This window comes from Streptomyces longispororuber (assembly GCF_024448165.1).
GTDB classification, from domain to species: Bacteria; Actinomycetota; Actinomycetes; order Streptomycetales; family Streptomycetaceae; genus Streptomyces; species Streptomyces longispororuber_A.
Genome location: NZ_JAMOLN010000061.1, coordinates 1 through 45,425 on the forward strand (window position 1 = coordinate 1; position 45,425 = coordinate 45,425).

The 45,425-nt window shown below is 72.8% G+C and carries 39 protein-coding genes and 1 pseudogene; 17 read left to right on the forward strand and 23 right to left on the reverse strand.

Going from position 1 to position 45,425, the window contains the following annotated elements; all coding sequences use genetic code 11:
• The 4 genes and pseudogenes from M4J07_RS18660 to M4J07_RS18675 all read left to right on the forward strand — a co-directional run.
• Window positions 1-568: pseudogene (locus tag M4J07_RS18660) on the forward strand (2-oxoacid:ferredoxin oxidoreductase subunit beta); the annotation flags it as partial.
• Window positions 565-888 carry a ferredoxin gene (gene fdxA / locus M4J07_RS18665; protein ID WP_255973323.1) on the forward strand — a complete coding sequence of 108 codons (324 nt, stop codon included), beginning with the start codon at window positions 565-567 and terminating at the stop codon, window positions 886-888. The pseudogene M4J07_RS18660 and the gene fdxA, both read left to right, overlap by 4 nt.
• Before the next feature lie 151 nt (window positions 889-1,039).
• Entirely contained in the window at window positions 1,040-2,122 is a 1,083-nt protein-coding gene (locus M4J07_RS18670; protein WP_255973325.1) for an AfsA-related hotdog domain-containing protein, read from the forward strand.
• Between the two features lie 42 nt (window positions 2,123-2,164).
• The gene (locus M4J07_RS18675; protein ID WP_255973326.1) at window positions 2,165-4,912 is read left to right on the forward strand and encodes an AfsR/SARP family transcriptional regulator; all 2,748 of its coding nucleotides are present in this window, start codon (window positions 2,165-2,167) and stop codon (window positions 4,910-4,912) included.
• A gap of 277 nt (window positions 4,913-5,189) precedes the next feature.
• Here the strand turns inward: M4J07_RS18675 and M4J07_RS18680 are convergent, their stop codons facing one another.
• The 14 genes from M4J07_RS18680 to M4J07_RS18745 form a co-directional block, all read right to left on the reverse strand.
• On the reverse strand, window positions 5,190-6,203 hold the full coding sequence (locus tag M4J07_RS18680; RefSeq protein ID WP_255973328.1) for an alpha/beta fold hydrolase: 1,014 nt from the start codon (window positions 6,201-6,203) through the stop codon (window positions 5,190-5,192).
• Window positions 6,200-6,382: a hypothetical protein gene (locus tag M4J07_RS18685; RefSeq protein ID WP_255973330.1), complete on the reverse strand. Its 183-nt coding sequence runs from the start codon at window positions 6,380-6,382 to the stop codon at window positions 6,200-6,202. The genes M4J07_RS18680 and M4J07_RS18685 overlap by 4 nt, the downstream gene beginning before the upstream one ends.
• Window positions 6,383-6,473: 91 nt before the next feature.
• Complete coding sequence (locus tag M4J07_RS18690; protein WP_255973331.1) at window positions 6,474-7,535, reverse strand: alpha/beta hydrolase; 1,062 nt, start codon at window positions 7,533-7,535, stop codon at window positions 6,474-6,476.
• Window positions 7,536-7,613: 78 nt separating this feature from the next.
• Complete coding sequence (locus tag M4J07_RS18695) at window positions 7,614-8,444, reverse strand: 4'-phosphopantetheinyl transferase family protein (protein ID WP_255973384.1); 831 nt, start codon at window positions 8,442-8,444, stop codon at window positions 7,614-7,616.
• Window positions 8,398-9,264, reverse strand: a complete 867-nt coding sequence (locus M4J07_RS18700; protein ID WP_255973333.1) for a 2-oxo acid dehydrogenase subunit E2 — start codon at window positions 9,262-9,264, stop codon at window positions 8,398-8,400. Before M4J07_RS18700 ends, M4J07_RS18695 begins: the two co-directional genes overlap by 47 nt.
• Window positions 9,261-9,506 carry an acyl carrier protein gene (locus tag M4J07_RS18705; protein WP_255973335.1) on the reverse strand — a complete coding sequence of 82 codons (246 nt, stop codon included), beginning with the start codon at window positions 9,504-9,506 and terminating at the stop codon, window positions 9,261-9,263. The genes M4J07_RS18700 and M4J07_RS18705 overlap by 4 nt, the downstream gene beginning before the upstream one ends.
• Window positions 9,503-10,537: a 3-oxoacyl-ACP synthase III family protein gene (locus M4J07_RS18710; RefSeq protein ID WP_255973336.1), complete on the reverse strand. Its 1,035-nt coding sequence runs from the start codon at window positions 10,535-10,537 to the stop codon at window positions 9,503-9,505. Before M4J07_RS18710 ends, M4J07_RS18705 begins: the two co-directional genes overlap by 4 nt.
• Window positions 10,534-13,551: a type I polyketide synthase gene (locus M4J07_RS18715; protein WP_255973338.1), complete on the reverse strand. Its 3,018-nt coding sequence runs from the start codon at window positions 13,549-13,551 to the stop codon at window positions 10,534-10,536. Before M4J07_RS18715 ends, M4J07_RS18710 begins: the two co-directional genes overlap by 4 nt.
• Window positions 13,551-13,826, reverse strand: coding sequence for an acyl carrier protein (locus M4J07_RS18720; RefSeq protein WP_255973339.1), 276 nt, complete (start codon window positions 13,824-13,826; stop codon window positions 13,551-13,553). Before M4J07_RS18720 ends, M4J07_RS18715 begins: the two co-directional genes overlap by 1 nt.
• A gap of 57 nt (window positions 13,827-13,883) precedes the next feature.
• Window positions 13,884-15,668, reverse strand: a complete 1,785-nt coding sequence (locus tag M4J07_RS18725) for an acyl-CoA dehydrogenase (protein WP_255973341.1) — start codon at window positions 15,666-15,668, stop codon at window positions 13,884-13,886.
• Window positions 15,669-15,677: 9 nt separating this feature from the next.
• Window positions 15,678-17,453 carry an acyl-CoA dehydrogenase family protein gene (locus M4J07_RS18730; RefSeq protein WP_255973342.1) on the reverse strand — a complete coding sequence of 592 codons (1,776 nt, stop codon included), beginning with the start codon at window positions 17,451-17,453 and terminating at the stop codon, window positions 15,678-15,680.
• A 1-nt stretch (window position 17,454) separates the two neighbouring features.
• Window positions 17,455-19,239 (reverse strand): fatty acyl-AMP ligase, encoded by a 1,785-nt coding sequence (locus M4J07_RS18735; RefSeq protein WP_255973344.1) that lies wholly within the window; start codon window positions 19,237-19,239, stop codon window positions 17,455-17,457.
• A 311-nt stretch (window positions 19,240-19,550) separates the two neighbouring features.
• Entirely contained in the window at window positions 19,551-21,485 is a 1,935-nt protein-coding gene (locus tag M4J07_RS18740) for an HAD-IIIC family phosphatase (RefSeq protein ID WP_255973346.1), read from the reverse strand.
• Between the two features lie 48 nt (window positions 21,486-21,533).
• The gene (locus M4J07_RS18745; RefSeq protein WP_255973347.1) at window positions 21,534-22,223 is read right to left on the reverse strand and encodes a hemerythrin domain-containing protein; all 690 of its coding nucleotides are present in this window, start codon (window positions 22,221-22,223) and stop codon (window positions 21,534-21,536) included.
• Between the two features lie 281 nt (window positions 22,224-22,504).
• Between M4J07_RS18745 and M4J07_RS18750 the strand changes: the two genes are divergently transcribed.
• On the forward strand, window positions 22,505-23,764 hold the full coding sequence (locus M4J07_RS18750; RefSeq protein WP_255973349.1) for an FAD-dependent oxidoreductase: 1,260 nt from the start codon (window positions 22,505-22,507) through the stop codon (window positions 23,762-23,764).
• A 56-nt stretch (window positions 23,765-23,820) separates the two neighbouring features.
• Complete coding sequence (locus tag M4J07_RS18755; protein WP_255973351.1) at window positions 23,821-25,053, forward strand: cytochrome P450; 1,233 nt, start codon at window positions 23,821-23,823, stop codon at window positions 25,051-25,053.
• 70 nt (window positions 25,054-25,123) lie between these two features.
• Here M4J07_RS18755 and M4J07_RS18760 read toward each other — a convergent pair whose 3' ends face one another.
• From M4J07_RS18760 to M4J07_RS18770, 3 genes are all read right to left on the reverse strand, one after another.
• Entirely contained in the window at window positions 25,124-25,618 is a 495-nt protein-coding gene (locus M4J07_RS18760) for an SRPBCC family protein (RefSeq protein WP_255973352.1), read from the reverse strand.
• Window positions 25,619-25,746: 128 nt separating this feature from the next.
• Entirely contained in the window at window positions 25,747-26,382 is a 636-nt protein-coding gene (locus tag M4J07_RS18765; RefSeq protein ID WP_255973354.1) for a TetR/AcrR family transcriptional regulator, read from the reverse strand.
• A gap of 194 nt (window positions 26,383-26,576) precedes the next feature.
• A complete protein-coding gene (locus tag M4J07_RS18770) occupies window positions 26,577-28,787 on the reverse strand; it encodes an MMPL family transporter (RefSeq protein ID WP_255973356.1) in 2,211 nt (736 codons plus the stop codon).
• A gap of 147 nt (window positions 28,788-28,934) precedes the next feature.
• Between M4J07_RS18770 and M4J07_RS18775 the strand changes: the two genes are divergently transcribed.
• Window positions 28,935-30,032, forward strand: a complete 1,098-nt coding sequence (locus tag M4J07_RS18775) for an amidohydrolase family protein (RefSeq protein ID WP_255973358.1) — start codon at window positions 28,935-28,937, stop codon at window positions 30,030-30,032.
• Entirely contained in the window at window positions 30,029-30,445 is a 417-nt protein-coding gene (locus tag M4J07_RS18780) for a metal-sulfur cluster assembly factor (protein ID WP_255973360.1), read from the forward strand. The genes M4J07_RS18775 and M4J07_RS18780 overlap by 4 nt, the downstream gene beginning before the upstream one ends.
• 95 nt (window positions 30,446-30,540) lie before the next feature.
• On the opposite strand, the gene sigJ is transcribed toward M4J07_RS18780, so the two are convergent.
• Window positions 30,541-31,422, reverse strand: a complete 882-nt coding sequence (sigJ, locus tag M4J07_RS18785; protein ID WP_255973386.1) for an RNA polymerase sigma factor SigJ — start codon at window positions 31,420-31,422, stop codon at window positions 30,541-30,543.
• 271 nt (window positions 31,423-31,693) lie between these two features.
• Here sigJ and M4J07_RS18790 point away from each other — a divergent pair, with 271 nt between their 5' ends.
• On the forward strand, window positions 31,694-32,743 hold the full coding sequence (locus M4J07_RS18790) for an LUD domain-containing protein (protein WP_255973362.1): 1,050 nt from the start codon (window positions 31,694-31,696) through the stop codon (window positions 32,741-32,743).
• A 74-nt stretch (window positions 32,744-32,817) separates the two neighbouring features.
• The gene (locus M4J07_RS18795) at window positions 32,818-33,462 is read left to right on the forward strand and encodes a DUF6461 domain-containing protein (protein ID WP_255973364.1); all 645 of its coding nucleotides are present in this window, start codon (window positions 32,818-32,820) and stop codon (window positions 33,460-33,462) included.
• A gap of 36 nt (window positions 33,463-33,498) precedes the next feature.
• Here M4J07_RS18795 and M4J07_RS18800 read toward each other — a convergent pair whose 3' ends face one another.
• Both M4J07_RS18800 and M4J07_RS18805 read right to left on the reverse strand, forming a co-directional pair.
• Window positions 33,499-33,975, reverse strand: coding sequence for a GNAT family N-acetyltransferase (locus tag M4J07_RS18800; RefSeq protein WP_255973388.1), 477 nt, complete (start codon window positions 33,973-33,975; stop codon window positions 33,499-33,501).
• A gap of 85 nt (window positions 33,976-34,060) precedes the next feature.
• The gene (locus M4J07_RS18805; RefSeq protein ID WP_255973366.1) at window positions 34,061-34,798 is read right to left on the reverse strand and encodes a helix-turn-helix domain-containing protein; all 738 of its coding nucleotides are present in this window, start codon (window positions 34,796-34,798) and stop codon (window positions 34,061-34,063) included.
• A gap of 279 nt (window positions 34,799-35,077) precedes the next feature.
• Here M4J07_RS18805 and M4J07_RS18810 point away from each other — a divergent pair, with 279 nt between their 5' ends.
• The 3 genes from M4J07_RS18810 (at window position 35,078) to M4J07_RS18820 (ending at window position 38,234) form a co-directional block, all read left to right on the forward strand.
• Window positions 35,078-35,749: a DUF4097 family beta strand repeat-containing protein gene (locus tag M4J07_RS18810; protein WP_255973368.1), complete on the forward strand. Its 672-nt coding sequence runs from the start codon at window positions 35,078-35,080 to the stop codon at window positions 35,747-35,749.
• Between the two features lie 287 nt (window positions 35,750-36,036).
• Entirely contained in the window at window positions 36,037-37,629 is a 1,593-nt protein-coding gene (locus tag M4J07_RS18815) for an MFS transporter (RefSeq protein WP_255973370.1), read from the forward strand.
• Window positions 37,626-38,234 (forward strand): acyl-CoA-like ligand-binding transcription factor, encoded by a 609-nt coding sequence (locus M4J07_RS18820; protein ID WP_255973372.1) that lies wholly within the window; start codon window positions 37,626-37,628, stop codon window positions 38,232-38,234. The genes M4J07_RS18815 and M4J07_RS18820 overlap by 4 nt, the downstream gene beginning before the upstream one ends.
• Before the next feature lie 23 nt (window positions 38,235-38,257).
• Here M4J07_RS18820 and M4J07_RS18825 read toward each other — a convergent pair whose 3' ends face one another.
• Both M4J07_RS18825 and M4J07_RS18830 read right to left on the reverse strand, forming a co-directional pair.
• The gene (locus M4J07_RS18825; RefSeq protein ID WP_255973373.1) at window positions 38,258-38,734 is read right to left on the reverse strand and encodes a hypothetical protein; all 477 of its coding nucleotides are present in this window, start codon (window positions 38,732-38,734) and stop codon (window positions 38,258-38,260) included.
• An 86-nt stretch (window positions 38,735-38,820) separates the two neighbouring features.
• Entirely contained in the window at window positions 38,821-39,558 is a 738-nt protein-coding gene (locus M4J07_RS18830) for a dienelactone hydrolase family protein (protein WP_255973389.1), read from the reverse strand.
• 202 nt (window positions 39,559-39,760) lie between these two features.
• On the opposite strand from M4J07_RS18830, the gene M4J07_RS18835 reads away from it, so the two are divergent.
• The gene (locus M4J07_RS18835) at window positions 39,761-40,252 is read left to right on the forward strand and encodes a MarR family winged helix-turn-helix transcriptional regulator (RefSeq protein WP_374215057.1); all 492 of its coding nucleotides are present in this window, start codon (window positions 39,761-39,763) and stop codon (window positions 40,250-40,252) included.
• On the opposite strand, the gene M4J07_RS18840 is transcribed toward M4J07_RS18835, so the two are convergent.
• Window positions 40,194-41,126, reverse strand: coding sequence for a LysR family transcriptional regulator (locus M4J07_RS18840; protein ID WP_255973376.1), 933 nt, complete (start codon window positions 41,124-41,126; stop codon window positions 40,194-40,196). The genes M4J07_RS18835 and M4J07_RS18840 overlap by 59 nt on opposite strands.
• 191 nt (window positions 41,127-41,317) lie before the next feature.
• On the opposite strand from M4J07_RS18840, the gene M4J07_RS18845 reads away from it, so the two are divergent.
• The 3 genes from M4J07_RS18845 (at window position 41,318) to cydD (ending at window position 45,412) form a co-directional block, all read left to right on the forward strand.
• Window positions 41,318-42,607: a cytochrome ubiquinol oxidase subunit I gene (locus M4J07_RS18845; protein ID WP_255973378.1), complete on the forward strand. Its 1,290-nt coding sequence runs from the start codon at window positions 41,318-41,320 to the stop codon at window positions 42,605-42,607.
• Window positions 42,608-42,624: 17 nt separating this feature from the next.
• Entirely contained in the window at window positions 42,625-43,683 is a 1,059-nt protein-coding gene (locus M4J07_RS18850) for a cytochrome d ubiquinol oxidase subunit II (protein ID WP_255973380.1), read from the forward strand.
• An 88-nt stretch (window positions 43,684-43,771) separates the two neighbouring features.
• Window positions 43,772-45,412, forward strand: a complete 1,641-nt coding sequence (cydD, locus tag M4J07_RS18855; protein WP_255973382.1) for a thiol reductant ABC exporter subunit CydD — start codon at window positions 43,772-43,774, stop codon at window positions 45,410-45,412.
• Window positions 45,413-45,425: the final 13 nt, after the last annotated feature.

Below are 45,425 nucleotides of genomic sequence, written 5' to 3' on the forward strand. Positions count from 1 at the left end.
ACCCTTCAACCCCGTCTCGCTCGCCATCGGCGCCAACGCGTCGTTCGTCGCGCGGACGGTGGACTCGGACCGCAAGCACCTCACCGAGGTACTGCGCCAGGCAGCGGCCCACCCGGGCACCGCGCTCGTCGAGATCTACCAGAACTGCAACATCTTCAACGACGGCGCCTTCGAGGTCCTCAAGGACAAGCAGCAGGCCCAGGACGCCGTCATCCGCCTGGAACACGGACAGCCGATCACCTTCGGCGCCGAGCAGGGCAAGGGCGTCGTCCGCGACGCACGGACCGGAGAGCTGGAGGTCGTCGCGGTGACCGAGGACAACCGCGCGCGGATCGTCGTCCACGACGCGCACGCCGCGTCCCCGACCACGGCCTTCGCCCTCTCCCGCCTCGCCGACCCCGACACCCTCCACCACACCCCCATCGGCGTCTTCCGCGACGTCGAACGCCCCGTCTACGACACCCAGATGGCCGACCAGCTCGACGCCGCCATCGAACAGCACGGCAAGGGCGACCTCGGTGCCCTCCTCGCCGGCAACGACACCTGGACCGTAAGGAGTTCGGCATGACGTATGTGATCGCGCAGCCCTGCGTCGACGTGCAGGACAAGGCCTGTGTCGACGAGTGCCCCGTCGACTGCATCTACGAGGGTCCGCGCAAGATGTACATCCAGCCCGACGAGTGCGTGGACTGCGGCGCCTGCGAGCCCGTGTGCCCGGTCGAGGCGATCTTCTTCGAGGACGCCGTCCCCACGGAGTGGGCCGGGTACCGCACCGCCGACCGGGAGATCTTCGCCGCGGTGGGTTCGCCGGCCGGGGCCAGCGGCGTCGAGCCGTTCGCCGCCGACCATCCGGTGGTGGAGCGGGAACCGGTGAGCGAGCCGCACTGAGGCCCTGCGCCGAGGGCCCGTACGGGAGGCGGCCTTCACCGCCTCTCCCGTGGTTCTTCAGTGGGACCGGAGACCGTGAAGGGGAGAGCACCCGCATGCTCGCCGACGCCACCGCGCGCCATCGACCGGACTCCGTCGCAGAGGACTCTCCATGAATCTCCCCTCCTCACCATCCACCGGCCCGTCCACCGGCTCGCTGCCCACCGGTCGGGCCGGTGCCGTCGTCACGGACGCCGCGCCGCTCCAGGTGCCGCCGCCCGCGGCGGCGTTCCTCGGCCCGCACCACCTCGTCCACCGGCCCGACACCCCGGAAGGCTTCCTGCTCTCCGCCACCCCTCCCGGCCGGCACCGGTTCGGCTTCTCCGCCCGGCTGCCCGAGGCGCACCCGCTGTTCGCCGACTCCACCGCCCCGTTCCACGACGTGCTGTACCCGATGGAGTCCCTGCGGCAGATGGCGGTCTTCGCGGCGGGCCGCTACTTCCGGGTGCCGGACAACCGGCGGATCCTGCTCGCCGACTGTGCGTTCGCGATCACCGCCCTGCCCTCGTGGCAGCGTGCCGCGCCCGCCGGCGCCCGGCTCACCCTCGACCTCGACCTGACCCCGGCCGACGTGGTCAAGGGAGTGCCGCGGTCGATGGACTGCGGGGCGTCGATCAGCATCGACGACGAGGAGTGCGGGACGGTCCGGGCCCGCCTGGTGTTCCTGATGCCGGGCGTCTACCGCAATCACCGCGCGAACTCCCGCCGGGAGAGCGAGCGCACGGCGGGCGGCAACAGCGGGCTGCCGGACGGGCACGGGGTCCCGGGCGCCGAGCTCGTCGGCCGGTGCAGCCCCCGCAACGTACTGATCGGGCTGCCGCTGGAGGAGGACGACGAGTCGCTGACCTTCCCGGTCAACATCCCCGCCGCCCGCGAGGTGCTGCCCGACTCGGGTTCGGAGGTGCCGGCCGCGCTGTTCCTCGAAGCGTCCCGGCAGGCCGCGCTGTTCGGGGTCGGCGAGCTGTACGGGCTCGCCCCCGGGCACGCCGTCCTGACCCGGTGGGAGGCCGCGTTCCGCGGGTTCGCCGAGCCGGGCCTGCCGCTCCTGTGCTCGGTGCGGCCGCAGCACCGCGGCACCCCGGGCGAGGTGCGGCGGGACGCCGCCGGGCGCCCCTTCGCCGAGCTCTCCCTCGTGTTCACCCAGGGGATACGGGTCGTGGCGGAGGTCAGCACCTCCGTCCTGCAGATCTGCTGACGGCCGCGCACCGGTCGGGGGCGGCACAGACAAGGAGCAACCATGCGCTTTCAGGTACTGGGCCCGGTGCGGATGTCGCCACGCACCCCGACGGCGGCCAAGCCGCGCGTGGTGCTGGCGACCCTGCTGGTGAAGAACAACACCGTCGTGTCCGCACACAGTCTGATCGACGAGCTGTGGGGGACGACACCGCCGCGCACCGCCTCGACGACGCTCCAGGTGTACGTGTCGCACCTGCGCAAGGCGCTCGCGGGCCCCGACGGGGTGCCGGACGCCGGCGGGCAGCCGCTGGTGACCCAGCCGCCGGGCTACGTCATGCGGGTGGCGCCCGACGAACTCGACCTGGTCCTCTTCGAGTTGCTGCGCGCGCAGGGCCGGACGGCGTACGACGAGCGGGACTACGTCGACGCGTCCCGGCTGCTCGGCGAGTCCCTGGCGTTGTGGACGGGCCCGGCGCTGTCCGGCATCCCGCACGGGTCCTCGCTCCAGTCCACCGCGATCCGGCTCGACGAGCTGCGCTCGGAGACGCTGGAGCAGCGGATCAGCGCGGACCTGAAGCTGGGCCGCCACCAGGAGCTGATCGGTGAACTGATGGCGCTGGCCCACGAGTTCCCGATGCGGGAGAGCCTGCACGGGCTGCTCATGGTGGCGCTGTACCGGGCCGGGCGGCAGTCGGACGCCATCCAGGCCTACCACCGGGTGCGGCGCACGCTGGTGGACGAGCTCGGCGTGGAGCCCGACAGCTCCCTCAAGCGCATCCTGGCCCGGCTGCTCGCCTCCGACCCCGCGCTCGCCTGGCACCCCGCGCGCGGCCGGGCCGACGCCCCGGCCCCCGGCCGCCACCCCTCCGCCAGGACCGCCGGGACCGCCCCGGTGGCGCCCGCCGACCTGCGTCCGCCGCTGTGGCTGCCGCCGCCGCTCGCCGACTTCACCGGCCGCGCCGATGAACTCGACCGGTGCGCCGTGCTGCTCACCGGAACCGACCGCTCGGCGCCCCGCATAGTGGCCGTGTCGGGCAGGCCAGGTGTCGGCAAGACCGCCCTGGCCGTCCAACTGGCCCGCGGGGTCGAGGGGTTCGCGGCCGGCCGGGTGCTGGTGCCGCTGCGGGACTCCGCCGGACGGGCGCTCACGGCGCAGGCCGCGATGGCCGCGCTGCTGCGCCGACTGCTGCCCCCCGGCCCGGAAGGACCCGCCGCCGTCCCCACCGAACTCGACGACCTGAGCGACCAGTTGCAGCACGTCACCCGTGGCCGGGAGCTGCTGCTCGTCCTCGACGACGCGGTGTCCGAGGCCCAGATCCGTCCGCTGCTCGCCGCGGTGCCGGACGCCGCGGTGCTGCTCACCGGCCGCCGCCCGCTGGCCGCCCTGGAACACGCCCGGCACCTGGTCCTCGACGTGCTCGGCCAGGAAGAGGCCGAATCCCTGCTGCTCACCACCGGCGGCCCGCGCATGGCGGAGGACCCGGCGGCGGTGACCCGGATCGCCCGGCTGTGCGGACGGCTGCCGCTGGCGCTGCGCGTCGCGGCGGGCGGGACGGCGGTGCAGCCGCACTGGACGGCGGGCGGACTCGCGCGCCGCCTGGAGGACGAACGCACCCGGCTCGCCGCGCTGTCGCTGGGCGACCTCGACGTGCGCAGCAGCCTGCTCACCGCGTACCACGAGGTGTCGGAGGCCGGCCGGCACGCGTTCCGCCGGCTGGGCCTCGCGCCGCTGCCCGACTTCCCCGTGTGGGCCGCGCAGTCCCTGCTGGGCGCCGCCCCGGAGGCGACGGAGGAGCTCCTCGGCGCGCTGGTGCGCGCCCAACTCCTCGACGTGCGCCAGGAGTCGGGGACGGACACCGTGCCCGGCGGGGCCGTGCGGTACGGCTACCACACGCTGCTGCGTTCGCTGGCCCTGGAGATGCTGGCCGAGGTCGACGGCGAGGAGACCGTCACGGAGACGATCGGCCGGCTCGGCCGGGCCTTCCTGCTGCGGGCCAGGGCCGCCGACGCGCGGCTGACCCCCGGCCGGGACCGGCTGGCGGGCGTGCTGGAGACCGCCGCCGGGGAACTGCCGCCGGGGGACGCCGCGGTGAGCACGCCGCTGCGCTGGTTCCGGGCGGAGTCGGCGGGACTGCTCGAAATGGTGCGGCGGCTGCACGGAGCCGGACTGTGGGGGCTGACCTGCGCGCTGGCGTCGGCGACGAGCGGCTACTACGAGGCCTGCGGCGTGTGGGACGACTGGCGGATCGGCCACGAGCTCGCGGTCGACGCGGCCCGCCGCAGTGGTGACGCGCTCGCGGAGGCCACGCTGCTGCGCTCGCTGGGCGATCTGGCCTGGCAGCGTCGGGACGCCGCGCGGGCCGTGGACCACTACCGGCACGCGGCCCGGCTGTTCGCGCTGACCGACGACGGGATCGGGGCCGCCCGCTGCGCCACCGGGGAGGCCGATGTGCTGCTCGGGCAGGGCGAGTTCGGCCGTGCGGACGCGCTGTACAGGCGGGCCCTGGAGCGGGCCGCGGCCGAGGGCGACACCCGGGGCTGCGCGGAGGCCGAGCGCGGTCTTGCGCTGGTCGCGCTCCTGACGGGCCGGCCCGCCGACTGCCTCGCGTCGCTCGAAGGGTGCGCGAGCGCGGCCGGTGCGCTGGGCGACGTCCGCTGGCACGGGTACGCGCTGCGGCTCGCGGAGCAGGTCCGTGCCGCGGGGCGGGCAGCCGTGGCGTGGCCGCACCTCGAAGTGCGGCCCGGGGTCTGGCTGATGAGCGACGTTCCCGTGGCCGAGGGGCCGGTGGCCGAGCTGCCCACGGGCTGAGCGGCCGGCCGGGCGGGCACCCGGAACGACGGCGGCCCCGTCGCGTCCTGAAGGACGTGGCGGGGCCAGGGTCTGTCCGGCGGATCATGTCGCGGGCGCGGGGTCTGGCACGCCGACCTGCGGCGTTGTCGTCAATCACCATCGCTCCGCGATGCCTCAATCCTCCGCCTTGCATCTCGACGCGCCAGACCCCGCTCACCCGCACCGATTGATGACGGCCTCTCGGATGCGACCTGATCCGCCGGACAGACCCTGGTGCCGCAGGTCGGGCCGGTGGTCAGGCCGGGCGCAGTGCGCGCAGGGTGGCCGGGTCCAGGTCGGCGGCGCTGAGCCGGCGGGGTGCGGGGCGGCGGTTGCGGAGCATCTGGCGCCACTGCTCGGGGCTGAAGCTGGCCGGCTGGGTCGTACCGATGAAGTCGCGCAGCACCGACAGGAAGCGGTCGGGGTCGCTGCGGAAGGGGAAGTGGCCCGCTTCCTCGAAGATCTCCAGCCGGCTGCCCGGCATCGAGACGTGTCCGAGTCCTGCGTGCAGCGCCGGGACGACCTGGTCGCGGCCGCCCCAGACGAGCATGGTGGGCATGCCCTGGGCCAGGTAGCAGCGGTCGAGCATGGTGCCAACCTGTCCGCGCCAGTCGACGACGGCGCGCAGGGTGCGCACGAACGCGTTGCGCGAGGTGGCGTCGGGCAGGGCGTCGACGACGCGCAGCAGGTCGGGGGCGTCGACGGCGAGGTCGGTGCCCAGCCACTGGAGGACCTTGACGGCGGCTCCCACCTGCCAGCGCATGGTGGGCAACTGGAGCAGTTGCAGGACCAGTTCGGCGCCGGGCAGGGAGGCGGCCCGCAGCAGCGGGGTGACGTGCCGGCTGACGCCGCCGGTGCCGACCAGGACGAGGCGCTCGCACCGCTCGGGGAACTGGTAGGCGAACTGCATGGCCACGGCGCCGCCGAGGGAGTGCCCCACGATGGTGGCGCGTTCGACGCCGAGGACGCTGAGCAGGTCCCGCATGCCGTTGGCGTAGGCGGCCAGTGAGTAGTCGGCCCGTGGTTTGTCGGAGTGTCCGTGGCCGAGCAGGTCGGGTGCGATGACCCGGTGGCTGCGGGCGAGGCCGGGCATGATGTCCCGCCAGGTGTCGGACGAGTCGCCGATGCCGTGGATCAGGAGGACGGCGTCGCCCTTCCCGGCCATCCGGAAGGCCCTGCGGTGGCCGTGCACGGTGCGGTGGCGCAGCCGGATGCCGGCGCCGCGGGGGCCGCGGGGTGCGTACTGTGCGGACAGGGACACGGACGTCATGCCTCCTCGCGCCGCCCGTGGCGGCGGCTGTGGCCGCGGCGGCCGTCGGTCGTGTACGGCGCCGGGGCGGGCCGGTACCGGGTGGTCGTCAGATCGCTCTCGATGACACCGAGCGAGGCGAGCGACTGCCAGGGACGTACCGTCCCGGTCGTGGCCTTCGGTGTAGGTCCGTCAGTCATGGCTGCGTCTCCTCGACGTCCGTGCGGGCGAAAGGGTTCGGTGTGGTGTCCTCTTCGGGTGGGGGCGGCGCCTCGGCCGGACGGGTACGGGTCAGTGGCGGCGGCCGGTGAGCCGGGACAGCAGCAGCTGGGAGAAGAGCCAGCGGCGCATCGCGCCGAGGTGGCCGGGCGAGCCGTGCACGTCGTCGAACGTCTTGACCCGCAGGTCGGGCAGTGCGGCGAGGAGCCCGCGCTCGGCGGCCGGGATGATCTCGTCGCGGCTGCTGGCGACGTACCGTACGGGCACCCGCACCTGCCGCAGCCGGTCGGCGCCGATGGCGTGTTCCGGCAGGGCGGACCAGAGGGCGTCGTGGTCGGCGGCCCCGGTGAGCCGGCACAGCGTTTCGACGGTGATGCGGGGGATCCTGGGCCGCCAGTCGGTGTCGGTGAAGAAGGCTCCGACGGGTGCCCCGACCGTCAGGATGCGGCGGATCCGGGCGTCCTCGGACGCGGCGTGCAGGGCGAGGCTGCCGCTGAAGCTGAGGGTGAGCAGGGAGGTGTCGGCGACGTTCGCCCGGTCGGCCAGCTGGTCCAGGAGGTGCGGCAGCAGCTCCCAGGAGTCCGGCCGGTAGGTCAGGGTGTTCTCGCCGACGCCGGGGAACTCGGTGACGACGGCGGCGAATCCCAGCCGTCCGAGCAGGGGCAGCAGCGGCGCCCACTGTTCCTTGACGCTGACGATGCCGCCCATGACGATCAGCAGCGGGCGGCGCCTGGCGGGGTGGAGGCCGGTGGTCCAGCAGGCCACCCGGCCGTCCTGGAAGGGGATGTCGAGCCGCTCGATGTCGCGGTCGCGGCGCCAGGTGTCGAACGACTCGACGCCGAGCCGTCCCGCGGCGGCCCTGACCGGATCGCCGTGGTACGGGAAGCGGGCGAGCGCGAAGTGGGCGCAGGCCTCCAGGTGGCGGCCGCGGACCGCGGCGGCGCGGCCGGCCCGGGTCCAGGTGGCGGCCCACGACTCCGGGTCGCCGCGCCGGTCGTTGCTGATCCCGGACAGGATGCGGGCGGCCTTGCCCGGCGCCATGCCCTGTCCCCGGGCGTGCAGGAGGGCGAACTCCTTGAGCTCCAGGAGGTGATGCTCCGTCAATTCTGGCTGGGTCAGGTGCTGTTGGTCCATGATGGCTCCCCGCTGTGTGCGGTCAGTGTCCGGGCCGCCGCTTGCGGGCCGGTTGTACAGCGGGCGCCGGAAGCCCGCTCACCACCAGTCGTCCCGCTCGTGCCGCTCGTCCTCCTCGTGGCCGAGCACCTCGGACAGGGCGTCGACGATGCCGGCGTCGAGCATGGTGTGCGCCTGGGTGTCGGTGGTGACGCCGAACCCGGAATCGCCCACGGCCACGCTGACCGTGTAGCGGTCGAGCAGCCCGTAGGTGCGGAAGGACCACTCGCTGCCGGAGCCGGGGGTGCCGTCCGGGCGGCGCACCTCGGTCGGGGTGCCGTCGGTCTCGAACCCGAAGTCCGTGAAGCGGAACTGCATGCCGAGCCCGATGGCCTTGCTGTACGCCTCCTTGAGCGTCCAGAGGCGCACCATCGCCGGGTCCCGCTCGTGGTCGGCCATCGCCTCGATCATCTCGGCCTCGTGCGGGGTGCACAGGTGCCGGCCGAGTCCCGCCCCGTACAGGGTGCGGTCGGCGCGTTCGGCGTCGACGCCGATGACGGCGCCGGTGGCGAGTCCCACGAGCAGCAGGTCCTCGGTGTGGCTGAGGCTGATCTGCACGCCGTCGTAGCCGTGCAGGTACGGGCGTCCCGAGGGCGTGTAGCCCAGTTCGACCGACTGCGGCGGCACGTGCAGCGCGGCGCCCGCGGCGAACTTCAGGAGCACCCGCGACGAGGCGAACCGGGTGCGCACCTCGGGGTGGGTCAGGTCCAGGTAGCGGGCCCAGTCCCGGCCGAGCAGCGCGCGCAGCCGCGGTCCCCCGGCCCGCTCGGGACGCCAGTCGTCCAGGCGTGCGTAGAGGATCGCGGTGGCGTGGGTGGCGAGGTCACGTCGGACTCCGTTCCAGTCCCCGCGCGGCCCGGTGATCACGATCGGCTCGCCGAACGTCCGGCCCGGGGAGGGTTTCCCTGGAGCCGTCATCGAAGTCCTCCATGGTCTGGCGGAGATCGCCGAGCAGGTCGGCGGCGGCCGCCCCGTCGATCACCCGGTGGTCGAAAGTGAGCCCGAGCCGCATGACGGGCGCCGCCACGACCTGTCCGTCCCGTACGACGGCCCGGTCCACGACGCGTCCCGCGCACAGGGTGACGGCGGTGCCGCCGGCGGAGTGGAACCCGTCGACGGCGCCGTGCCCGAGGGAGCTGACCGACACCGTGCCGAAGATCCCCGGGCGGCGGCGCGGGTCGCGCAGGGCCGCCGCGAAGGCCGCCCTGCCGAGCGGGACGGGCAGCCGCCCCAGCATCCGTACGCCCTTGAACTCGGGGAGGGCTGCGGTGTGTTCGCCCCGGTAGCGGTCCACCTGTTCCTGGACCTGGTCGAGCGAGAGCTGCTCAAGGCGGGGCACGAGGGCGGAGAGCACGGTGCGCTCCCCGTCGACGGTGCGGTCCAGGGCCAGCTTCGCGGTCACCTGGCCGAACCGTACGGTCCGGGGCCGGCGCAGCACGGACGGCCAGCCCGGTGCCATGACCGCGTTGGCCTCGGGGTGCCGGGCCATCGCCCGCCCGGTGGCGTGCAGCAGGTAGCTGACGACGGAGTAGCGGGTGCCGGCGGCGCGGGCGGCGGCCCGGTGGGCCTGGATCCGGGTCATGTCGATGTCGGTGTCCAGGTGCACGGGCCGCTGCCCGGCCGCCCACTCCAGGAAGTACAGGGTGTGGCGGCGGCGCCGTTCCTGGTGCCGCTGCGGTGCGTCGGTCATGCCGGGACCGCCAGTTCGTAGAACCGGCGCAGGCTGCGGGCCTCCAGGACCCGGCCGACCGGGACGGTGAGGCCGGTGGCCAGTTCCACCGCGGTGACGAGTTTGAGCAGGTGCAGCGAGTCCCATTCGGGGAGTTCGTCGAAGTCGGCGGCGACCTGCTCGTCGGTGACGGGCAGGCCCAGTTCGTCGCGGACGGTCGTGACGAAGTCGGCCAGGCTGTAGGCGGGGCGTGTAGTGGTCATATCCTCTCCAGGGCGAAGCCGGCCTTGATCCACTTGCTGGACTCGATGGCGACGGCGAGTGCCTTCTGACCGGCGGTCATCTTCTCCAGGAGCCGCTCGATCTGCAGGAACGGCAGTGCGTTGCCGTTGTTGCCGGTGTCGGCGACGCAGGAGATCTCGGTGGCCGAGGGCACGTCGAGCTGTTCGGTGATCTTGCGGGTCATCCGGCCGGACAGCTGCGGCGGCAGGATGTAGTCCAACTCGTCCTGGCTCCAGTCGAGTTCGCCGAGCAGCTCCCAGAGGATCTCCACGGCCATCACCGGGACGTGCTCCTCGATGGCCTTGTAGTCCTCGGTGAGGGCCTGCCGGTCGTCGTAGCGGTCGGCGAGGCCGAACCACTCGATGACCTGGCCCGGCTTGCGGCCCAGGCCGGTGAAGCGGTTCAGGACGTGCCGCAGGACGACCTGGGCGCCGCGCGGTTCGTCGGTGAGGACGGCGGCCCCCGCGCCGTCGCCGAACAGCACGAAGTTGACCAGGTCGCTGGGGGCCGCCTTGGCGAGGTCGCGGTCGACGTCGAGGTGCTTGCTGCACACGTCGCCGCCGATGACCAGGCCGGTGCGGTACTCGCCGGACGCGATGAGAGTGCGGCCCAGGCTGAGCGCCTGCACCGCGCCCGCGCAGCCGGACTGCAGCTGGAAGGTGGGCACCTGGTCGAGGCCGAGCAGATCGACGACGTTGTTGACGGTGGCCGGCATCAGGGTGTCGGGGGTGGCGGTGCCCAGGACGACGAAGTCGATGTCGCCCGGGTCCACCTCGGCGGCGGCGATGGCGCGCTCGCCCGCCTGGGCGCACAGGTCGGCCAGCGACCAGCGCACGGCACCGGTCTTCAGGTCCCGGGCGAAGTGCCGGGTCCTGGTGCCGATGAACATCTCGATCCATTCCTCGTTCGCGCCCAGGACCCGGGCCAGTTCGGCGTTGCCGACCGCCTCGCCGGGCAGGGCCGTGCCGACGGAGGCGAGATGGACCTGCCGGTCCTGCGGGTGGTCGCTCATGCTGTCCTCTCCTGGGTGCTGTCGATGGCGGGAGCGCAGTACTCCCGCAGGAAGTCCACGAGGTCACCGACCGACGCCAGCCGGGGCAGCAGGTCCTGCACCGTCAGTTCGGCGAGGGCGGGCAGGCGTTCCTCCAGGCGCTTCTTCAGCTCCATGACCATCACGGAGTCGAAGCCCAGGTCCTCGTAGAGCCGCAGCAGCGGGCCGAGCTCGGCCACCTCGTAGCCGCCGACCTGTCCGATGGCGGACAGCGCCGCCTCGGTCACCGGGTCGGCGGGCGCGGGGCGTTCCAGGACGAGCACCCCGGTGTCCGTGCTCCGGCCGGCCGGCCGCGCCGGTCCGTCCGGTGTGACGGTCGGCGCGGGTGCGCCGGAGCGGCGGGCCGGGCCCGCGGTCCAGTACCGGTGCTCGTCGCTGAAGGCGTACGGGCTGAGCCGGTACGGTGCCTGGTCGCGGGTCTCGTAGGCGTTCTCCCAGCGCGGGTCGAGGCCGCCGCGGTACAGCTCGGCGACCGTGTCGGCCAGGTCCTGGCCGCCGGAGTCCGCGCCGCGCACGGGGGCGGTGACGACCGGCCGGGTGCCGGACTCGGGGGGCGGCAGTTTGCGGGTCAGGGAGGACAGCACGGGCGAGGGGCCGACCTCCACGGTGTGGCTGGGCCCGGCGTCGCGCAGCGCGGTGAACGCGTCCGCGAACAGCACCGGCCGGCGGATGTGCGCCACCCAGTAGTCGGCGTCCATCGCCTCGCCGTCCAGCAGCCTGCCGTACAGCGTGGAGTACAGCGGCAGTCGGGGCACTCCCCCGCCGACCTCGCGGGCGACCTCGGCGAAGTCGTCCAGCATGGGCTCCATGAGGTGCGAGTGGAAGGCGTGCGAGACGCGCAGCGTCCGGGTGCGGATCCGGTCCCGCTCGAACTCCTTGTCCAGGCGCATCAGCGCCATGGAGTCGCCGGACAGCACGGTGGCGTGCGGGCCGTTGACGACGGCGATCCCGGCCTCCGGCTCGTCGGCCAGCCGCTCGGCGAGCTCCTCGGGACCGGCGAGGACCGCCAGCATGCCGCCGCCGTCGGGCAGTTGCTGCATCAGCGCGCCGCGGGCCGCGATCAGCCGGGCCGCCGCGTCCAGCGGGAACACGCCGGCCAGGCAGGCGGCCGCGTACTCGCCGACGCTGTGGCCCAGCAGCAGCGAGGGCTCCGCGCCGAGTTCCTGCAGTGTGCGGCCGAGGGCGTGGCCGACGGCGAACAGGGCGGGCTGGGCCCACTGAGTGAGGTGCACCGACTCGTCGCCGGTCAGGACGAGGTCCCGCACGGAGCGGCCGGTGTGCGGGCGCAGCGCGGCGTCGGCCTCGTCGAGGAAGTGCCGGTACAGCGGCGACTCCTCGTACAGGCCCGCCGTCATCCTGGGGTACTGCGAGCCCTGTCCGGTGAACAGGAACGCGGTGCGCGGGGCGCCGCCCGCCTCTCCGGTGAGGCCGGCGAACAGGGCGGGGTCGGCCACCGCCGCGTGCAGGCGCTGGACGAGGGTGGCGGTGTCCGGGGCGCTGACCGCGAAGCGGTGCCGGTGGCCGGACTTGACCCGGTGGGAGTTCCAGCCGACGGCGCCGACGGGGGCCCGCCGGGCGCTCAGCGCGTCGGCCTGCGCGGCGAGGTTGCGGTGCAGGGCCTGCGGGCTGGGCGCGGTCAGCGTGAACAGGGCGCTGCCGATGCCCCGGGGCCGCTCGTCGGGGCGGGCGGCCGGGCGGGCGGCCGCCGGCGGCGCGGACTCCAGGACGGCGTGGGCGTTGGTGCCGCCCATGCCGAAGCTGCTCAGTCCGGCGACGCTGGCGCCGCGGGGCAGCCGCAGCGGTGCCTTCAGCAGCCGCAGTCCCTTGCCGCGCAGGTCGAGCCGCTCGTTCTCCTTGGCCGCGAACCGGCTGGCGGGCACGGTGCCGTGGTGCAGCGACAGGGCCACCTTGATGAGTCCCGCGATGCCGGCGGCGCCCTCGGTGTGCCCGAAGTTGCCCTTGACCGAGCCGAGGGCCATCGGCCGCCCGGTGCGTCCGGCGTGGTGGTGGCCGAGGGCCGACACCTCCATCATGTCGCCGAGCACGGTGCCGGTGCCGTGTCCCTCGGTGAAGGCCACCTGGTCCGGTTCGATCCCGGCCCGGCGGTAGGCGGCGCCGATGACCTCCTGCTGCGACCAGCGGTTGGGGGCGGTGATGCCGTTGCTGCGGCCGTCCTGGTTGACGGCGGTGCCGCGGATGACCGCGTACACCTGCTGTCCGTCGGCGAGCGCGTCCTCCAGGCGGCGCAGGACGACGGCGCCGACGCCCTCGCCGCGGCCGATGCCGTTGGCCTGGGCGCTGAACGGCTTGCAGCGGCCGTCGGGCGCGGAGAGTCCTGCCTGGTTGTAGAAGATGGACAGGGCGGGGGTGAGCGCCACGTTGACGCCCGCCGCGATGGCGTAGTCGCACTCGCCGGACAGCAGGGCGTTGCCCGCCAGGTGCACGGCGACGAGCGATGAGGAGCAGGCCGTGTCCACGGCGAGGCTCGGGCCCTTGAGGTCCAGGTGGTAGGAGACCCGGTTGGCCGTCATGCAGTAGCCGTTGCCGGAGCCGACCTGGGCGCTGACCCGGTCGTAGTCGGTGAGGTGCAGCTGGGCCCATTCGTTGCCCATGATGCCGACGTAGACGCCGGTCGACGTGCCGGCGAGCTGTTTCGGGGCGATCCCCGCGTCCTCGACGGCGCGCCAGGCGCACTGCAGCAGCAGCCGCTGCTGCGGGTCCATGGCGGCCGCCTCACGGGGGGAGACGGTGAAGAACTCGTTGTCGAAGGCGTCCGGGTCGTCGATGAAGCCGCCTTCGGTGGTGTTGGCGCGTCCTTCCGCCGGGGTCGGCGAGTGGAAGTCCGCGGCGTCCCACCGCTGTCGGGGGACCGAGGAGATCCCGTCCCCCGAGCGCATCAGCAGCTCCCAGTAGGCGCCCGCGTCGGGCGCCCCCGGGAACCTGCAGTCGAGACCGACGATGGCGATCCGGTCCATCAGCCCGCCGCCGGCTCGGCCAGGCTCTGTGCCAGGTGGGTGGCGAGGGCCTGGACCGTCGGGTAGTCCCAGGCGACCGTCGGTTCGAGGATCAGGTCGAAGTCCTCCTCGATGTCGCCGCACAGGCTGAGGGCGGCGACGGAGTCGAGGCCGTACTCGGCCAGGGGCACGCTCGGGTCGATCTCCTGAGGCCTGCGCTTGAGGTAGAGGGCGATGCGGTCGGACAGCCACGCGGTCAGTTCGTCGGTGGTGCGTCCGGTGGTGGGAACGGACATTCTGCGCTCCTCGGAAGAGTTCCTCGGTCGGTCAACTCGACTGGCTGGGAAGGCTTCTCAGCCCGCCAGCGGGGTGTTGTAGAGGTCGTAGCTGCGGGCGTCGTGGAAGCGGCGGAGCACCTCGTCGTGCAGCCGCGTCTCACAGGTGGCGGGCAGGTCGGGCAGCTGGTGGCCGAGGCGCCGGCCGAGCCGGTGCAGGGCCGCGGCGAGCCAGGCGGGGTCGGCGAGGAAGTCGTCGGGGCCGCCCTGGGCCTCCTGCCACACGCCGATCACCGCGGCGGCGGCGAGCAGCACCGCGTACCGGTCGGCGAGGGCGAAGGTGGCCGGGCTGGCCAGGGCGGTGCGGTCCTGCGGGGCGAGGCCGAGGCTCTGCTCCTGGATCTGGCGCAGTTCGTCCATGAGGCGCAGGGCGGCGCCGTGGGCCGCCCGCTCCTCGGGGCTCGAACTGGGCAGCCGGTCGACGGCGGCGACCAGGGAGGCGCTGAGCCCGTCCCGGCCGCTGGCGAGGGTGAGCCGGTCGAAGGGGATGCCGGGCAGGTCCTCGCGCGGCCGGAACAGGCTCGCGGGCGCCGGGTCGTCCTTGAACCAGGCGCGGCGGGCGAGCCGGGACAGCTGCGGGATGATCGTGGCCTGGCAGGCCGCGGAGCCGGCGTGGCCGAGGCTGAGGACGGGCAGGTCGCGCACGTGCTTCTGGAAGATCCCGAACTCGCCCTCGCGGGTGTAGAACCGGGCGCCGAGCACGATGGACAGGTCGTACATCGCGTCGGTGAGCATCTTGGGGACCAGGTACTTGACCACGGCCGCGTAGACGCTGGTCTCCTCGGGCAGCACGTGCACGGCGCGGGTCGCGGCGAGCGAGAGGCTGTCGCAGATCAGCAGGTCGAGGAAGGTCGTGGACAGGGTCGCCTTGGCGTGCGGGATGTCCATGACGGACTTGCGGTACAGCTGGCGTCCGAGGGCGAAGCCGGTGACGGTGCGCAGGGCGGTGTCGGTGGCGCCGAGGGCCATGCCGGGCACCGCGCTGCGGGTCATCTGGAAGGCCCGCAGGGCGAGTTCGACGCCCTTGCCCTCCTCGCCGACGAGCGCGGAGTCGGGCACCGGGCAGTCCGTGAAGTCCAGGCCCGACAGGTGGCAGCCGCGGACGCCGACCGCGTCGTAGCGCGGCAGGACCTGGAAGCGGTCCTGGTCCAGGTCGTCCCGCTCGGCCAGCACGACCGAGTGGCTGCGGCTGCCGGGGGCGGGGCTGGTGCGGCTGAACAGCACCCAGGCCGCGGCCCGGTCGGCGTTGTTGATGACCTGCTTGGCGCCGTTGAGGAGGTAGCCGCCGTCCACCGGGCGGGCCTGGAACTCGTTACGGACGAAGTCGTTGCCGTGGGCGAGTTCGTGGTAGGCCACCGACACCTTCTTGCCGTCGAGCAGCAGCTCGGCGAGGCGGCGTTGCTGCTGTTCGGTACCGGAGCTCCACACGTTGACGGCGGCCATGAACGAGGTGACGCCGTAGCCGAGTCCGAGGGCGATGTCGCGGCGGAAGACCTGGCGCATCACCCGGACGAGGGTGTCGATGCGCTCAAGGCGTCCGCCGTGGTGCACCGGCACGAACTCGGCGTTGAGGGCCAGTTCGTCGAGGGCCCGCTCGCCGGGCTCGGACAGTTCGCCGCGCTCGTCGTCCGCGAGCAGTGCGGCGTACGAGAGCTCGCCGCGCTCGTCGGTGGGGTCACCGAGGCGTTCCTCCAGCTCGGCGATGCGGGCGACGGCCCGGCCTTCCTGGCCGCCGGGCGGGTGGGTTCCCTGTGCTCCGGCGGACGCTCCGTGCGGCCCGTTGGCCGCGGTACCGATCAGCATGGCGTCCTCTCAGTTACGTGCGGTGGTGGCGTCGGCCACCGGTTCGGCCTGCGCGTTCGGCAGTCGGTGGGGGCGCAGCGAGAACAGTTCGCCGGCCCGCCTGGTGGTGATCAGGTGGTCGAGCAGCGCGTCGTGGGCCTCGTCGTCCCCGGCGCCGGGTTCGCCCAGGCGGTCCAGGATCCGGTCGAGGGCCGCCCGCAGCCACAGTCCGTCCCGCCACAGGGGTTCCGTGGCGGTGCCGGTGAACTGGGGCGCGCTGTGCGTCCACAGGCCGATGCAGACCGCCGCGGCGTGGCAGAGGGCGTAGCGGCGGGCCACCTCGAAGGCGGCGGGCGGGACGTCGCCGACGAGGCCCTTCCACTGCTCCATCTCCTCGTGGACCCGGTCGGTGACGGCCGCGACGCGGCGGGCCGCCGTGGCGGCCGGGGCCAGCGCGGGCTGCTGCGCGGCCAGTTCCGCGAGCCGGGCCACCGAGGGTTCGAGGCCGGCCAGGACGCCGCTGCCGCGGCGGGCGACCAGGGACAGCCGTGCGGGGTCGAGCCGGGGCAGCGGCGCGGACAGGTCGTAGGCGTCCAGGGCGCCGGTCACGTCGCCGGTGCCGCGCTGCCTGCCGCGTACCAGTGAACGGAACTGGTTGACCAGGGAGTTGAGGTTCACCAGGGTGTTGCCGTCGAACATGCCGACGATGCGGTGGTCGCGTTCCACCTTCTGGAACGAGCCGTGCGCGTGCACGCCCTTGAGGAAGGCGCGGGCGCCGAGCACCCGGGTGAGCCGGGACAGGACGTCCTCGGTGCCGCTGGGCAGCAGGTACTTGGTGACGGCCGCGGTGACGCTCATCTCGTCCGTCTGGGTGTGCACCAGGCGGGAGGCGGCGGTGCCCAGTGCCTCGTGCAGCAGTACGTCGGCGGCGGCGGTGCCCAGGACCCGGCGGGCCTGCGGGAGTTCGACGAGCCGGCGGCCGTAGAGCTCGCGCTCGACGGCGAAGTCGACGGCGATGCGCAGGCCGTGGTCGGCGGCGCCCAGGGAGAGCGCCGCGCACATGGTGCGGGTCAGCTGCAGCGCCTTGAGGACGATCTCCAGGCCCGCGCCCTCCGCGCCGACGAGCGCGGAGCGGTCGACCGCCGCGCCCTCGAAGGAGATGCCGGAGATGTCCGCGCCGCGGATGCCGTGCGTGTGCACCTTGGGCAGGTGGTGGTACGTCGCCGGGTCCAGCGTGCGCTTGTCCACGAGCAGGACGCTGAATCCACGGGGGCCTCCGGCCGGGTCGGTGCGGGTGAGCAGGGACAGCAGGCTGCCCCGCGTCGCGTTGTTGATCAGCCACTTCTCGCCGTCGACGAGCCAGCCCGTCGCGCCGGGGGTGCCGCGCACCTCGCCGGCGAGCAGGTCGCTGCCGTGGGCGCGCTCGGTCAGGCCGAGCGAGACGGGCACGCCGGCCCGGATGTCCGCGCCGAGTCCCGCGGCCTGCGCGGGCGTGCCCGCGACCCAGACGCAGATGCCGCCGAGGTAGGTCTTGCCGTGCCCGATGGCCACGGTGAGATCGCGGCGGGCGACGGCGCGCATGACCTGGAGCAGCGTCGCGTAGTCGGTCAGCCGGCCGCCGTGCTCGACGGGCACGTAGTGGCCGGGCAGGCCCCAGTCGTCGAGCCTGCGGCAGATGTCGGCCGGGAACTCCTCCTTGTCGTCGAGCTGCACGCAGCGCTCGTACGAGAACCAGCCACCGGGGTCGTCGGGGTCGCCGAGGAACGCGTCGAGTTCCTCGGCGGCCGAGCGGGTCCGTTCCGTCATGTCAGACCGTCGCCGCCAGGGCGGGTCCGGCGGCGTCGGCGACGATCCCGCGGACCGCCGGTTCGAGCACCTCGTACAGAGGGGTGAGCTCGCCCTGCAGGAACAGCTTGCGCATCAGGGTGCGCTGGATCTTTCCGCTGGTGGTCTTGCGGATGGTGCCGGGCCGCACCAGGATCACGTTGCCCGCGGGGACGTTGAGCTGCTGCCCGATGCGGCTCTGGATGGCCGTGGCCAGGCTGCGCAGGTCGCCGTCGACGGCGCTGATCCTGACCTCCTGCACCACGACGAGGCGCTCGCGGTCGGTCTCGACGGTGAACACCGCGCCGGCGCCGGCGCCCAGGGCCTTGTCGGTGGCCTGCACCGCCCGCTCGACGTCCTGCGGGTAGAGGTTGCGGCCGGAGAAGATGATCAGCTCCTTGAGGCGGCCGGTGACGTAGAGCTCGCCGTCCTCCAGGGCGCCGAGGTCGCCCGTGCGCAGCCAGCCGCCGGTGTCCTCGCCGCCGTCGCCGTCGGTGATGTGGGCGTCGAAGATCTCCACGTTGGTCAGCGGGCGCTTCCAGTAGCCGGAGGCCACGCTGTCGCCCTTGACCCAGATCTCGCCGACGGAGCCCTCCGGGCGTTCCCTGCGGGTGTCGGGGTCGACGATCTTCACCGTGAAGTCGTGGATGACGCCGCTGCTGACCAGCTCACGGCTCGTGCCCTCGGCCACCGGGTCGGTGAGCGTGCCCTGTTCGAGGGCGGCCGCGTCGACGGTGCGCACGGCGGGGCGGCGGTCCTTGGGGGTGCCGGAGACGAGCAGGGTGGTCTCCGCCATGCCGTAGCAGGGGAAGAACGACTCGGGCTTGAAGCCGGCGGGCGCGAAGCGCCGGGTGAACGCCTCGATGGTCTCGCGGCGAATCGGTTCGGCACCGTTGGCGGCGCTGACCCAGGTGGACAGGTCGAGTTCGGCGAGCTGCTCGTCGGTGACCCGGCGCACGCACAGGTCGTAGGCGAAGTTGGGGCCGCCGCCGATGGTGACGCCGTAGTCGCCGATGGACTTCAGCCAGCGGTGCGGGCGGCGCAGGAAGGACGTCGGCGAGAGCAGTACGGCGGAGCCGCCGATGTACAGCGGGTGCAGGATGTGCCCGATGAGACCCATGTCGTGGTAGAAGGGCAGCCAGCCACCGAACCGGGTCTGCCCGTCGGTTCCGGCGGCGTTCTGGATCGCGGCCTCGTTGGCCAGCAGATTGCGGTGCGAGACCATGACGCCCTTGGGGTCGCTGGTCGAGCCGGAGGTGTACTGCAGGAACGCGAGGTGCTCGGGGGTGAGGTCCGGCACCCGGTAGGCGCTCGCGTCACCGTGGTCCGCGGTGTCGGTCGCCAGGCACTTGACGTCGGTGAAGCCCTCGGAGACGAGCCAGGCGGATATCTCGGGCGCGCTCGCCGAGTCGGTCAGCACCGCGCGGACCTCGGCGTCGCGCAGGATGCCGGACACCCGGGTGAAGTGCTGGCCCTGCTCGGTGGGCAGCGGGGCGGGCACGGCGACGGAACCGGCGTAGAGGCAGCCGGTGAACGCCTTGATGAAGTCGGTGCCCGAGGGGTAGAGCAGGAGCACCTGGCCGCCCTCGGCGCCGTTCGCCTGCAGCCACGAGGCGATCCGGCGGGCCTCCTGGTCGAGGATGGCGTACGACAGGTGCTCGGGGACCGAGCCATTGGCGTCGTCCGGCAGGAAGATGAAGGCGTCCTCGGTACCGAGTTCGGCCGCACGGTCCAGAACCAGTTCCGTGAAGGTTCGGAAGCTTGTCAACGTCTTTGCCTGACCTCTCCGAGATCCGCAGGCTTGGCGCCGGCGCGATGGCTGTCTGGGACGCTTCCGAGACTCACCCGTTGCGCTAAGGCGCCGCTTGTGCTGCGCGGCCGGATCCGGACGTCCGGAGCCGGGCATACAACTGCCGCCCGCCACAGGGGGGGTGACGGGCGGCAGTCGGTGAGGGTCCGCACGCGTGTGCCGCGTGCGGCTCCCGGCTCCGGCGGGACCGGTCCGGCCCTGGCGCGGCGGGGGATGATGTCGCGCCGGGTCGGTGCCGGTCCCGGCCGGAACCGGGAGGTCGGGGGGACTTACGTCGTGGCGGGCGGCCCGAAGGACGCGTCCAGGGTGACGTGGCCGGGGTGCGACGGCAGTTCGGTCAGGTCGTGGCGGAAGTCGTGGGAGCCGTCGTCGCCGGTGCGGACCGTGTCGAAGCCGAGCGAGGGGTACAGGTCGCGGACCTTGCCGTTCTTGGCGGTGGGCCGGTACGAGGCGACGACGGCCGGCGCGCCGGTGTCCCGGGCGTGCGCCAGCAGGGCGGTCAGGGCGGCCTGTTCGATGCCGCGGGCGAAGACCCGGCAGCTGAGCAGGACGTTGTCGATGCGCAGGGCGTCGGCATCGCGCTCGGCGAACACCGCGCCGACGAGACCGTTGTCGCCGAAGCGGTCCTGGGCCCGGATGGCGAGGACCAGCCGGCCCGGTGCGGCGATCCTGGCTCGCACGTCGTCCGTGCCGAGCCGCCGCGTGGTGAGGTTGAACTGGTTGGTACGCAGGGTGATCTGGGAGATCCGGGGCACGTCGGCCTCCGTGGCCGGGGCGACGGTGACGCGCACGTCCAGGGCCTGGAGGTACTCCTCCATGGAGGCGGCGCCGTCCAGGAGTTCCAGACGGCCGGCGTCGGCCCGGTACTGGCCGGCCCGGCCACGGTCGGCCTCGGTCAGCTCGCGCACGTCGAACCAGCCGTCGGCGAGCAGTCGGTCGATGTGCAGGGCCGGTTCCTCGTCGAGTCGGACCACTGCGACGTCCGGAAGGGACGAGGCGACCAGACCGCACTCGAAGGGCGAGTCGTCCACGAACACGAAGCTGTCCGTGCCGAGGTTGAGCCGGGCGGCCATCTCCCGCAGATTGCCGTCCTTGGGCTGCCAGTTGGCAGTGATCCGGACGAAGTCGTCGGGGCGCAGCACCATGTCGGGATGGCCGGCCAGCACCTGCTCCACCGGTTCCTGGTCGTTCTTGCTGCACACGCCGAGCAGGACGCCCTGGGAGCCGAGCTGGCGCACGGTCTTCTGGAAGGCGCCGAAGGCCTCGCCCCGGTAGGTCCCGGAGACGGCGATACCGTCGGGGCCGTCGTCGCCGAGGATGCCGTCCCACAGGGTGTGGTCCAGGTCGACGACGAGGACCTTCTTGGTGCGGCCGCGCAGGGCCCGGGCCAGGTGTCCGATCTCGCGGGCGTACCGGCCGAGCAGTTCCGCGCCGAGGTGTTCCTTGGTGTAGACGGCGAGCCGGCTGTCGCGGACCGGCCCCGACTCGGCGATCAGCGGTTCGAGGTCGACCACGTGCACCCGCGGGTGGGCCAGCGCGATGCGCAGCAGTCCCGCGTTGAACTCCCGCCACAGCACGGAGAGTTCGGTGCGTGAGCGGTGGTCGACGAGCTGACGCAGCTGCCCGGTGAGCAGCGGCAGGGTATTGAGCACAAGGGTGCCGGAGCCGTCGCGGACGTAGCTCTCGGCGAGCCGCTGGAGCAGACCGAGCCGGGCGGTGACCGCCTCGGCCGCGTCCGACACCCGCCAGGGCTGCGGGAGCTCGTCGAAGACGGACTGGGCGTCGAGCAGCACGAGCGAGAGGTCGATGTCGTCGGCGTACAGGGGTCCCGCGGTGTCCTGGAGATCGCGCCGCCAGGAGTCGTGGTCGCCGATGGTGGGCCGCAACGGGATGCCGTGGCGGGCGAGTTCGGCGGTGAGCGGGCCGGTGAGCGCGTCCAGCGTGCCGTGCCCCGACACCGTGACGTGCAGCGGCCGGGCGTCGGGGTGCAGGGCGTGGATGCGGCCGGGGTCGACCCGGGCGAGGAGCCGGCCGGCCCTGGCCAGGTCGGCCGCGGCGGCGGGCCCCTGGGCGAGGACGGCCAGCAGGCCGCTCACGCCGGGGAACTCCTCCGCAAGGCGCCCCTCGGTGTGCAGGTCGCGGATGCGGTCCAGCGCCTCGGCCCGGTCGGCGGGAGCGGGCCTGGTCGTCACGGGTGCGCTCACGGACTCTTCCTCACTTCACTGCCTCGCTTGTCTGACGGCTGGGACTGCTCAGGCCGCGGCCACGCGCTGCTCGGCACGGCCCCCGCTCAGGTGGGACCAGGTGCGGCGGCGCAGCCGGGGGCCGGCCACCCGGTACAGCAGGCGGACGGGTGCGGGCAGCCGGCCCAGGAACTCGTCCCTGCGGTCGGTGCCGGCGGCCTCGCCGAGGGCGGCCAGCATGTACAGGCGGTGCGACTTGGGCACGGCGGCCCGGCCGCGCTCGCTGAGCCGCGCCCATTCCTGCACGGTGAACCGGTCGGGCACCAGCGGCAGGATGTGCCGCTCCTCGTCGCCGAGGTGCTCGTCCAGGGCGGGCAGCAGGGCCGCGCAGGCGTCCGCCACCGTGTCCCTCAGGCCGGCGTCGGCTCCGGTGCCCCAGTCGGGCAGGGCACGCTCCAGACGGCCGAGGGCGTCGGCGATCCGCTCGTGCTGCTCCTCCATGCGGGCCACCAGGCCCTTGTCGACGGCCGGGTCGGCGACCAGTCGCGGCCAGACCAGCTCGTCCTCGGCGAGGTGATGCTCCGTCAGCATCTGGTTGAGCGCGGCCAGATGGGCGGCGACGACGGCGCTGCGCGCGGTGTCACCGGGGGCGACGGCGCGGACCACCGCCACCGACGCCTCGTACTCCCGCCGGAAGAGGCGGTGCACGACCACCATCTCGCCGGTGTCCGGCACTTCCCGTCCGTTCCTGGCCGACATCCTTCTCACCCTGGCCTTCGTGATCGATGCGTTGCGGCCGGATCGTGTCCGGTCGGCCTTAAGCGGTTCTTGCGTCCACATTTTCGCTACGTACGTTTCGTTATTCAGAGTACGAGCACCTCGCGCAATTACGCAACGCGCGTTTCGGAATTGGCCGGATCGAGCGACCCGAGTCGCCCCGCCGAACCCGGCGACCGCCGTGCGCGCACGACCGCAAGCGGCGCTTTAGCCGGGCCCCGCAGGCTCCCGGTGACCATCACGTCCGTGGAGAGGCAGTGGCGATGACAGGGGCGGTGCAAGCACAGGTCTGTGTGGTGGGAGGGGGGCCCGCGGGGCTCACCCTCGCGCTGGAACTGGCGCGGAGGTCCGTGTCCGTCGTCGTCGTGGAGCAGAGCGCGCGCTTCGACCGGTCGTTCCGCGGCGAGTCCATCTCCCCCGACTCCGTCTGGCTCCTGGAACGGATGGGGGTCCTGCAGGGGTTGCGCGAGCAGACCCTCGAGACCCGCCGGATGGAGATCACCGACCAGGGCCGCACCGTGCTGCGCGCGGACTTCGCCGACTACGAACGGCCGTGCCCGTTCCCCATGGAGCTGCCGCAGCCGCCGCTGCTCGAGGCGCTGGCCGCCCAGGGCGCGCAGCTGCCCGGCTTCCGGCTGCTGCGCCGCACCACCGCCACCGCGCTGCTGCGCGACGGCTCGACGGTCACCGGGGTGCGCTGCAAGGGCACCGACGGCGAGTTCGAGATCTCGGCGGCGCTGACGGTGGCGGCGGACGGCCGGTTCAGCAAGGTCCGCGAGATGTCGGGCCTGCGGTACGAGAAGCAGCCCCTGGAGCGGGACTTCGTCTGGTTCAAGGTGCCCCGGCCCGACGTCTGGGACGGCCACACCTACCGCGTGCGCATCCGCGGCGCCCGGCACGGGCTGTTCATCCCCACGGTCCCCGACCTCGTACGGGTCGGCTTCAACATCCCCAAGGGCGGCCTGAAGGAGCTGCGCGCACAGGGCGTGGGCGCGCTGCACGCGCGGATGGACGAGCTCGCGCCGGAGATCTCCGCACAGGTACGGACGGCGGTCACCACGTGGTCGGACACGTCCATGCTGGACATCTTCACCACCGTGGTCCCCCGCTGGTCACGGCCGGGCCTGGTGCTCATCGGCGACGCCGCGCACACGCTGACGCCGGTGCTCGGCCAGGGCGTCAACCACGCCATCACGGACGCGGCGGTACTGGCCCGCATGGTGGCCCCGGCGCTGCGCGCCGAGGACCAGGCGGCCGCGCTGGGCCGGGCGACCCTCCGCTTCCAGGAGGAGCGCGAGGCACCGGTGGCCCGGGCCCGGGCCCTGCAGCTGCGCCAGGAACGGGCGTTCGCCCTGTCCGGCCCGCTGCCGGTGCTGCTGCGCCGGGCCGCGTACCGCCTGGTGAATGCGAGCGCCCCGCTCAAGCGGCGGATCCTCTCCGGCATCTACTACCCGCTCCAGGAGGCGGACCGGGTCCGCCCCTTCGACGTCGCACCGGTGCCGACGGCACCGGCCGGCGTCTGAACCGCCCCGCGCGCCCCGCCCACAGACCTCGACGAACGCGAAGGACAGGACTCCAGATGCCCCTCAGCCCCGAAGTGCCCGACTCCGCGGAGGCGGCCGGCCCCACCCCTCTCGCGTACCCCTTCGAGCAGCCGCCCGGGCTCGCCCAGTGCCCGATGTACGCGCACCTGCGCGAGGAGGACCCGGTCGCGCAGGTGCGGATGCCCAGCGGCGACCGGGCGTTCCTGCTCACCCGCTACGAGGACGTGCGCACCGCCCTGTCGGACCCCCGGTTCAGCCGGGCGGCCACGCTGGAGCCCGGGGCGCCCCGGCTCGCCGCGGCGCCGCAGAACTTCAAGAGCCTGCTCAACATGGACCCGCCGGAGCACACCCGGGTGCGCAAGCTGGTCTCCCGCGAGTTCACGGCCCGCCGGGTGGCCGCGCTGCGCCCCCGCATCCAGGAGCACACCGACGCCCTGCTGGACGCCATGGCAGAGCTGGAGCAGCCGGTCGACCTGGTGCCCGCGCTGGCCTTCCAGCTCCCGGTCACCGTCATCTGCGAGCTGCTCGGTGTGCCCTTCGAGGACCGCGACGACTTCGCGGCGTGGTCCCGGGTGTTCCTCGCCACCACCTCCGTGTCCAAGGAGGAGATGCTCGCCTCGCAGATCGCCCTGCGCACGTATCTGGCGGAGCTGGTGGCGGCCAAGCGCGAGAACCCCGGTGACGACCTGCTGTCCGCGCTGGTCTCGATCCACGACGAGGACGGCGACCGGCTGCAGGAGGAGGAGCTGATCTTCCTCGGCATCAGCCTGCTGGTGGCCGGCCACGAGACCACGGTCAACCAGATCGCCAACAGTGTGGTCGCGCTGCTCACCCACCCCGAGCAACTGGAGCGGCTGCGCAAGGATCCGGATCTGATCAACTCCGCGGTGGAGGAGCTGCTGCGACTCCACCCGCCGGGCAACGAGGCGCTGCTGCGGATCACCCTGGAGGATGTCGAGCTGGGCGACGTGACGATCCCCAAGGGCAGCGCCGTCCTGCCGAGTCTCAGTGCCGCCAACCGGGACGTCCGTCAGTACGAGAACCCCGACAGCATCGACTTCGACCGCCCGGCCAACCCGCACTTCGCCTTCAGCCACGGCACCCACTACTGCATCGGCTCGGGCCTGGCCCGCGCGGAGCTGCAGATCGCCATCGGCTCGCTGATCGAGCGCTTCCCGACCTTGCGCCTGGCCGTCGCGGAGGACGAACTGCGGCGCCCCGAGGGCATGCTGGTGCACGGCATCGCCTCCCTGCCGGTGACCTGGTAACCCGGCCGGGCGCGTGAACCGGGAGCCCGCGGCGGATGCCGTGGGCCCCGGTCCGCAGCGGTTCCCGGGGTCAGCGCGCGGCGAGCCGCTCGACCCGCTGCTTCAACGCGCTGTTCATCGCCCGGAACTGAGGCAAGGTGTCGTTCCTGAGGCTGTCGGCCACGAAGGGCACCGCGACGCCGGAGAACTTCTCGCTCTGCGTGAGGCGGACCGTGCCGCGTCCGGTGCGCTCGATGACGAAGCCGTGCTCGCCGTCGCCGATCCAGCCCGGCCCGACCTTGCCCAGCCAGCGCAGTTCACGGCCGGCGCTCACCTCGAGGACGGTCGGGGTGAACGTGCTGGTCTCGCCCTTCTGTTCCAGGCGGTTGCGCATCGTCGCGCCCGTCCGCAGGCCGTCGTCGGAGGTGACGACGGCCTCGGTGATGAAGGGGTTCCACTGCGGGTAGGCGTCGAGGTCGGTGAGCACCGCCCAGACCTGCTCGGGGGCGGCCTCGATCTCGATGGACGCGGTCAGCCGGACCGGATGGGTGTTGGTCCATACCGTGTAGCCCCCGAGCGCGGCCACGACTCCGGCCAGCACTAACAGGATTCGGCGGCGGCGCCGGTGCGGAGTGGCCCGCTGCGTGTCGTGCGGTCCGGAGGCGGCGGACGCGGCAGGTGCGGGGGCAGAGACGGAAGAGTCGGCGGACATGGTCAGGTCCTCTCTGGGTGGGGGGTGGTGGCGACCCCGGCCAGTACCTGGCCGACGAGCTCGTCGACGTAGTCGGCGCCGATCGGCGCCCCGGTGATCAGGAGCCGGTAGTAGAGGGCTCCGGCCAGCTGGTCGAAGAGCACTTCGGACGAGGCGCCGGGAGGCAGCGCGCCGCGTTCGCGGGCGTGGTCGAGCAGGCGGAGAGGCAGGGCGTTGCGCCGGGCGAACAGCCCGCGTACGGCGTCGCCCACGTCCGGGTGCCGGGCGGCGGCCGCCACCAGTTCGGCGACGACCCCGGCCGACCGGTCGGCCTCCCCCGCGGCGCCCCGGCCGACGCGGCGCATCCGGTCGAGGCCGGTCGCGACGGCCGTGAGGTAGACGGTCAGGTCACGCCGGATGTCACCGGTGTCGGCGACTTCCACCTCGTCCTGGATCCGGGCGACGAGCGCGACGAGCAGGTGGTCCTTGGTGGGCCATCTGCGGTAGAGCGTCGTCTTGGCCACGGTGGCACGGGCGGCCACCTCGTCGATGGCGAACTTGTCGTACCCCCGCTCGGTCAGCAGGTCCTGGGCGGCCCGCAGGATCCGTCCGTCGGCGTCCCCACTGCGGGGACGGCCTCTGCGCGCGGGGGTGGTCACGGGGCTGCTCCTCGCGGTCGGGGTTGCCGGGCATTTCGATACGGCCGTTTCGTCATTCAGAGTAGGCAGGGTCTCCTATTTACGCAACACGAGTAGCGTAAATGGCGTGTTCGGCACCCTCGCGTGCCCACGGCGCACGTCGGCCCGGGCCCGCAGAGAGTGCGGGACCCGGGCCGGCGGACAGGCGGGACCGGTCAGGTCACCCGCGCAGCGGGCTGCCGGTCGAGCGGCTCCGCCGGATGCTCACCCGGGACCGGGGCCATCGCGGCAGCGGGCTCCGTCTCCAGCCGGTCGAGCCCGAGGCGCGTGTGCAGGCGGCGCAGCGGGCCGGGGGCCCACCAGTTGGCGCCGCCGAGCAGCGCCATGAGGGAGGGCACCAGCAGGGCCCGGACCACCGTCGCATCGATCAGCACGGCGAACGCGGTGCCGAGCCCCAACTCCTGCACCAGCACCAGGCGGGACAGCGCGAGCGCGCCCAACGCCAGGCAGAACAGGGCAGCCGCCGAGGTGACCACGGGACCGGTGCGCGCCAGTCCCTCGGCCACCGCCGAGCGGTCGTCGAGACCGGCCTGCCTGGCCTCCTTGATCCGGCCGAGCAGGAAGACGTTGTAGTCGGTGGACAGCCCGAAGGCGAGCGCGAGGACGAGTACCGGGGAGGTCGCCTCGATGCCGTTCTGGGCGGCGAAGCCCAGGTTGCCGTGCTGGAACACCCAGACGAGGAAGCCGAGCGCGGCCCCCGTGGAGAGGATGTTCATCACCAGCGCCTTCAGCGGCAGCAGCACGGACCCGGTGAAGGCGAACAGCAGGAGCAGCGTGATCACGGCGAGGGTCCCCGCGGCGAGCGGTACGTGGGCGCCGATGCTGGCCTTCTGCGCGAGGAAGTCGGCGGTCGTCCCGGTGTGGCGCGCGAGGACCGGCGCGTCGAGGTCCTGCACCCGCTGTGCGGCGTCCTTGGCCTCGGTGCCGAGCGGGGCGCCGCCGAGCACCGCGTCGATCTGCCAGTGCCGGTCGTCCAGCCGGACCGGGTCGGCCACCGCCTCCACGCCTTCCACGGCCGCGACCTGGCGGGCGTAGGCCGTGATCCGGCCGTCCGCCGACGGGGTGTCGAGCACGATCTGCAACGGCGCGGCGGGCGGCTTGGAGAAGTCGCTCTCCAGCGCCCGCGACACGTGTCCGGCGCTGGTGGAGGCGGGCAGCATGGACGCGTCGGCGCCGGTGAACTTGAGGCCCGTCACCGGGGCGGCGACCAGCAGCAGGATGCCGGTCGCGCCGAGCGCGACCAGCACGGGCCGGCGCATCACCCCGTGAGCGATCCGGTGCCAGCGGAGGCCCGCCTGCGCCTGGGTCGCGTCGTTGCGCTGCCAGCGGCGCGGTGCCAGGGCGTTGACGCGCGTGCCGAGGACGGCGAGCAGCGCCGGCAGCCCGAGCAGCGCGAACAGGGCTGCCGCGATCACCGTGATCACACCGGCCAGACCCATCGACCGCAGGTAGGGCTGCGGGAACACGGTGATCGCGGCCAGCGCGGCAGCCACGGTCAGCGCGCTGAAGAAGACGGTACGGCCCGCGCTCGCCATCGTGCGGCGCACGGCTTCGACACCGGGCCCGTGCGCGGCGAGTTCCTCGCGGTAGCGGGAGACCATCAGCAGCCCGAAGTCGACGGCGAGGCCAAGGCCGAGGGCGAAGGCGAGGTTGAGCGAGCCCGACGACACGTCCATGAACAGGGTGGCGACGCGCAGCCCCGCGAACGTGATCAGCAGGGTGACCAGGGCGCCGGCCAGCGGCACGAGCGCCGCGACCACACCGCGGAAGACCAGGAACAGCAGGATCAGGATGAACGGCAGGGCGAAGGTCTCCGCCCTGGTGAGGTCCTTGGTGGACACCTCGTCGACCTGCACGTGGCCGGGGGTCGCGCCGCCGAGCCAGGCGTTGTCGCGCAGGACCGGATCGTCCTCGATCGCCTCCTGGAGCTCCTTCTCCGCGGCGACCGTCGCCTTCTCGGTCATGGGTCCCACGTTGCCGAGAACAACGGTGCTGCGGCCGTCGTCGGAGACGAGGGCGGGGTTCGACGCCGACGCGTAGTCGACGACGCTCTTGATCTCGGACCGGCCCTTGAGCAGGTCGACCGCGGCCGCGACGGACGCGGGCAGCGGGCCGTCGGGGTCGATCGGCGCGTCCGTGCGGACGAGGACGGCATAGCCCTGCTGGGCGTCGATGCCGGTGGCCTGCTGGATGATGCGACGTGCGGCGACGTTGGCGCCGCCGGGATCGTCGTAGTCGGACAGCCCGTTGGTGAGCTTGCTGTCCACCGTGCCGCCGAACAGGGCGGCCAGGACGGCGGCGAGCCCGGCCAGTAACAGGCCGACGCGCCGCCGTGCGTGCAGTGCGGAGCCCAGGGCAGAAAACATCGAAGGTCACCTTCCGTCGGTGACCGGAGTGTCCCGGCGGGCGCTTTAGTCTCGCTGAAGGCCGCGGCCGCACACTCCCGTCACGCCCTCGTCGACCGGCCGGGCCGGTCGCAACCGCCGCTACGGGAGATCCAGTTGATCGACAACATGTTCGTGATTGACGCCACCGTGCACCCGTACAACGTGGCGGACGACAACCTGCGCAAGGACGGGGAGTTCCCGAACCTGCACGCGTTCGCCCTGCGCGAGATGCTCTGGGGCATGCACGAGCGCTTCGCCACGAAGGGCTCCGCCATCCCCCGCGAGGCCTTCTGCACCGACTGGCCGCCGGAGCTGCTCGTACGGACGCTCTTCACCGAGTCCGACGTCGACATGGCGGTGAACCACCGGCTGCGCATCGACGCCGTGTTCGAGGACGGTCTGTGCAACGGCGAGAAGAACCGGGAGCTGGCCGAGAAGTGGCCGCACCGGATCGTGCCGTACGCCGGGATCAACCCCGCCGTCGGCATCGAGGAGTGTCTGCGCGATCTGCGCGAGCAGGTGGCTCAGGTACCGGGCACGATCGGCATCAAGATGTACCCCAACGCCGGTTCTCCCGACCTGAGTTGGCGGCTCGACGACCCGGAGTTCGAGCCGCTCTTCGAGCTCGCCAAGGAACTCGGCATCAAGATCATCGCGCTGCACAAGATCGTCCCGAACGGTCTGGTGCCGCTCGGCCCCTTCGGCATCGACGACCTGGAGACGGTCGCCATCCGCCACATCGACCTCTCCTTCGAGATCGTCCACGCCGGCCTCCCGCCGTTCGTGGAGGAGGTCGCCATGGCGCTGATGCGGCTGCCCAACGTCTACGCCAACCTGGAGATCACCTCCGCGATCCTGGCGCACGGCATGGGGTACGTGGAGGAGGCGCTGGCCCAGATGATCTCCCTCGGCGGCGCCGAGAAGATCATCTACGCCTCCGGGGCCCTGCACTTCCACCCGCAGCCCGTACTGGAGAAGATGGCGCGCCTGACGTTCTCCGACCGCACGCTGGAGCGCTACGGCCTGGAGCAGATCACCCACGACCAGCGGGCCGCGTTCCTGGCCGGCAACTACGCGCGCATCGCGGGGATCGACCTGCCGAAGGCGGCCGAGCAGATCAAGGACGACGAGTTCGCGAGGGCCCGCGCCGAGCACGGCGGGAACCGTTCCCTGTGGGCCAACTGGCGCGAGATGCGCCCCGAGCAGTGGGCGGCCGCCTCGTGACCGCGCCGACCGCACCCGCACCCGCTCCCGCTCCCGCCACGGCGACGACCGAGCAGGTCCACACCGCGCTCCAGGACGTCTACGACCCGTGCAGCCAGTCCTGGCAGCGCCCGATGAGCCTCGTCGATCTCGGCCTGATCCGTGCGGTGTCCCTCGCCCCTGACGGGCGCGCGACGGTGCGCATCAGTCTGACGGCACCGTTCTGCATGGCCGTGCCGACCATCATGCAGTCGATCGAGCAGAAGGTGGGCGCCGTCGACGGCGTCAGCGACGTCACGGTCGAGCTCGACGGCGGCACCCTGTGGCGCCCGGAGCTCATGACGGACAAGGGCCGCGAACTCCTCGCCGACGCCCGCGCCGACGACCGCCGGATGCTGCCGCTGACCCCGGTACCGGGCCCCGGCCCTTCCTGACCCCGCGCACCACGCCGGCCCCCTCGACCGCGCCGCCCGCCCCGGCGGCGCACCCGAGGGGGCCGCAGTGCTGCGTCCGCCCGTCAGTCATTCAGTCAGTCAGTCGTCCGCCAGGGCCGGAGCTTCTCGGGGTTCCGGACGGCCCAGATGTTCCTGATGCGGTCGTCGACCACCTCGAACGCGAACACCGTGACGAGGGAGCCGCCCTGGAACGCCACCAGACCGGGCAGGCCGTTGACCGTGCACTCCAGGAAGGTGGTGCGGTCGCCGGCCACCCGGGCGATCTCGGCGTAGGCGTGCGCGATCCGTTCGCCGCCCACGATCGGGTACGGGTGGGTGACGGCCAGTCCGCCGCCGTCGGCGGTCGCGGTGGCGTCGGGGTCGAGGAGGCCGATGAGGGCCTCGATGTCCTTGGCCTCCCACGCCGTCCTGAACTGCCGGACGATGCCTGCCTGTCCGGTGCCCGGGGCCACGGCCGGAGTGTGCGCGGTGCGGATGCGGCGGCGGGCGGAGGAGGCCAGCTGGCGGCAGGCCGCCGGGGTGCGGCCGACGATCGCCGCGACCTCGCCGAACGGGTACCGGAAGACGTCGTGCAGGACGAACGACACGCGTTCGGCCGGGGTCATCGCGTCGAGGACGACCAGGAAGGCCATCGTCACCGACTCGTCGAGGGTGACCCGGTCGGCCGGGTCCGCGCCGCCCGCAGGCGCGATGTCCCACTCCGTGGGTTCGGGCAGCGGTTCGGGGATCCAGTCGCCCACGTAGGTCTCCCGCCGGACCCGCGCCGAACCGAGCTGGTTCAGGCAGATGCGGCTGGCGACGGTGGTCAGCCAGGCACCGGGGGACTCGATGGCCCGCTGCTCCCGCGCGGACATGGCGTACCAGCGGGCGTACGTCTCCTGGACCACGTCCTCGGCGTCGGCGAGGGAGCCGAGGAGCCGGTAGCCGAGGTTGATCAGGTGGCGGCGCTCGCTCATGATCGCGCCGAGGCCGGGATCACCCAGCTCGGCGCCCCGCTCGGCGCCCCGCTCATCGCCCCGCTCGTCGCCGTGCCCGGTTCCTGCCCCGGCTCCGGCCCCAGTCCCGGTTCCGCTGGTCATGGTGTGCGCCTCTCTCGCTCGCTTCCGCTCCCTCACCGATACGACAGGACAGCGCGCCGGAATGTCAGGGCGCCGCGTCTCCTCACATTCCGGCGGGCTGGGTTGTCGTACCCCTCAGGACGACAGCAGCACGAAGAGGGAGAGTGTGATGAACGACTTCCAGGCCACCGCGGACCGCGTCGAGATCGAGGCGCTGCGCGGTGAGTTCAGCGACGCGGCGATGATGCGCGACCGGCCCCGCATGGCGTCGCTGTTCACCGAGGACGGTGCGCTGCGCATGCCCGACATCCCGGTGGAGCTGATCGGCCGCGAGGAGATCCGGGTGGGCGGCGAACGGCTGCAGAGCCAGTGGGACTTCTTCGTGCAGACCACGCATCCCGGCACGATCGTGCTCGACGGCGACACCGCGACCGGCCGCGCCCACATGCACGAGCTCGCGCGCACCCTCGACGGACGCGAGGGAATCAACTACGCGATCTACCACGACCGTTACCGGCGCACCGCGGAGGGCTGGAAGTTCGCCGAGCGGGTCTACGAGATCAGGTACCTCGACACGTCCCCGCTGGCGGGCTCCGCGCCCGCGTCGGGCCCGTCCTTCACCGAACCGGCGCCGGCCGAGCGGCTTGAGCGGGTGGCGGCCGCGCTGCGCGCCAACGGTTTCGCCGCCGAGATCCTCGACGACGCGGCGGCGGCACGGGCCCGCGTCAAGGACCTCGTCCCCGAGGGAGCCAGCGTGCTCACCGGGGCCAGCGAGACGCTCCGGCTGTCCGGCATCGACGACGACCTCAACGCCAGCGGCCGGTACGACGCCGTCCGGCCCCGGATCCTGGCCATCGACCGGGCCACGGGCGCCGACGAGATCCGGCGGCTGACCGCCTGCCCCGACCACGTGGTGAACAGCGTCGCCGCGGTCACCGAGACCGGCTCCCTCGTCCTCGCCTCGGGCAGCGGCAGCCAACTCCCCGCCAACGCGGGCGGCGCCGCGCACGCGGTGTGGGTCGTCGGCGCCCAGAAGGTGGTGTCCGACCTGAGCACGGCCCTGCGCCGCGTCGAGGAACACGCCCTCCCGCTGGAGACCGTCCGCAGCCAGGAGGTGTACGGCATGCCCAGCGCCGTCAACCGCCTCCTCGTCCTCAACGCGGACCCGCGCCCGGGCCGGGGCACGGTGCTGCTCCTGCGGGAGGCGATCGGCTACTGACACCGCCCGCCAACTCACCGGCCATGAAAGCCTGCTGACGACTGACCGCCCGACCGTTCGAGGAGCTGCCCGAGGTGCCGAACGACCTTGCCTGGATCGCCGACGCCTGGTCCGGCGCGAACAACCAGAACGCCTCGGACCTGTACGTCACGTGCGCCCGCGGCCTGAGCCCCCAGCAGCTCGCCGGGCGCATGGCGGACCACGCTCCCGTGGAGGTCGGCCCCGCCCTCACCGTCCAGGCGGCGTCCCGCATGGTCGACCTCACGCAGGTCTACTGCGTCGGCCGCCTCGGGGAGAGCGGCGACTGGTCGTACGTCGTGGAGTGCGGCGGCAGCGAGGGGTGGGCCCTGGACCCGGCCGTCTCGCACGGTGCCGAGGTGCTGATCCTCGACCCGCGACCGGACGACCCGCCCTCCTTCCTCAGCTACTTCACCGACGGCGAGGTGCAACTGCACCTGGAACTGAGCTCCGGTTACGACCCGGCGGGAGCCCGGCCGGACCTGCTGCGCCCGGCCCTGGAAGCGGCCGGGGTCGTCTCACCGGAGGGCAGCATGGACGACCTGCTGGGCCCGGACGAAGAGGTCCCGCTCCTCGAACAGCGGCGCCGTCTCCTGACGGTCGCCGGTGAACACTTCGGCCTGTCCCTGCCCCGGCAGACGATCGAGCACGGCCGCCTCCCCGCCACCGTCACCCGCACCAGGCCGCCGGCCTCCTGGTGACCACAGACGCCCGGGCGGAGGCCAGCCGGACGGAGCTCAGGCGGGCAACGTGAAGAGCACCTCGCCCACCTCCTCCCCCCGGCCGTGCGCGAAGTCGCGTTCGGTGCCGGTGGGGCGGAAGCCGCACTTCGTCAGGACCCGGACGGACGCGGCGTTGTCGGCGGCCGCCCGGGCGTGGAGCGGGCGTTCGGGGGCGAGGGCGAGCAGGGCGCGCAGCGCGGCGGTGGCGGCGCCCCGGCCCCAGTGCCGGCGGTCGATCCAGTACGTGACCTCGCGTTCGCCGGGCGGGCCGTACACGGACGCGTGGCCGATGACCTCGCCGTCGTCGGCGACGACCGTGCGCACGAGGCACGTCGGGTCCTCAAGGATCCTGGTCCAGTGGGCCTGGAAGTGGGCGAGGTCCGAGGGGTCCTTGGCGGTGAACGCCGCCATCCGGATCCCCTCGGGGTCGTTCGTCTGGGCGAAGAACGCGGGGAGATCGGCATCCCTGACGTCGCGCAGCGTGATCTCCATGGGCGGGCCTCCGGACAGCTGGTCGTGGTGAGCGTCGGCGCCCCGGTGTCCGTGGGGCGCCTCGCCGATCATTGCACCGGTCCTCTCAACTCACGCTGTCCTGGGCCGGGTTGGCGGGCTTGGTGTGCAGGACCTCGCGGGCCTGTTCCGCCGCGCGCAGGGTGCTCTCGGAGATGAAGTCGACGAAGCGGGCGATGTTCTCCAGGCGGGTGGCGGCGGGGGTGCCGGGGCCGAGGACCGTCACGCCCTGGCGGGCGACGTCGGCGACGCGGGCCGTGGCGCGGGCGCTGGCGATCGTGGACTGGTACATGACCTCGTCGTCCACGCAGTAGCGCTCGCGGCGGCGTTCGTCGCGCTCGCGGCGTACGAGTCCCTGGCTCTCCAGGAAGGCGATGGCCTTGGAGACGGTGGCGGGGCTGATCTCGAGGCGCTCGACGAGTTCGGCCGCGGTGACGCTGCCGCTGTCGGTGGTGTAGAGGCAGACCATGACCCTGGCCGTCATCCGCGGCAGGCCCGAGGCCATGAAGACGGTCGTGAACTCCTCCTCGTAGTCCTGTACGGCTTCGAGGTCGCGGCCGTGGGGCAGCGCGGCGGTACCGGCGTCGCGCGGTGCGGCCTTCTTGCGGCGGCGGGCGCGGTGTTCGGTGGAGCGGTGGGCGATCTCGGCGCGGTAGGCGGTGGGGCCGCCGTTGCGCATGACCTCGCGGGTGATGGTCGAGGTGGGGCGTTCCAGGCGCCTGGCGATCTCCGCGTAGGCGAGGCCGTCGGCCAGCCCCACGGCGATCTGCTGGCGTTCGGACTGGCTGAGCCTGCCTCCCGGCATCACGGTCTCCTTCGTGGTGCGTCTGCACGGTGCGTATGGGTGCGTGTGCGTGCGTGGTGGCGCCAGCATAGCGTTCACTTTCATTTCATTGCTACGGCCTTGACGGAGCACTGTTGCGTTAGCTTCTAAGTCGTTGCAACGAAATCTCTCATCTGACCTGTGGATACTGCATTTTTACGCAACAAGCATGTTGCCAGAACCATGAACGCAACGTAGCGTTTACGACATCAGAAACCACGGGCCGCAAGGGTCCACGGCATACGGATGAAGGAACTCGCCATGCAGAAGTTCGACACCGCCGCCCCGATCTCCACCGTCCTGAACGTTCCCGCCGCCCGCGTCAGGTTCATCGCCGCCGACCGCGCCGACACCACGGTCGAGGTCCGGCCCGCCGATGCCGCCAAGTCTCGCGACGCCAAGGCCGCCGAGCTGGTCGAGGTCGCCTTCGCCGACGGTGTCCTGCGGATCGAGACCCCGGAGGCGCAGCACAAGGCGCTGGGCAACTCCGGTTCCGTCGAGATCACGGTCGAGCTGCCCGCCGGCTCCGGCGTGGACGCCAAGCTGGCCGCCGGTGAGCTGCGGGGCGTCGGCCGCCTCGGCGACGTCACCGTGGATGCCGCCCAGGGCCCCGTCGCGCTCGACGAGGCCGCCGGCGCCCACCTCACCCTCCAGGACGGCGACATCACCGTGGGCCGCCTGACCGGTTCCGCCGAACTCCGCACCCAGCGGGGCGACTTGACGGTGTCCGAGGCCGCGCACGGCACGCTCACCCTGCACACCGAGAAGGGTGACATCACGGTCGGCGCCGCCCACGGCACCTCCGCCACGCTTGACGCCCGCACCGGATACGGCCGGGTCCAGAACGCCCTCAAGAACGCCGACGGCGCCGACGCCGGCCTGAACATCAAGGCCACCACCGCCTACGGCGACATCGCCGCCCGCAGCCTCTGACCCAGGGCGGACCGTCGGCCCCACACAGCAGAAGGCACCCACTCGATCACATCGATCGAGGCGGGTGCCTTCTGCTGTTCGCCGACTGCTGTTCGCCGACTGCCGTTCGCCGACTGCCGTTTGCCGGAGACGGCGCGCGACACGGAAGGGAAAGTGCGAGTCGACTCGATATTGACAGTCACCTCTCATTTGGGAGTACTCTTTCAATTATCGGCCACGTCCTGCACATGCGGCCGGTCCTCGCGCTCCCCCTTCCCCGTGTCCGCGCACTCCTCCGGAGGCCCGTCATGCAAGGCACCGCGAACCGCTCCCCCCGACGCTGGCTCACCCTCGCCGCGCTCACCCTCAGCGTCCTGATCGTCGGACTCGACGGCACCGTGATCAACGTCGCGCTGCCCACCATCTCCACCCAACTCCACGCCACCAGCGCGCAGTTGCAGTGGATCGGCGGCGGCTACCTGCTCGCTCTCTCGGTCGCGATGCTGCCGGTCGGCAAACTCGGCGACCGGTTCGGGCACAAGAAGATCCTGCTCGGCGGCATCGCCCTGTTCGGCCTCGCGTCCCTCGCCGGAGCCGCCGCCGGAACGCCCGCCGCGGTGATCGCCGCACGAGCCGTCCTCGGTGTCGGCGCCGCCGTGATCATGCCGCTGTCCATGGCGATCCTGCCGCGCGTCTTCGACAAGGAAGAGCTGCCCCGGGCCGTCGCCGTCTGGACCGCGGCGACCGCCCTCGGCATGCCCGTCGGGCCGCTGGTCGGCGGCTGGCTCCTGGACCACTTCTGGTGGGGATCGGTCTTCCTCTTCAACGTCCCCGTCGTCGTGCTCGCCCTCCTCGCCGGCCTGTGGCTGCTGCCCTCGGACGCGAGCCGTACCCAACTCCCTTACAGCAAGGGCTCGTTCGACCTGGCGGGCAGCGCGCTCGGCGCGGGCGGCATCATCGCGCTCGTCTACGGCACCATCCTCATCCCGACCGACGGCTGGACGTCCCCGTCCGTCCTGGTCTCCCTCGTCCTGGCGGCCGGCCTGCTGACCGCGTTCGTGCGGCACGAGCGGCGCACCGTGCACCCGATCATCGACCTGGCCCTCTTCGCCGACCGGCGGTTCCGCTGGGGCACGCTGATCGCCGTCTTCGTCAATTTCGCCGTCATGGGCATCCTGTTCGTCACCCCCCAGTACCTGGAGGCCGTCCTCGGCAACGACTCGTTCGGTACCGGCCTGCGCGTCCTGCCTCTCATCGGCGGGCTGATGGCCGCCGCGACCCTGAGCGAGGCCCTCGTGCCGCGTCTCGGCGCCCGCACCGTCGTCCCGGCCGGGCTCGCCCTGCTCGCGGCCGGCACCTTCCTCGGCGCGACCACCGCACCCGGCGACGGCTACGGCTTCACCGCCCTGTGGCTCGGCCTGACCGGCCTCGGCTTCGGACTCGCCGTCGTCCCCGCCACCAGCCTCGTCATGGGCGTCCTGCCCGAGACGGGCACCGGCTCGGGCACAAGCCTCCTGGAGACCGTGCAGCAGCTCGGCGGCACCCTCGGCGTCGCCGGCCTCGGCAGCCTCCTCGGCTACGGGTACCTGCAGCGCCTCACCACGGACGATCTGGCCGGACTGCCCGCGCCCGCCGCCGACGCCGCCCGCGACTCGGTCAGCGGCGCCGACGCGGTCGCCGGGCAGCTCCACCTGCCGGGCCTCGCCGACTCCGCGCACGCCGCGTTCGTCCACGGCATGGACCTGGTGCTGGCCGGCTGCGGCGCCCTGGCCCTGCTCGCGGCGGTCGCGGCCGCCCTGTTCCTGCCCCGGGGCATGGCCACCGGAACCGAGGAGGGAACCACGGCGGGATCCACGGAGGTGGCCCGAACCCTGCCCGAGCCCGCAGAATCGCTGACATGACGACGCGTACGACACCGACCAAACCGCCGGGCCTGCGGGAACGCAAGAAGCAGCAGACCCGGCAGCGCATCCGCGAAGAGGCCTACCGCCTCTTCGCGGAACGCGGCTACGAGGCCACCACCGTCGACGAGATCGCGGCCGCCGCCGACATCTCCCCCTCCACCTTCTTCCGGTACTTCCCGTCGAAGGAGGACGTCGTCACGCAGGACGAGTACGACCCCGCGCTCGCCGAGGCGCTGCGCGCCCGCCCGGCCGGCGAGCCCACCGTGGACGCCATCCGCGCCGCCCTCGTCGGCCCGCTCGGCGAACTCCTCGACGGCGACCGCGAGCAGCTCCTGCTCCGTACCCGGATCACCTTCACCGACCCGGAGATCAGGGCCCGCTCGGTCGCCGAGCAGGAGCGCAGCGAGGCCGTGCTGGCCGAGGTCATCGCCGAGCGCAGCGGGCGCGACGCGCGCGACCTGGAGGTCAAGTGCGCGGCCGCCGCGATCATCGCGGTGTTCACGACGCTGATGCGGCACTGGGTCGAGGGGGACGGCAAGGAGGATCTGCTCGCGCTCTACGACCGCCATCTCCAGCTGCTCAGCCGGGGGTTCGACTTCTGACCCGGCGGTCGCCGGGAGAGGTCTCAGAGCCGGGACGACCTGATCTCCTTCAGGTGAGCGATCAGGTCGTCGACCGCTCCGAGGCCCTGCGACCCGTCGGTGACGACGGTGCGGCCGTCGAACTGGAGGCGGTACTCGAACAGGTCCCTGGACCGGTCGTCGACCGCGCGGGAGGGCGGGTCGACGGCGTCCACGGTGTCGAGGAGGCCGTCCAGCTTCTCCTTCTCCGTCCGCGTCAGGTCGTCCGCCTGCGAGCGGTCGCCCGCGCGGTCGACGAGGAAGACGTCGCCGCCGGACGTGACCTCGACACCGTGCCGGACCCCGGCGTAGCCGCCGCTCACGGAGAGGCTCACCGCGTCGTGCCCCGAGCCGGTGAGACCGCAGCCGCCGAGGAGAAGCACCCCGGACACGGCGCCCAGCGCCAGGTTCACCGCTCTCGTCGTCCTCGCGCCTTTCCTGGACCGGAAGTCGGACGCGATCCGGGCGCGGGTGAAGTCCATGAGCCGATGGTGCCAGGAGTCGTCGCGGAACGGGCCCCTTCAGGAGCAAGACCGGTGAGGAGCACGGCCGTTCATCAGGCGCTGCGTCAGCCGGTTCGCAGGGTGCGGTCCAGCAGGGCCAGCAGTCGGTCCCAGTGACGCTGTGAACCGGCCGGGCTGAAGGCGTCCGTGTCGGACATCGTGAAGCCGTGGACGGTGTCGGGGTAGGTCTCGGTGGTGTGGACGACGCCCGCGGCGTCCAGTGCGCGCGTGAGCTCGGAGAGCGCCTCGGGCGACATGTCGTTCCCGGAGAGGCCGAGGTGGACCTCCGCGGTGAGTGCCGGGATGCCGTGGTGCGGGCTGTCGGGCTCGTCGGTGACCAGGAAGCCGGGGTGGAACCCGGCGACGGCGGCGACCTCGCCGGGGTGGGCCGTCGCGGCGCGCAGGGCCAGGGCGCCACCGATGCAGTAGCCCAGGGTGGCGACCGGACCGGCGGCGACCTCGGGCTGCGCGGTGAGGAAACCGAGGTAGGCGTCGGCGTCGCGGAGGATGCGCTCGGTGGGGAGCGCCGCCTCCAGGTAGGGCATCAGGCCCTCGATGACCGCGGGCCGGATGTCCGCGCCGATGTGGGCGGGGAGATCGGCGACCGGGGCCGTGCCGTGCCGGTAGTAGAGGTTCGGGACGAGCACGTAGTAGCCGTGTGCGGCCAACTGGCGGGCCCGTTCCCTCAGTTCGGGGCGGACGCCGAACGCGTCCGGATACAGCAGCACCCCCGGGTGGCGGCCGCCGTCGCCGGGAAGAGCGGCGAAGGCGTCGGACTGACCGTCGGGGGTGGGTATCCGCAGGGCCTTGGTGTGGGTGTCGCGGTTGACAGGGGCGTCGGTGGGAATGGCGGGTGGTCCTTCCTGGTCGCCCGTTCGCCGTTAGTGCCACTAACGGTGTCGGGGCGACCGAACGTATAGCGTTAGTCTCACTAACGCAAGGGACCGGAAGGTCGTCACAGGACCCGGGACGTGGGACACGGGACACGGGACACGGGACATCGGGATGGGCGCCATGAGCAGAGCCGAGGCCACGCACGGGGTGCCCGACCGGCTGCGGGGGCGGGCGAGTCGGCTGTTGTCGCAGCTGACGACCCGGTCGGACCGGCTGATCAACGACGGACTCGCCCGGGCAGACGCCCGCAAGTGGCACTACGCGGTGCTCGCGTCGCTGCAGGACCACGGGCCGGGCAGCCAGGCGGCGCTGAGCCGGCGCACCGGCATCTACCGCAGCGACATGGTCGGCGTGATCGACGAACTGACCGAGCGTCAACTCGTCGAGCGGGCACCGGACCCGGCCGACCGGCGCCGCAACCTCATCACGATCTCCGCCCGCGGCCGCCGCCGGCTGCGCCGGCTCGACGACGTCCTGGACGAGCTGCACGACGAGCTGCTCGCGCCGCTGGACCAGGCCGAGCGCGACCAGTTCGTCACGCTGCTCACGCGCCTGCTTGACCACCACTCGGACGCGCCTGACCGGGCAGACGGTGGCTCATGAACGGGCGGGACATGAGGAACTCCCGGAATCTCAGGGCGGCTTCGGAGAGGTGGGCGTCGCGGCGCCGGACGAGCGTGAGCACGCGCTGACAGGCGGGGGCGTCCACCCGGACCCAGGCCACCGGGACCTGTGAACCGGTACCGAGTTCCCGGGAGATCGCCGGGATCAGGCCGATGCCGAGCCCCGCGCTGATCAGCACCTGGCTCGCGCCCGGCTCGTCGCCCTCGCACGACAGCACGGGGGTGAGCCCCTCGGCCGCGAAGAGCCGGTCCAGGAGGGCCCGCTGCCAGTGGCCCCTGCGGGTGGTCACGAAGGGCTCGTCGGCGATCTCGCGGATCGTCACGCTCTCCCGCCCGTCGAGCCGGTGCCCGCGCGGGACGGCGAGCAGCACCTCTTCCCGTACGAGCTCCTCCGTCTGCAGCCGGGAGCCGGACAGCGGCTGCGACGCGACGCAGAAGTCGACCTCGCCGACGCGTAGTTGGCGCTCCATCTCCTCCGCGTTCGACTGGTAGAGCCGTACGTCGGCGTGCGGCTGGACGGCGCGGAAGCTGCCGAGGACCGTGGTGATGGTCAACAGGGTCTCGCTCGCGATGCTGACCCGGCCGAGCCCCAGTTCGCCCGCCTCGCGCACGGCCCGTACGCCGTCGTCGAGTTCGCTCAGCGTGCGGTCGACGTGGCGTAGGAACATCGCCCCGTACGCGTTGAGCCGGATCCCGCGGCCCTGCCGGTCGAACAGCGGGGCCCCCAGCTCGCCCTCCAGGCGGGCGATGGTGCGGCTGAGCGAGGGCTGAGCGATGCCCAGTTCGTCGGCGGCGCGGCTGATGTGCTCGTAGCGGGCGACGAGCTGGAAGTAGCGCAACTGCAGCAGGTCCACGATTCCCGCCCCTCCCCCGGCCCGGCCGACTCGGCCCGCCTTCATTCATGCCTGCCGAGGCATCGTCCCATGGCAAAACTGGTCTTGGAAATACATGAGTGCTTGTCCCTACGGTCGTCACCGGGGCAACCGCCCCGCCCCTTCACCCTTCCGATTCCGATCTCCCGCCCCTCGACCAAGGACGGTGCACCATGAGCGCTGCGGAGCTGGCCCGGCTCCAGTTCGCGGCCACCACCGGCATCCACTGGCTGTTCGTGATCCTCACCATGGGACTCGTCCCGCTCGTGGCGGTCCTGCACACCCGGGCCGCGTACACCCGCGACCCCGCGACGAGGGCCGTGCGCGAGCGCGGCACCCGCTTCTGGGGCCAGCTGTACGTCATCAACTACGCGGTCGGCATCGTCACCGGACTGGTCATGGAGTTCCAGTTCGGGCTCAGCTGGAGCGGGTTGAGCAGGTTCGCGGGCAATGTCTTCGGCGCCCCGCTCGCCCTGGAGACCCTGATCGCCTTCTTCGCCGAGTCCACCTTCCTCGGCATGTGGATCTTCGGCTGGGGGCGGCTGCGCCGGGGCGTGCACGTCACGCTCATCTGGCTGGTCGCCCTGACGGCGTACGCCTCCGGGTACTGGATCCTCGTCGCCAACGGCTTCATGCAGCACCCCGTGGGCTTCGAAGTCCGCGACGGGGCTGCCTACTTGACCGACTTCGGGGCGCTGCTCACCAACTCCGCCTCCCTGACCGCCCTCGGTCACATCACGCTCGCCGCACTCACCACCGGCGGCCTGTTCCTGGCCGGTGTCAGCGCCTGGCACCTGGTCCGCGACACCGAGGAGCAGGAGCTGTTCCGCGCTTCGCTGCGGCTCGGCACCTGGGTCGCCATGGTGGCCTCGTTCTTCGTGGTCGTCGTCGGCGAGATGCAGCGGCCGATCATCGAACGGACCCAGCCCATGAAGCACGCCGTGCTGGAGAACGCCGGTGTCGCCGACGTGCGGCGACGACTCGTCGAGCAGTACGGGCCCGGCTCCTACGTGCCGCCCGAGGGGTGGGTCCGGCTGTCGATGGACACGATGACGATCATCGGCAACACCCTCTCCACCCTCACCTTCGTCGCAGTGTTCCTGCTGTGGAAGGACCGCCTCGTGCGGTGGCGTCCGGCCGCCCATCTGATGACCGCGCTCGTCCCGTTCGCCTTCATCGCCTCCGTCGGCGGCTGGGTGGTGCGTGAAGTGGGACGCCAACCCTGGCTGATCTACGGCCAGTTGACGGTCGACGACGCCCTCTCCCACGTCAGCAGGGGCTCGCTGCTCGCGTCCTGCGTCGTGTTCGTCACGGTCTTCGTCGCCCTCGCGGTGACCGACTGGACCCTGATCACCCGCTTCGCGCTGCGCGGCCCCGCCGCCACCCAGCTCGGCGCCACCGAGCCGCTCCCGGACGAACCCACGGGAGACACCGCCGGCGACCGGCCGGTCCCGGCCCTCTGAGGAGTTGAACGCACGACATGAGTCTGGAGACCGCCTGGCTGGCCCTGCTCGGCCTGCTGCTCGCCGGGTACTTCGTCCTCGGCGGATACGACTACGGCGTACAGATGCTGCGTCCCCTGCTCCGGGACGGCGCCCGGGACGAGACGCAGAACGCGCACAACGCACACAACGCACAGGACGCACACGGCACGCACGACGCGCTCGACGCCATCGCCCCCTTCTTCCTCGGCAACGAAGTCTGGCTGGTCGCCTTCGCGGGCGTCCTGTTCGGCGCCTTCCCGCACCTGGAGGGCAGCCTGTTGCCCGGCCTGCACCCGCTGGTCGTCGCGATCCTGGCCGGTCTGGTCCTCGGCAACGCGGCCGTCCAGCTGCGCCGCCGGGCCTGCGGCGCTCGTGGCCGCCGGGCCTGGGACGCACTGATCGTGGCCGGGGGCGCGGTGCCCGCCGCGTGCTGGGGGCTCGTCGTCGGCCTGCTGCTGCACGGGGTGCCGCGCCGGGCGGACGGCAGTTTCCGGGTCGGCGCGGCCGAGGTGTTCACCCCGTTCGTCCTGGCCTGCGGCGCCACCACGCTGCTGCTGTTCGCGGCGCACGGCGCGGCCTTCGCCGCACTGCGCGCCCCCGCCCGCCAACTCGCCGCCCGTGCACACCAGTTGGGCGTGCGACTGATCGGCGCAAGCGGCGCGGCGGCCACGCTCGCGCTGCTGCTGACCGTCTTCGGCTCGGGCGCCGACCTGACCAACCGCACGGCCCCGGCGGTCGTCGCCGTGGTGCTCGCCGGGGCGTTCGGTGCCGCCTGGTGGTCCTTCGCCGCCGGGCACCCGGTCAGGGCGTTCGTGTCCACCTGCCTGGCGACGGCGCTGCCCGTGCTGCTCGTGGGGGCGGGGCACTACCCGTACCTGCTGATCAGCTCGGCGGGCCGCGGCCTGGACGTCGGTCACGCCGTCACGGACGACGCCACGCTGACGATCCTCAGCGCCTTCGGGATCTTCGTCGTCCCGACGGTCCTCGCCTACCAGGCATGGAGCTGGTGGGCCTTCCGGGGACGGGCAGGCCACCGCCACCCCCGCTACTTCTGATCGCGTGCCCGCCCGGCCCGGAGAGGGACCACCCATGAAACCGGTCGAACGCCGCCTGATGCGCGAACTACCCGTACTACGAAGCCACGTGAGGCGATGCGCGGTCCTGGCGCTGCTCGGCGCGGGGCTCGTCGTCGGTCAGGCGACCCTGCTGGCGACGGTGCTCGCGGACGGGTTCGCCGGGCGCCCGGTGACCGTCGCCGCGGCCGCCGCGCTCGGCGCCGTGGTGGCGGGGCGGGCGGTGCTCGCGTGGGCGCGCGGCGTCCTCACGCACCGCGCCGCGGCCGACGCCAAGCACGCGCTGCGCACCCGGATCGCCGACCGGCTCAGCGGCGCGGCGGCGCTGCGCCCGTCGGCCCGCGGCCACGGCGGGACGGCCACCCTGCTGGTACGCGGCCTCGACGCGCTCGACCCGTACGTCGTCGGCCACCTGCCCACCACGACGGCCGCCGCCGTGGTGCCCGTCGCGGTCGTCGCATGGCTGTTCGTGACGGACTGGTCGTCCGCGCTCGTCGTGGTCGTGACGCTGCCGCTGATCCCGGTGTTCGGGGCGCTGGTCGGCAGGCACACGGCCCGGCGCACGGCCCGCCAGTGGCAGCTGCTCGCCCGGCTCGGCGGTCATTTCCTGGATGTGGTGGCCGGGCTGCCGACGCTGCGCGCGTTCGGCCGGGAGGGGCATCAGGTACGGCGGGTCGGCGAGATGGCGCGGGCCCACCGGCGCGCCACGATGCGCACGCTGCGGGTGGCGTTCCTGTCCTCGCTGGTCCTGGAGACCGTCGCCACGCTGTCCGTCGCGCTCGTCGCCGTACCGGTCGGGCTGCGCCTGCTGCAGGGCACGGTCGATCTGCGGACGGCCCTGATCGTGCTGTTCCTCGCCCCCGAGGCGTATCTGCCGCTGCGGGCGCTGGGCTCGGCGTTCCACGACAGCGCCGAGGGCCTCACGGTGGCCGGGCAGGTCTTCGCGCTGCTCGACGAGCAGGAACCGCCCACGGGCACGACGAGCCCGGCGCCGGATCCGGCACCCGCCGCCTCCGCCCCCGCCCTGCGCCTCGACGACGTCACCGTCCACCACACCGGCCGCCTCACCCCCGCCCTCGACCGCGTCTCGCTGGACGTCGCACCCGGCGAACACGTCGCCCTGGTCGGCCCCAGCGGTGCGGGCAAGTCGACGCTGCTGGCCCTGCTCATCGGGTTCGTGCGGCCCACGGCGGGCCGCGTCACCGTCAGCGGCACCGATCTGGCGTGCCTCGATCCGGACGACTGGCGGACCCGGATCGCGTGGGTGCCGCAACGGCCCCATCTGTTCGCCGCGTCCGTCGCCGAGAACATCCGGCTCGGGCGGCCCGACGCGAGCGACGCCGAGGTACGGGAGGCGGCATGCAGCGCGTACGCCGACGGCTTCGTCGAGGCGCTGCCGCTCGGCTACGACACCCCGCTCGGCGAGCACGGCGCAGGCCTGTCCGCCGGTCAGCGCCAACGCATCGCGCTCGCCCGCGCGTTCCTCAAGGACGCTCCCGTGCTGCTGCTCGACGAGCCGACCGCACACCTCGACCCCGCCGCGGAGGCCGCCGTCACCCGCGCCACGGCCCGGCTGATGCGGGGCCGCACCGCGATCGTGGTGGCCCACCGCACCAGCCTGCTGCCGTACGCCGACCGCGTCGTGACGCTCCGGTCAGGCCGGGCGGCAAGCCCCCGACCGGCCGTCGTGGAGCGGACGCCGACCCCATGACGACCCGCCGCGC

Bases quoted from the DNA above. Each gene is read 5' to 3' on its own strand.
- fdxA (WP_255973323.1), top strand. From the start codon at position 565: ATGACGTATGTGATCGCGCAGCCCTGCGTCGACGTGCAGGACAAGGCC.
- M4J07_RS18670 (WP_255973325.1), top strand. From the start codon at position 1,040: ATGAATCTCCCCTCCTCACCATCCACCGGCCCGTCCACCGGCTCGCTG.
- M4J07_RS18675 (WP_255973326.1), top strand. From the start codon at position 2,165: ATGCGCTTTCAGGTACTGGGCCCGGTGCGGATGTCGCCACGCACCCCG.
- M4J07_RS18680 (WP_255973328.1), bottom strand. From the start codon at position 6,203: ATGACGTCCGTGTCCCTGTCCGCACAGTACGCACCCCGCGGCCCCCGC.
- M4J07_RS18685 (WP_255973330.1), bottom strand. From the start codon at position 6,382: ATGACTGACGGACCTACACCGAAGGCCACGACCGGGACGGTACGTCCC.
- M4J07_RS18690 (WP_255973331.1), bottom strand. From the start codon at position 7,535: ATGGACCAACAGCACCTGACCCAGCCAGAATTGACGGAGCATCACCTC.
- M4J07_RS18700 (WP_255973333.1), bottom strand. From the start codon at position 9,264: ATGACCGACGCACCGCAGCGGCACCAGGAACGGCGCCGCCGCCACACC.
- M4J07_RS18705 (WP_255973335.1), bottom strand. From the start codon at position 9,506: ATGACCACTACACGCCCCGCCTACAGCCTGGCCGACTTCGTCACGACC.
- M4J07_RS18710 (WP_255973336.1), bottom strand. From the start codon at position 10,537: ATGAGCGACCACCCGCAGGACCGGCAGGTCCATCTCGCCTCCGTCGGC.
- M4J07_RS18715 (WP_255973338.1), bottom strand. From the start codon at position 13,551: ATGGACCGGATCGCCATCGTCGGTCTCGACTGCAGGTTCCCGGGGGCG.
- M4J07_RS18720 (WP_255973339.1), bottom strand. From the start codon at position 13,826: ATGTCCGTTCCCACCACCGGACGCACCACCGACGAACTGACCGCGTGG.
- M4J07_RS18725 (WP_255973341.1), bottom strand. From the start codon at position 15,668: ATGCTGATCGGTACCGCGGCCAACGGGCCGCACGGAGCGTCCGCCGGA.
- M4J07_RS18730 (WP_255973342.1), bottom strand. From the start codon at position 17,453: ATGACGGAACGGACCCGCTCGGCCGCCGAGGAACTCGACGCGTTCCTC.
- M4J07_RS18745 (WP_255973347.1), bottom strand. From the start codon at position 22,223: ATGTCGGCCAGGAACGGACGGGAAGTGCCGGACACCGGCGAGATGGTG.
- M4J07_RS18750 (WP_255973349.1), top strand. From the start codon at position 22,505: ATGACAGGGGCGGTGCAAGCACAGGTCTGTGTGGTGGGAGGGGGGCCC.
- M4J07_RS18755 (WP_255973351.1), top strand. From the start codon at position 23,821: ATGCCCCTCAGCCCCGAAGTGCCCGACTCCGCGGAGGCGGCCGGCCCC.
- M4J07_RS18770 (WP_255973356.1), bottom strand. From the start codon at position 28,787: ATGTTTTCTGCCCTGGGCTCCGCACTGCACGCACGGCGGCGCGTCGGC.
- M4J07_RS18775 (WP_255973358.1), top strand. From the start codon at position 28,935: ATGTTCGTGATTGACGCCACCGTGCACCCGTACAACGTGGCGGACGAC.
- sigJ (WP_255973386.1), bottom strand. From the start codon at position 31,422: ATGAGCGAGCGCCGCCACCTGATCAACCTCGGCTACCGGCTCCTCGGC.
- M4J07_RS18790 (WP_255973362.1), top strand. From the start codon at position 31,694: ATGAACGACTTCCAGGCCACCGCGGACCGCGTCGAGATCGAGGCGCTG.
- M4J07_RS18800 (WP_255973388.1), bottom strand. From the start codon at position 33,975: ATGGAGATCACGCTGCGCGACGTCAGGGATGCCGATCTCCCCGCGTTC.
- M4J07_RS18805 (WP_255973366.1), bottom strand. From the start codon at position 34,798: ATGCCGGGAGGCAGGCTCAGCCAGTCCGAACGCCAGCAGATCGCCGTG.
- M4J07_RS18810 (WP_255973368.1), top strand. From the start codon at position 35,078: ATGCAGAAGTTCGACACCGCCGCCCCGATCTCCACCGTCCTGAACGTT.
- M4J07_RS18815 (WP_255973370.1), top strand. From the start codon at position 36,037: ATGCAAGGCACCGCGAACCGCTCCCCCCGACGCTGGCTCACCCTCGCC.
- M4J07_RS18820 (WP_255973372.1), top strand. From the start codon at position 37,626: ATGACGACGCGTACGACACCGACCAAACCGCCGGGCCTGCGGGAACGC.
- M4J07_RS18825 (WP_255973373.1), bottom strand. From the start codon at position 38,734: ATGGACTTCACCCGCGCCCGGATCGCGTCCGACTTCCGGTCCAGGAAA.
- M4J07_RS18835 (WP_374215057.1), top strand. From the start codon at position 39,761: ATGGGCGCCATGAGCAGAGCCGAGGCCACGCACGGGGTGCCCGACCGG.
- M4J07_RS18845 (WP_255973378.1), top strand. From the start codon at position 41,318: ATGAGCGCTGCGGAGCTGGCCCGGCTCCAGTTCGCGGCCACCACCGGC.
- M4J07_RS18850 (WP_255973380.1), top strand. From the start codon at position 42,625: ATGAGTCTGGAGACCGCCTGGCTGGCCCTGCTCGGCCTGCTGCTCGCC.